A 57,671-nucleotide genomic window follows, 5' to 3' on the forward strand; every position below is an offset into this window, starting at 1 on the left:
CCTAAGACTACTTCAACTACAACTGAAGAGCCTAAGACTACTTCAACTACAACACCAGAAGAACCAGAAAACCACAATAGTAGTGAGGAAGACACAACAACAACTACTACTACTGCAGAGCCTAAGACTTCTTCATCCACAACAGAAAATCCAAATAAACCTAGTCATTCTGGTACCACAACGACACCAAGTGCGCCAGGTTCAAATGGTGGAAACAATGGTGGACGTCGCAAATCGCTTCTTCCAAACACAGGTGAAGTTGTTGCATCTGGACTTGTCTTCTCCGGAATTCTTGTCTTAGCAGGTGCTGTTGGAATCAAACGGAAATTGACTGATAACTAATCGTATCATTAGGAACAGTCCTTACTTCTATCAACCCCCTAACGAAGAAACTTCTACTCTCATTCATAGAAGTTGAAACAAATAGAGAGAACCGAAAGGTTCTCTTTTTTAATCTGTTCTTCCTATAAATTAAATAGACTTCAGAGCTAATTTCCTTGTAAAATCTCAATCAAATATAAAGGAGCCAGACGTTAAGTCCTGGCTCCCTATAAAATACTGAATAATTAGATTGACCAACGTTCTAATCGGATACGAAGGATCTTTCTTTAGTTTTGGCTTTCTACTCTCTCTTTTTGATCTTCATAAAAAACAACTTTCCCATCTTTGACCTTGAATGAGTAACTAATGGAATCGGCGTAACTGCCTTTGGAATAGTAGAAATCATAGGCACCATCCGGTAGTTTGCTAGCGTCTAATTTTTTGGCTGCTGCTTTTAAGTCTTGTTCCTTAACGGATACACCATCCTTTATATAAATAGTCATACGGATTAACTCTTGATCGATTAAGGTCTGAAAAGGGATTTGATAGTAACCAGCAAAGTCCTTTTTCCCTTCTTTGAGATTTTGACTTGCGATACTATCTAGAATTTGCTCCTTCTCATCACGGTTGGAGTTAGATAAAAAACCAAAGAAACTAATAGGAAGACCTAGAGATTGCTTCTTTAATTGTCCCTCAATTTCTTTCTCCTTCTTTTGGACAGATTGCTGCTTCAAGTACGCTTCCTTATACTCTGGAAGATGGTCGCTAGTTGTATCTGTCCAATCATTATGAAACACCGTATCCGTTTCTAATGTCACTGTTTGTCCATCATAGGTTTTCTCAGAGTAGGTATAAGACACATGATAAGTTGGGATTTCCAAAGCAGTCCAATCCAGTTTGTTTATGGTCACATCCCCATGCAGACCAACCTTAGCAAGCTCACTGCTGACTACTTCCTCCGCCTTTTTATAATCACTCGGTTTCATTATCTTACAACTGGAAAGAAACAGGCAACAAAGAATAAGTGGAATTCCTGCGAATAGTTTGAAATAGTTGGGCTTCATAGCCTGACCTCCTTGCGAAATTCAACCTAATCAATTAATTTTTTATATAGTCATATCTGAACAACCTATGAACCGATTGAAAATTCTAATGATAATTGAGAAGTTCCTATTATATGACATGACTATTTTTGAATGACCCATTTTGCATCACCATAAACGATCGTAAATGGTCCATCCCCATCTGTTAAATAATTAATTTTATATTTACCCGACTCTCCTGCCTCAAGGACTGTTGGCTGTTTGTAATTTAAAGTATTATTCAACATATAAGCAGATTTGCCATGGCCATCATAGAGATCTACATTTGTATAATCTGGAGTATTTTCAATACTGAGAGGTGTTGTATTTGATAGGGTGAATTCGACGATCAATCGATGTTGTTTTTTCCTTGTATCGATACGGTCTTGATCATCCTGAACATCCAAATTTGGATCGTCTGTTACACTATTCAGTGTAACTTCTAAGCCATTAGCAAATACAACTGGCTCTCCAATTACATAACTTTTAACAGGATTTTTGGGATTAAAATTCTTTAATTTTTCTTTTATCTTTTGTCCGTCACTATTATTTCCAGATGGGATGGTCCAAAAGATATTATTCTCATCTTGCTTACCATACTGATTATCCCCCTTCATTTGTTGAGGGATTTGTAAGAGAATAGCCAAGTTTTTTAAATCAATTCGAACATCACCTTGATTTGTCACTTCCATTTCAACCGTGAATTCCGTAGGCGAAGTTTTACTATAAGCATAACCGGATAATGAGGTTGCCTCGAAATTTTTGTTAACTAACTGTTGTAAAACTGTTGAAAGCATGATATAGGAAATATGATCATCTCGATTTATTTCTTTTTCAGCATACCTTTGATGGAATTCATCGAGCCAATCATAGAAGGCTTGATTGAAATCTGACTCATTAGGATTTTTATAATATTTATTCCCTCTCGATAAAAGCTCTGGGAAGTAAGTTGGTGCCTGAATGCGAATGAATACTTTGTTTCCCTTAACTGCATAGCCCTTTAATTCATATTTTTTTCCAAAGCTCAATGCATTCGTCATGAGCTTCAAATACATGGGACCATATATTTTGAGGGGGTACTTCTCACCAAGATATTCCACATAAGTATTTGGATCAAAAGTACTACTGTTTTTTTCAATTTTAGGGATAATATAATCGTTCCAGAGTCGAGTATACATATCCTCTTGATTTTTTGCCCCATTGGCCTTGATTACTGTGTCTATTCCCCTTGGATCTACATAGACTCCTTCAACGACCTGCAAAGCTTTTTGAACTCTTCCTTCCTCAGATAGAGAGACTTCATTCGGTTGCTGTCCATATATTGAAATACCATCGCTATCATCTGACCTCATATATTGTGGAAGTTTTTCAAACGTTATGTATCTGATACTGTTCTTTGCATCCCAATCAAATGTTGCTGCAGGTCCTGTCTTGTCAAAATGAATGTTTTTTCGATCGATTTTCTTCTGTACTTCTTTATTCGAAGAACCTTGTTTTTCTACAGTTCCTTGTTTGCAGGCACTCAAACATACTGGTATAAGTACCGAACATAAGACAAGGCCCCATTTTATTTTCTTCTTCATTTCATCTCCTCCTAATCTCACCCTCATTTTACCATCAATCTCCCCTTTTGTCAGTCAAATAGATAAGGCTGGGACAAAAGTCCTAGCCTCTCAATTATTTTTGGATTGTCGAGCAAGACGCAGTGGTTGAGTGGGCTCTACTACGCTGATTTCATCAGCTTTTACAGCCCTACTCAACTGTGCGGAGGTGGGACGACGAAATCGAATTCTAACGAATTACCGATTTCTGTCCCACTCTCTTTATTTCATATAGATCATCCCTGTACAGGCTTGCTCTGAAAGTTCAACAAAGCCCAGGGATTGGTAAAAGGCTAGATTTTTCTCGCTACGTTCAGTGGCAAGGAGCCGTTGATAGACATTTGGGAAGGTCGCTAAAGCCTCTTTTAAGAGTTTCTTTCCAATGCCTTGGCGCTGGTGATCTGGTCGTACCAAAAGGTCCTGCACAAAAATAACCGAGTGGCCATCACCTACCAAGCGAATGTAGGCGACGAGCTCTTTCTCATCATAGACGGCCAACTGCCAGAGACTAGCTTTGACAGCTTGTTCCAGCATAGATGGGTTGTTGGTATAATTGGTCCAACCCACCGAGCTGTAGAGTGCGAGTAGGTCTGTCATCGCTGGAATTTCTTTTTTATAATCTAACATCTTAACTCCTTTTTAACCGATAGTGCTGGAAGAAGGCGATATCTCGGTAAGGGGACTCTTGGCAAACAGATAGCTCCATCTTGAGCATAGACTCTCGCCAGCCTTCTTGGTCCTTGAAACGATTGTCCTGCAAGGCATAAAAGACACGGATCCCTTGGTAGTCCTGAACTTCGAGGGCTAGATCGTCTACTGCTCTATCTAGATCATAGGCCTGTGCCAAGCCCATGGAGTGGGTTTCCAGGTCTTGACCGGCTAAGAGATCAAGGGCCTTTTGAGTATCATTTTCAAAGACGACTGTCTGCAGAACGCGGCCAACCTCATTGTGCTTGACGATAGAGAGCAGGCCTCCTGGTTTCAAGAGACGAGTGAATGCCTTTAAAATCACCTTGCGATCCTCTACATACTCCAAGACATTATGGCAGAGGATGACATCAAAGCTGGCATCTTCAAAGCTCTCTATCTGGTCCAGACTCCCAACGAGTTGCTGGTAGGGATGGTCCTGGACCCGCAAGGTCACCATTTCCTCATTGGGTTCCACAGCAAGGACTTGATTGTCTTGCGCCAGGTGGTTGGCTACAAGGCCAAAACCACTGCCGAAATCAAGCACTCGCTTTCCCTTGATGTCCTGTAATTGTTCAAAAAGGATATCATAATAGATCTGTCCCCAGGGTTGCCGGAGGTTTTCTAAATAGGCTTGAATATTCGTGGCCATCGATCTCCTCCTATTTGAAATTGAACATCTTGCTAGCTAGCTTGTCCGAGATGCGTGGGAAAAGGGTATAGAGCTTGTGGGTCAGGTTCAAGAGCCAAGGCAGATTGAGCTCACGTTTTGCTTTTCCAAAGTTCTTCACGATCTTCTTGGCCACAAAGTCCGGTTCCAAAATATAGCGATCCACAGCTTTGACATAGCTTCCGTCTGGGTCTGCCTGATCAAAGAAAGTGGTCCGAATGGGGCCTGGATTGACCGTCGTCACATGGACACCAAAGGGCATGAGTTCTAGACGCAGGGCATTCGAGAAGCCAATAGCTGCAAACTTAGTCGCCGAATAAAGGCTGGATTTGGCAGTTGCGACGAGACCCGCCATGCTGACGATATTGACAATGTGCCCCTTGCCTGCTTCCTTCATGTGCGCACCCATCAAGCGTGAAAACTGCATGAGGGCAAAGGTATTGACCTCAAACATCTCCTGCACCTGCTGGTCAGAAATGCGATCAAAGGCCTCAAAAATCCCATAGCCTGCATTGTTGACCAAGATATCGATCTGCCCATAGCGCTGATAGAGCTCTTCTACCAAATCTTGGACGGCTGAGGAATCAGTGATATCGATCCCAATGCATTCAGCTTGAGGATGACTGGCATAGAGTTGTTCCAGTTTTTCTTGATTTCTGCCTAGGAGAATCAGCCGATCTTCAGGGAGGAGCTTGACCATTTCTTGGGCCAAGCCTCCACTTGCTCCTGTTATGAGAATGGTTCGCATCTTAGATCTCCACTTCTTCCAAATCTTTGACGACATAGACATTTTCAAAAATGCTGGATGCATCCTTGCGCAATTGGCTGATGTCTTTTGATAAGAAGCGAGCACTGATGTGGTTGAGAAGAAGGCGCTTCGCTCCAGCTTCACGCGCTACTTCTGCTGCCTGCATATTGGTCGAGTGACCGTGTTTCTTAGCAATCTTCTCATCGCCCTTACCATAGGTGGACTCATGGACGAGGACATCTGCATTGACTCCAAGGCGGACACTGGCATCCGTCTTTCTGGTATCTCCAAGGATCGTGATAATCTTACCAGGTCGAGGAGCTGAAATATAATCAGCAGCAATGATCTTGGTGCCATCTTCCAGGGTGACATCTTGTCCATTTTTAACCTGACCAAAGAGCGGTCCAAATGGAACGCCCGCTGCCTTGAGCTTATCTGCGTCGAGTGTTCCTTCGAGGTCCTTCTGCATGATCCGATAACCGACACAGAAAATGGTGTGGTCCAAAGCTTCCGCGTAAACCGTGAATTTATCAGTTTCTAAAATCTTACCCAGAGAATGTTCATCGAATTCATGAAAATGGATGCGGTAAGGCAGACGAGAGCCTGATACGCGAAGACTAGTCATCACAAAGGATTTGATCCCTACTGGTCCATAGATATCCAGATCCGTCTGCTCTTCATTGGCCTGAAAGGCCCGACTAGAGAGGAAACCTGGCAAACCAAAAATATGATCTCCGTGTAGGTGAGTAATAAAGATCTTGCTAACCTTTCGCGGACGAATGGTCGTTTCTAAAATTTGATTCTGTGTCGCTTCGCCACAATCAAAGAGCCAGACTTCATTGATCTCGTCCAGCAATTTGAGCGCTAGGCTCGATACATTACGGGCTTTTGAGGGTTGCCCAGCTCCCGTTCCTAAAAATTGAATGTCCATTGTCTACTTTCTATCTATATAAATCATGGCCGTCCGGTTCTCTGAACGGAAAGAAAGGTTGCCTGGGTAGGCTTGCGCTAGCTCGAGAAGCTCCTCTTGGTTATATCCTGACAGTTTTAAGCGTCCATCTTCCAAGGTCATCAAGTCAGTTAGGGCTGAGAGGGCTTCTGTTTTAGTGACCCCTTCTGGTTCAGCCTCTTGCAAGCAGATCTTGCCATCTTTTTCAAAGACCAAACAATGTGGAAAGATCTCTGCAATTTCGAATAAAATGGCAGGGGTGATATCCTCTGTTGGATGTTCAGCAAAGACACAGGCTAGCTCTTCATTTGCGTAGGCCAAGCCATAAGACTTACCTGATAAATTGAGGCGGATAAAGGGCTTCCATTCATCAAAACTTTGCTGAATTGTGAATAAGTCAAATGCTCGGCTCAAGTCCAAGAAATAATCCATGGCCTCTTTTGGGCTCTTCTTTTGATAGAGCTCAGCGAAATAGGCGTTGATCACACTTGGGGGAGGCGTAATCACACGGAGACGTAAGTCATCAGGGATGGTGCTTAAAAGATTGGTCAGATAGACCCGATCGAGACTGGTATAGCCCCCATATTTTATTGCTAAATCAACGTAATCCGTCATAAAATTCTTCCAACTTCCACTTATTTTTCTCTGCGATATAGCCTTGAATGACCTCGACATCCTCTTCAAATTCACGTTTGTCAATGATCACTACTGTTTCTAGATCATGTGTCCGATAAGATTTTGAAAAGGGAACGCGAATGGCAAAGGGAACAAAGAGCTCTCTCAGTTTTTCTAGGAGCAAAGCCTGGAGATCTTCACGGGCTGTCTCAGAGCGCGCTGAAATCAAGCTAAAAGGGGTCTGGGTTGGTGTAAAGTCTGCTACTTTGTCTGCTTTGTTGTAAAGAGTCAAGCGAGGGATTTCCAGCATATCCAGGTCCTTCATGATCGAAAGCACGGTCTTTTCATGCTCTTCATGATTAGGATCAGATGCATCGATGACATGGACCAGGAGGTCCACATTCTTACTTTCTTCCAGGGTCGACTTAAAGCTTGATACCAACTCTGTTGGTAGATCTTGGATAAAGCCAACCGTATCGGTCAGCGTCACTTGCAGATTGCCTGTTAGATGGATGCTCTTGGTTGTGGCATCCAAGGTCGCAAAGAGTTCATCGGCTTCATACTGGCTCTTACTGGTCAGCTGATTCATAATGGTCGACTTACCTGCATTGGTATAGCCGATCAAACCAATCTTGAAAACAGGTGATTCCAAACGTTTTTCACGAAGGGTTTCCCGGTTCTTTTCAACTGCCTTGAGCTGGTGCTCGATATCGGTGATTTGATTGCGAACGCTCCGGCGGTTCAACTCCAACTGACTTTCCCCTGGTCCACGAGAACCAATTCCCCCAGCCTGACGGCTGAGCATGATCCCTTGACCGACAAGACGTGGCAAGAGGTATTTGAGCTGGGCCAAGTGTACCTGCAACTTCCCTTCATGACTTCTAGCCCTCATAGCAAAGATATCTAAAATCAACTGCATCCGGTCAATGACCTTGACCCCAAGGATTTCTTCTAAGTTGACATTTTGACGGGGGGTTAGGCGATTATTGACCACCACGGTCGTAATCTCATCTGCTTCGACCATTTGAGCAATTTCTTCGAGTTTTCCTGAGCCGACAAAGGTCTTGGTGTCGTATTTCTCCCGCTTTTGTGTATAGGAACCCCGGACATCTCCACCGGCTGTTTTAGCCAGGCTCGCCAACTCCTCCATAGACATGTCAAAATTGTCCATGCCTTGAAGTTCCACACCGACCAAAAGGATGCGTTCTTGTTTTTTTTCTGTTTCAATCATGCTGTAAAAACTCCTTTACATCTGCAAGAACCTGCTCCTTGAAGTGGGGGGCAGAAATGGCGTAAAAGGTCACTTCCATTCGATTTCGAAACCAGGTCAGCTGGCGTTTGGCAAAGCGCCGCGTATTGCGCTTGAGGATCTCACTGGCTTCCTCAAGGCTCTGCTCTCCCTTAAAGTAAGGAAAGAGTTCCTTGTAACCAATGCCTTTAGCTGCCTGAACCTCCGGATGGTCATCATAGAGCCACCGGGCTTCATCCAGCAAGCCTTCTTCTAGCATGCGGTCTACTCGGCGATTGATGCGATCATAGATCAAGGATCGATCATCATCTAGACAGATGAGATAGGGTTCATAATCGGTCTCTTCGTTTGCGAGCTCCTGCCCAAAATGAGCAATTTCAAGAGCCCGCATGGCCCGACGGCGATTAAGCTGAGGAATCACAAGTCCTTGCTCCGCTACCCTTTGGTACAAGTCTTCGTCCGACAACACGTCCAATTGGGCGCGATAGGACAGAATCTCTTCATGAGGAACTTCACCACCTAGATGATAACCTTCGAGCAAACTTTGGATGTAAAGACCCGTCCCACCTGCAATGATAGGAAGTTTGCCTCGAGCTGTGATCTCTTCAATCGCAGTCTTAGCTTCTCTTACAAAATCAAAAGCCGAGTAAGACTCGGTCACCTCCCGCACATCGATCAAATGATGGGGAGCTGCAGCTTGCTCTTCTAGTGTCGCCTTGGCTGTTCCAATATCCAGCTTGCGATAGACTTGTTGACTATCGCCACTGATAATTTCACCATTGAGGGCTTGCGCTAAATCGATCGCAAGAGCTGTTTTCCCAACAGCAGTCGGTCCCACAATCACAATTATCTTGGTTTTCATCGTTTTTCCTTGCAAAATTCACGTTTTTTCGTTACCATATATTATAACATAAATATTTAAAGTTCAGAAAAGGAGAAATTCTCATGGCTAAAGGATTTGGTAAAGGTTTTGTTACTGGTGTTGCTGGTACAGTTGCTGCTGTCGCAGGTGCAGTTTACACATTCAAGAAGAAAGTAATTGAACCAGAAGAACAAAAAGCAGCTTTCATCGAAGAAAACCGCAAAAAAGCAGCACGTCGCCGTGTCTCACACTAACCATTCAAAAAGCTCCGGGAAACCGGAGCTTTTTGAATGGTTCAAAGAAAATTAGATTGAAATTTCACCGTTCTTTGATCATCTTCGTTGCGATCTCCAAGAGTTCCACTCCCATCTGAAAATGCTCGTCTAACAAATCATAGACGGCATCTTCGGACAAGACACCACAAGGTAGATCCTTTGGAAAGTCAGCCTGATTGGACAGGTCCAAGTCATCAAAATAGGCCTGACTACTATAATAATCACTCAGTTGGATATAGCTTTCTTGATGCTCTCTTAGTTGATCCACTGCTTTTTTGGTTTCTTCCAAAGTCTTGGCATAGTCATTCAAATAACCTTCCATTCTTTGGATGCGTTCGATGTTTTCCTGTGCAATTGCCATGATTTACTCCACTTTCACCACTTCTAGATGGTGGCCACCTAGAAGCACGAGGTATTTTTCTACTTGCTCTTTGCCATAAGAACGACGAAGAGCTTCTGCATAGAGATCGAGCTGATCCCGGTAGCGTTCGACCAATTGGCTAGGAACCTTGTAGTGATCCGTCTTGTAATCAAAAAGTAGGATCCGGTCTTCTAGCACCAAATAACCATCCAAGATACCCCGCACGACAAAGTCCTCACCACTGGCTGGATCTTTCTTCAGCATGGCAAAGGGAGCTTCGCGACTGACTCGAGAGGCTTCTTTTTGAAGCAAGGTCCCCAAAGGTGTCTCATAGAAAGCAAGGATGGCCTCTAGCTTGATACGGGCTTTGACTGCTGGCTCTGCTTGGACTTGCTCCAAGGCTTGACGCAGTGTATCTAGCGTGATTTCTTCTTCAAGAGGCACGCGCTGCATGAGTTCATGGACGGCACTACCGACCTGGGCTCCTGTCACGGCCTTTTCTTGACCAAAAGTTGGCAGCTCAAACTCAGGCGTCACAGTCTTTGCATCCATAATTTGGACGCCACTGGCATCCATGACCGGCTCGTAGAATTTCTTGATCTGACTAGGAGTACGGACACTTGGTAAATGAATGGCCGGAGCATAGAGCTGATTGAGCCGATCAACATTTTCCAAGATATCCAAGGCCCGACGAATATCCTCTGACTGACGGACATCCTTGAGCTGATCAAGCCGGGAATCCTTCTCCTTCTCTAGTGGTTCCAGCTTGTCTGGTGTCAGGTCTTCGTCTGTCACAAAACGCGTGTCATAGGCTAGGGTATTCTTGGTAAATACATCTTGAATAGCAAAGAGCCAGTCCTGATAAGAGGTCCATTCTTTTCGCTTCTCTGGATCTAGCTTGCCATTGCGACTGGTCCCCCAATCAGTATCACGCAGTTTGTCCTCCCGGCCTTTTCCGACCAGATAGAGCTTGAGCTCAGCCCGTGTCATGGCGACGTAAAGAAGACGCATCTGCTCCGAAATCGTAGCCAATTTTGTTTCTTCCACGTTCCGTTGGTAGCAAGGCGTTTCGATCTGCAGGCGAATGGTTTCTGGAGCAGCTGGATTCTCTGTCTCAACCGGAAGACTCGCAACATATTTAAAGCCAATCCCTTTTTGGCGACTGAGAATGATTGGCCCCGATTGATCCTTACGGTTAAAGGCCTTGTCCATATTGAGAATAAAGACATACTTGAATTCCAGCCCCTTACTCTTATGGACGGTCATGAGCTGGACGGCATCTTTGGGTGCTGCAAGAGGGACGCTGGCCAAATCGTGTTCATTTTCGATCACCTTGTCGATCATGGCAATGAAGCGCGACAAGCCCTTAAAGCTGGCCTTCTCGTAATCATTGGCCCGAAGCGTCAAGGCATAGAGGTTGGCCTGGCGCTGGGCCCCATTTGGAAGGGCCCCGACATAGTCATAGTAATAACGATCCTCATAAATTTTCCACAGCAAATCATAGAGCGAAGAGGTCTTGGCAGCGGCCCGCCAAGTAGATAAAACTTTGAGGAAGTTCTTGATTTTAGCTGAAAGCTTGGCATCGATCAACCGCGCCTGCTCTGCAGTCTTTTCAAGGGCTAACTGGACCTTGTGATAGAAGGCCACTTGCTTTTGCTCTGGAAGCGTCTGCAAGGAAATCCGTGCCAGCTCATCTTCATCAAAGTCAAACATAGAGGATTTCATGAGGGCCACTAAGGGATAATCATGCAAGGGATTGTTAATGGTCCGCAAGGTATCCAGCATGACCATCACTTCCAGTGACTCAAGATAATGCGCCTGTCCGCTATCTGCCACAATCGGAATATGGTACTGGTCAAAGGCTTCCAGAATCGCATCATTTCGAGTTCGAGTCGCAGTCAAGAGCGTGATCTCTTTAAAGGGCACTTTTTCTACCCGATGGAGACGCAAAATTTCTTTGATGACCAGGAGAATTTCTCCCTTGGAAATCGTCTCGACTCCAGAGGTAGCTTCCTCGTCATCGGCCTTTTCTTCCTGGTCTTGGGAGCCATCATAGAGCAAAAATTCTGCCCGATGTTGTGGCAAGGCTAAGCGCTGCTTGTCACTACCTGCGACCAGATAGTGGGTTTGATTGTAGTCAATCTCGCCCACCTCTTCGTCCATCAAATGGCGAAAGACATCATTGGTCGCGTCCAATACCTCCACATGACTCCGGAAATTTTCCTTGAGGAGGATCAACCGCCCCTTCGCCCCTTCTTCTTGGTAGGCTTTAAATTTATCATTGAAAATCTGTGGATCTGCCTGACGGAAGCGATAAATGGATTGCTTGATATCCCCCACCATGAAGCGATTGTGGCCATTTGACAGCAAATCCAACAGCCGCTCTTGGGTGTGGTTGGTATCCTGGTACTCATCGACCATGACCTCATGATAGCGCTCTTGATAGGCTTGTCTCACCTCTGGGAATTGCTCTAAAATTTGAATGGCAAAATGACTGATATCCCCAAATTCATAAGCTTTTTCTTGGATTTTTCGTTCCAGATAAGCGTGAGAAAAGTCTCTGATAAAGTCCCGTAGCAAGGAGAGCATGGGGCCTTCTTCTTGGTGGAAGGTTTGTTGAAATTCCAGCTGATAGAGCTGATTTTCCAAGTCTCTGAGGCGATTGATATGTATGGTTTTATCCTGATTATAAGCCGTGACTAGGTCTTTTAGCTCTTCTTTTCGGGCTCTGTTGGTCAAGGCTCCCCCATTTGAAGCCCGACTAATCGCGACGACTGCCTTTAGGACAGAGGTCAGTTGCTCTTTATTGGTGCGACCTGTCAGGCTTCCAATCTGATCGAGCACCTCTTCGACAGCTTCCAAATATTTGGCCTTGCCAAATGCTTGACCTTCATTGGACAAATGAAAGGCAAAAAAGCTCTCTGCCTCATAAAGGGCCTGCTGGATGCTCTCCATCAGAGTAGCTTCCACCTGGTCAAAATCGGTCTCTTCATAACCTTTTAGGAAATGCTCTTCCAGCCATTTCTCCGGATCACTGGTCGACTGAAGAAAGTCATAGATCTGGTAGATCTGTTCTTTAAACAAGGATAAATTTTTGCGCTGTCCCGTGAAATTCTTGACCATCTGGACAAAGGCCTCTTGATTTTCCCCCTGGTAATAGCGGTCAAAAACAGCTTGAAAGACTTCATTTTGTAAGAGGCGCTGCTCACTAGCATTTTGTAAAATGCGAAACTGAGGCGCCAACCCAAGCAAATAGCCATAGCGCGTTAGGACCTTTTGGGTAAAGGAATCCATAGTTCCGATATCGCTGGTGGCGACATCTGCGATTTGACGGGCCAGGTGTTGCTTGAGCTCTGGATCATCACTCGCTTGCAGGGCTTTTCCAAGTTCACTTTCCAAACGCTCCTTGAGCTCCCCTGCTGCCTTGACCGTAAAGGTCGAGATAAAGAGCTCCTTAATCGAAATGCCTCGCTGCATTTGATCCAGTATCCGCTGCACCATGACAAAGGTCTTTCCTGATCCAGCAGAGGCCGACACCAAGATATTGGTACCCGAACTATAGATGGCATCGATCTGTTCTGGTGTCCGCTTTTGCTCTTTGGTAGAAGCTGCCTCTTGGTCCTGAAGGGCCTTGATTTCTTCTCTTGTCAAAAATGCTTGTTTGATCATTTGTTCAAGACCTCCTTCATCTTCTCGATCCAAGCGGCTTTCACCTTTTCACCGCGTATTCCTTTTTGGTCTAGTTTGGTCAAGAACCGTGCCTGACCTAGGTGACGATCCGCTTCAAATCCTGTGATGGATTTAAACTGCTCCACGAATGGTGCGATATTGCGCCCATTTTCACTATAGGGATTGATGGCAAATTGCCCCTTGAGGATCCCTTCTGCTGCTGTTTTATAGAGATAAGCGTTGTACAAGAGGAGCAGGTCCAGCTCTTCCTTACTCAACATCATGGCCTTGTTCTTATCATAGGCCTCGCCCAGATAAGGTGCCTGATCTGCCATAAAGAGCCCCTTGTACTGTTGACTTTTCATAGTTTGATTGATGGCATCCTCTACTGTCTTGGTCTTTTTCAGATCCACTAGAGGATCTCCCATTTCCAAATACATGGCTCCGAAAATCCCTTGCTCCTCTTGGTATTCCTTCAAATCCTGAATGGCAGAAAGATAGGTCGGCAATTGAGAATTCAGTCCATTGAAGAACTTGTCATAGTGGAACTGCGTCAGACTGGACTTGTAGTCCACGACTCCGAGGGCTCCCCGATCCCTCAATTGATCAATGCGGTCCACCTTGCCTCGTAGCTGCAGGAGACGGCCATCGGACAATGGATAAGAGGTATGGGTGCTTCCGCCAAAGAGGGTCTCCTCACCGATGGTCTCGATACCATTTTGCTGGGCGAGGACACGCCCCGTTGTTTTCGCGGTATCAAGAAGCAAGTTGCGAATAAACTCGGTCTCTCCACTTTCTCCATACAATTGCTGGAACTCTACTTCTTGGCTGGTTTCTCGAATCGCCTCGTTTAAACGCCGATCAAACGCTTGATCGGAGCTATCTTTTAAGACTCGTTCAAAGATCCGGTGCAAGAAATTCCCATGACTGCGGGCATCTGGCCGGATGGTTTCATCCTCTTGTAAGCCCAAGACATAGCGCAGATAAAAGGCATACTGGTGCTTGTAGTATTCATTCAAGGCAGAAGCGGATAAGGTCAAGGCTTTGCCCTCTGGATAGAGCGCTTGAAGCGTATCCGACTGAAGCTGACGGCTCTTTAATTCCGTTGAAATCTGAGGAATCTGAATGCCTTCAGCGGCTAATTTCTTGCGCAAGACCCGTACCGCCACACCCCAAAAGCTGGCTTCTTCAGGAGACAACTCACTCGTAATCTCTTCTTGATGGAGTTCAATCACCCGCGCTAAAAGGGCTCGGTAGGTCCCGATATCATCACTCGAAGCTTGGGCTTGTTTGGTCGTCCACTCGATGGCAATAGGTTCCTTGGTCAATTCGACAAGGTAAGGAGAGACACTGTCTTCCATTTCATTGACCAAGCTAGGAGCCGATAGGACCAGTTGGTTGGTCGCCGCATTGAGGAGCGAAACTGCCACAAAGCGATTTTTCTTGAGATTTTCACTAGTCACCACCTGGAGCTCTGCTCCTTCTTGGGTAGCCTCATTCAACTGCTGGCGCTCTTCTTCACTGAGTAGAGAGGTGTTCTGAGCAATCTTTGGAAAACGCTCCTGGGTCAGCCCGATCGCGTAGACATAAGGCGCTGTCAAGGGTTCAATCAAGTCATAGGACTGAACCGTCACCACATCGACCGTAGCAGGAACTGTCCGGTATTGAGACAATTGCATCCCCGATAAAAGGAGAGCTAGAAAGTCATCCACTGTCAACTCTTGGTTCTCAAAGACCACGTTCAACTCTTCTAAGACGTGGAGGAAGGCCTTCCAGACCTGCTCATAGCGCTCCTGTTCCTCCAAGGCTAGATCCTTGATCAAAGCTTGTAGATTCTGAGAAAGCTGGGCCTCTTGCAGAAACTCTGTAAAGGCGGTTAAGAGTTGGGTCACCTTTTGTTTGCGCTGTGAAAAGAAGGGAGCTAGAGGTTCTACGACGCGTTCCCGGAGAGTATTGAGCTCTTCCAAATTAAACTTGCCCTGACGATTGCTAGTAAAAGGCTTGTGAAATTTTGTAGCACCCTTTACTTCCGCAAAGCGAAGGTATTGCTCAAAAGCATCAACTTCTGCTTGCGTCAGATCACTATACAGACCCGTTTTTAACAAGTTGATGACGTCTTCCGTCTGGTAATTGAACTGCTTGATCCGCTCTAGCGATTCAACGACCTGAATCAAGGGATGGTGGACCATGGCCTCACTTCGTCCCAAATAAAAGGGGATCTGATACTGGTCAAAAATGGTCTTGAGTTGCAGTTGATAAGCTTCTACATCGCCTAGCAAGACCCGAATATCCCGATAGCGGGCCCCATCATGAAGACGCTGACGGATGGATTTAGCAACAAATTCCAACTCTTCTTTTTGCGTATTGGTTTGCCAGAGTTGGACAGCTGTTCGATCGTCCTCCTTGAGCTCATTTTCCACTTGTGAAAAATCGTAGCGCGCTTCTAACATGCGGGTAATACGACTAAAAGAGTCTTCGATCGCTTGCCCACAATACTGAGGCTGTACCTCAAATGTCTTTGCCAGCTGGAGGAGAAAGTCAACACTGGCTTGGTAAAGATTGCCCTCTCTAAAACTTGCCCGATAGGCTTTTTCACTGGCATAGACCCCGATGACAATCTCCACTCCTTTTCGGTGAAGGAGACTAATCAAGGCCTCTTCTTCCGCAGAAAAACGCGTGAAGCCATCGACGACGATCGCCACATCCTGTAATTGCTCTTCCAGCTGCCCTTCTTCGACCTGATTGAGGAAAAAGGCCATCTTGGACTGGGATTCATACTGATGCTTGACCAGCATCTCAGAGACCGCTTCAAAAATCGCCAAGAGGTCCTCTCTTTTTTCAGCTTCCTCGAGCAACTCCAAATCGGTAAAATCCATCTGGGCCGTCTGCAATTCATGATAGAGCTGGACCAATTGCTGGATAAACTGAGGATCCTTGCGCAGCGCCCCGTAAACTTTGAGATCCTGCTCCTTCATCTGGGACAGAGCTTTAAAAAATAGCATGCCGAGACCGATATCATCCAAGGGTTGCTCCTCAAAAACCTGATTCAGGATGAAATAACGAGCCATTTGCGCAAAGCGCGTGACGGTAATGGCAAAAGAAGCCTGACCTTCTAAATAGGACAAGACCTTGGCTTCTTTTTCAAAGGAAAGAGAGTTGGGCGCAATGTAAAACACACGCTTGCCCTGTTCTACTAACCCTACGGCTTCTTGTGTCAGGACCTGGGTCAAGGGGGTCCGAACATCCGTATAGAGTAATTTCATCCGATCCGTTCTCCTTTTGGCATTTTCTTGAGAGCTTGTTATCTTCTTATTATATCATTTTCACAGGAGGGACTAAAGCAAGAAGTCATGCTCCTCTAGGCCCATTTTTAGGAGATTTATGCTACAATAAAAGTTGAAGAGACAGAAAGGATACCACCTATGACCAGCATTTATGATTTTTCTTTAGAAAACCAACAAGGAGAGGAGATTCCCCTTTCTCACTACCAAGGTAAGGTCCTCATCGTGGTCAATACAGCAACAGGCTGTGGCCTAACCCCGCAATACCAAGGACTCCAAGATCTTTACCAGCGCTACCAAGATAAGGGGCTTGAAATCCTAGATATCCCCTGTAACCAATTCATGGGGCAAGCCCCAGGAACTGCAGAAGAAATCAATAGCTTCTGTAGCCTCAACTACCAGACCACCTTTCCACGATTCGCTAAAGCCAAGGTCAATGGTAAAGAAGCCCTTCCTCTTTATGACTGGCTCAAAAGCCAAGCAACTGGACCACTGGGCAAACGCATCGAATGGAACTTCGCAAAATTTGTCATCGACCGACAAGGCCAAGTTGCCCAACGCTTCTCCTCCAAAACAGAGCCAGCTGCCATGGAAGACTTGATCCAAGACTTACTTGAGAAATAAGCAAAAAGCCTGAAAGTGTAGTCAGGATTTTTGATGAATGGCTATTTATTTTCGAGACTTTCCGCTGTGAGAAAAGTGCCTGAAACAATAACGTTTCAGGCACTCAGGAATTTTGAGAGTAAAACAGTTTGGGAAACTGTTTTAGCCTGAGCCCAGAAATTAAAGAGCGAAGGGGCTCAATAATTAGTCATGGAACTTCTTCGAAGTTCGCTGACGTCCGTACTCACCTAAGGAAAGTTTCTAAGAAGTCATTATCCATAAGCCAAAAAAGCCTGAGCCAGCGCTCAAGCTTTTTATCTTAATCAATTTCAAGTCCACCGGTGTACAAACGGTGATAGGTTCCTTTTTCTGCCATCAAGGAAGCATGATTGCCTCGCTCGATGATGCGTCCATGGTCCATCACCATGATGACATCGGAATTGACAATTGTCGACAGACGGTGGGCAATGACAAAGACAGTCCGACCTTCCATCAGGCGGTCCATCCCTTCTTGCACCATCTTCTCTGTCCGAGAGTCAATCGAAGACGTCGCTTCGTCCAGAATCAAGACCGGTGCATTGGCAAGGGCTGCACGGGCAATGGCGATCAATTGTCGTTGACCATTTGAAAGGCCAGCCCCATCATCCGTCAAGACCGTTTCATAGCCCTGATCCAAATGCTTAACAAAGGAATCCACATTGGCAATCCGAGCCGCCTCAAGGATCTCCTCACGCGATGCATCGGCACGGCCATAAGCAATGTTTTCCGCAATCGTACCAGTGAATAAGTGGGTATCTTGAAGAACGATTCCAAGAGAGCGACGAAGAGAATCTTTCTCGATCAATTTGATATCGATCCCATCATAAGTAATCATTCCGGATTGGATATCATAGAATCGGTTGATCAAGTTTGTAATGGTGGTCTTACCCGCACCGGTTGCACCGACAAAGGCCACTTTTTGACCCTTATCCGCATAGAGATTGATACCTTTTAGGATCTGCTTTTTCCCATCATAGGAGAAATCAACATGGTCAAAGACCACATGCCCCACCAGTTTGACCAACTGGTAGCTGCCATTTGGACGAGGGTGTTTCCAAGCCCACTTGTTAGTTTTCTGATCGGTTTCAACCATTTCTCCATCGACCAGTTCATAATTGACCAGCGTCACTTTTCCAAGGTCGACCTCTTCTTCTTCATCCAAGAGATCAAAGACACGATCTCCACCAGCCAAAGCCATGAGGACAAAGTTCAATTGTTGAGAAACCTGAGCAATGGGGCCTGTGAAGGAACGGTTCAATTGCAAGAAGGCCATGAGACCACCAATGGTTAAACCACCGATGCCGTTTAGCGCAAAGAGTCCACCGATCAAGGCTGTCAGGACAAAGGAAACATTTCCCAAGTTCCCAAGAATTGGCATGAGGACATTGGCGTAGCGATTGGCTTGGTAAGAGGATTCAAAGAGTTGGTCATTGATACGGTCAAAATCCTCAATGCTTTCAGTTTCATGCACAAAGGCCTTGACTACCTTTTGACCAGACATCATTTCTTCAATAAAGCCGTTTTCAATCCCCAAGTTCTTTTGTTGGGCCCCAAAGTAACGACCTGACTTGCTAGAGACATTCTTGATAACCATCGTCATGATAAAGACCATGACGAGGACAATCAAGAACAGCAGCGGACTAACCGTCAGCATGGTAATCGTTACCCCAAGGATGGTAATCGCTGAGGATAAGAGTTGAGGAATGGATTGTTCAATCGCTTGGCGAAGAGCATCAATATCATTGGTATAGATAGACATGATGTCCCCGTGTTGGTGGGTATCAAAGTAACGAACGGGCAGTTTTTGCATGCGGGCAAACAACTGATTTCGAAGACTTCTAAGCGAGTCTTGTGAAACGGTCGCCATGATCAAGGTAAAGCCATAGTTAGCAAGTACACCGATCAAACAGATCAAACCAACCCGTGTCAAGAAGGACAAGAGCGGTCCAAAATCATGGCTGTTGCTTGTCAGCATGGGCTCCACATAGACGTCGACCAAGGACTGAATCGAAGCTGTCACATTGACCGTCGCAAGTGACGATAGAATGATTAAGATAAAGGAAACAATCAAGGACACCTTGTAGTTTTTCCAAAGGAAGTCGAGCAGGCGAAGGATAGAGCCTAGATTTGCTTTTTTCTTAGTTTTCATCTGCTTCTCCTTTCCCTTGTGTTTGCATTTCATATACTTCTTGGTAGATGGCATTGGTCGCAAGCAATTCCTCGTGACGACCGATCGCATCGATTTGGCCATCATTCATCACAATAATACGATCTGCATCTTGAATAGAGGAAATCCGTTGACCAATGATGATTTTGGTAGTCTCTTTCAAGCTGGTTGCCAATCCTTGACGAATCAAACTATCTGTCTTGGTATCGACCGCTGAAGTCGAATCATCCAAGATCAAGATCTTCGGATTCATGAGAAGGGCACGCGCGATACAGAGACGCTGGCGTTGGCCACCGGAGACATTAGATCCCCCACGCTCAATCATGGTGTCATAACCCTCTTTGAAATCTTGAATAAATTCATCGGCTTGGGCGATCTTACAGGCTGCGATGATCTCTTCATCTGTCGCATCCTTATTTCCCCAGCGCATATTTTCTTTAATCGTACCAGAGAAAAGGACATTGGTCTGAAGAACCATGGCCACTTGCTTACGAAGGGAATCCAGATCGTATTCTTTGACATCGTGGCCTGCCACTGTCACCCGACCAGACTCAACATCATAGAGACGAGGAATCAACTGTACTAGGCTCGATTTCCCTGATCCTGTTCCTCCCAAGATTCCAATGACTTCCCCTGAACGAATGGAAAGGTTAATCCCTTGCAAGACATGGGTCTTGTCGCCATTTTCATCGGTATAGGCAAAAGTCACATCTTCAAAGTTGATCGAGCCATCTGCGACTTCTTTGATCCCATTTTCTGGAGAGACAATGGTCGCTTTGGTCGTCAAGACTTCATTGATCCGCTCGACAGAGGCCATAGAAATCGATAGCATGACAAAGATCATCATAAACATCATGAGCGACATAAGAATGGTCATGGTGTAGCTAAACATAGAAGTCAAATTCCCAGTAGAGAGTTGACCACCAACGATCAGATGAGCCCCGATCCAAGAGATCAAAAGGAAAGAAGCATACATGGAAAGCATCATAGCTGGGCTACTCAAGACAACGACACGGATAGCCTTCATAAACATGTTATAAATCAAACGTGAAGCCTTCTTGAATTTAACGGTTTCATCTGCTTCCTTAACGTAAGACTTGACCACCCGCATATTGGTGATGTTTTCTTGGATACTGTTGTTGAGATTGTCATAAGCTTCAAATACTTCTGTGAAGAGCGGATACACAATCTTCATGATGATGCTTAAGACAGCTGCCAAAAAGATGGTCACATAGACAAAGATCATGGCCATTTCCGCATTGATCATGAAACAAGCCACAATGGCAAAGATCAAATTGAGTGGTGCCCGTACACAGATCCGGATCACCATTTGATAGGCATTTTGCACATTGGTCACGTCCGTCATCATCCGAGTGACTAACCCACCTGATGAGAACTGATCAATATTCTCAAATGAGAAGGTTTGAACCTTTTTGAAAATAGCCCGACGAAGGTTTTTGGCAAAACCAGCCGATGCATAGGCGCCATAACGGGCAGACTGCATCCCACAAAAGAGGGAGAGAAAGGCACAGACCAGCATGAGCCCACCGTAAAACAAAATATTGTTCATGTTTCTTTGTTGAACACCTTGGTCCAAAAGACTCGCCATGACAAAGGGAATCGAAATCTCAAACATGACTTCAAAGACCATGAACAAGGAAGCCAAAATCGAGGGCTTCTTGAATTCTTTGATCTCGGAAATTAAGGATCGAATCATTATTACCTCCATAGTTTTTCATACTTTTTTCTGCGGTAGAAGCAAAGCTTTTTTCCACTGAAAAATTGGTCAAAACACACAAAATTCCCTGAGGGAAAGACCCTAGGGATTACGCGTTTTTTATAGTCTTCATTGTAACCTAAATTGCAAAAAAATGCAAGATTTTTAGACAGCATCCGTTTTTCTGTTGATCTAGTACAAAAGAGGCTGGGACAAAAGTCCTAGCCTCTCAATTGTTTTTGGATTGTCGAGCAAGACGCAGTGGCTGAGTGGGCTCTACTACGCTGATTTCATCAGCTTTTACAGCCCTACTCAACTGTGCGGAGGTGGTACGACGAAATCGAATTCTAACGAATTACCAATTTCTGTCCCACTCTCTTCTATTTATTCTGCTAAGAGCACTTCTTTGATGGTTTGCTTTTGAAGTTTTCTGTTGGATAGATAAAAGAGGCTTTCATAGACCAAAGCAAAACCGATCAAAGTCCAAAAGCACACATTCCCATCAAAGTGATGCTCAATCTTTTCAGGAACCGTATCTTTGATCACACCGATCAAAATTTCCATGATGCCATATTGGTAAACCGTCCCAAGAACAAATCCTAGATAAGCCCAAAAACGATAGGGAGCGAGAATATGACTTTGGCATTCACGATCGGTGTAGCCAAAAGCCTTCATAAGAGCCAAGGTTTCGCGACTTTCAGAGACAACAATCCCCAATGACAAAAAGAGTATCGAGAAAGAAAGGATCAAGCCAATCATAATCATCATGGTTTGGATGATGTCATCTGTGTAGTCCCTGAGGCCAAAGGACAATTGAACCATGGCCGCAAAACACATAGAGCCAAAGACTACAAAAAACAGGATAGATTTTCTCCCCCAAATCAGTGATGAGGACAGCTCTTTTAAGAAGCCTTTCTCTTTCTTAGAAGCCCTTTTTCTCCTTTTGACCTTGATTGGACTTGGGGATTTTTTCAATAAGCGAAGGGCCGGCGTTTGTAGTTGTCTTCTAGCATAGCCAATCGCAAGGACCATAAAGAAAGTCGTTGGCAGCATCACCAAAGCGACCAAGAGCTGCCAATGAAAATGAATGGTAATGTCTGGCAGAATCCCCTTCTCATTGCGAAAGTCATAAAAATGACCCATCATAAGAAAAGAAGCGAAATAGCCAAGAAGTGCTCCAACTCCAAAACTGAGTCCAAAAGCCCAAAATCGTTTCGCCAACTGGCCATTGCTATAGCCCAAAGCCTTTAAAATTCCTAATTGTTCCTTGTGGTCATCGACAAATTGTTTGATATAAAAACACATGAGAAGGATCGATGTCAAGGACAAGACAACCCCGCTGACCATGGCCACCATCCAGGAAAGCGAAACCTGGGCATCATAGTAGGTCTGAATCATCGGATTGGATTTCGAAATCTCCAACTGCTCGATATCTAGGTAAAAATTCAAGAAGAGATTGGCCACAAAGACCGCACAAGCCCCAATGATACTGACGACAACTAATTTTTGAATATCTTTTACTGAAAACATGTCTTACCATCCAATCTCATAGGCAGTCTGAGGCTGATCGTTGGTCACAACTTGGGTAATCTTGCCACTATTGACACGAATGATGGTTCTGGCCATATCCGCAATATTTTGGTTGTGCGTCACCATAATGAGGGTAAAGCCTAGCTTTTCCTTTAACTTCCAGATATAGTCGAGAATCTTGCGCCCTGTTTCTTCATCTAGGGCCCCCGTCGGCTCATCTAAGAAGAGAATCTCTGGCTTTTTGGCCAAGGCACGAGCAATGGAGACTCTCTGCTGTTCCCCACCAGACAATTCACTCGGATACTTGTCCAGCTTTTCGCCAAGCCCCAAATCTTCGATGATCTGCAAAAAATCATGATTATCTGCCAGGTCAGCTCCCATCTTTACATTTTGTCTGACCGTTAGATTCGGCAATAGATAATACTGCTGAAAAATAAAGGCAATCTTCTCCCGTCTAAAGGCTGTCAATTGAGCATCCGTGAGTTGAGACAAATCCTGTCCTTGAATGAGAATATGCCCCTCATCTACCTTTTCTAATCCGGATAACACGTTTAAGAGGGTTGACTTTCCTGATCCAGAAGGTCCCAGGATCACCACATCATCCTGGTCTTGAATCTGCAAATCAATCCCTTTTAAAACCTTGGTTTGGCCGTAACTTTTGTGAACATTTTCTAGTTGAATCATTTCTTTCCTACCATTTCTTTGATGAGAGATTGACAAACTTCTGTCAATAAACCAATCACTTCTTCCATGCTGAACTGATAAATGCCAGAAGCAACCATAGAGGCCATCCCGTGTGAGTAGATAAATAGATGCTGGTACAAGCGACTAGCTTCCTCTACAGTCAAAGGATAGTCTGCAACAATCGAATCCAGAACCAATTGGTAACTATGATCCTTCATGGGAAGAAAATCTTGAAAGCGACGAATCGGATCTTTGCTAGGATTTTGGAAAAGCAATTGAAAAAGTTGGGGCTCTTTTGAGGCGAAAAGGATATAAGCAACCCCGACAGATCGGAAAGGCTTTTCATCTTCTAAGGCCTTGCGAATATACTCCACCACGACCATTTCCGCAGCACCAATAACTTCTGCTTGTAACTCAGCCATATTAGCAAATTGCCCAAAAATGACTCTTGGTGTAGCTCCCAGTTTCTCCGCTAATGCTCTAGCCGTCAAACTAGCCATGCCCTCTTCTCTCACCAATTGTAAAGCTGTCCCAATGATAGCTTCTTTACTAAATTTAACCTTGGGTGGCATAAGACTCCTTTCACGCAACAGTCGTTGCGCAACATTTGTTACCTAAAAGAATACCATAACAAAATAAGACTTGTCAAGAAAAATTCGTAAAGTATAAAGCAAAAGACCAGCCCACTGATATAAGTGAGGACTGGTCTACTAATAAGATTCTAAGGCAAATCATTACCTGCAGCCAAGTAGATTTGGTACCATTCCTTGCGGGTTAAGGTCACTGCTGCTGCTTTCCCTGCTTCAAGGACATGCTGGGGTTTGGTCGTTCCGATGACAGCCTGCATCTTACCCGGATAGCGAAGGGCCCAAGCAAGGGCGATAGCTGTCGGAGTGACCTGGTATTTTTTCGCCAAGTCATTGAGGACGTGATTAAGGGCCGCAAACTCTTCCTTGCCCACAAAATTCCCTTTGAAATAGCCATGCTGGAGGACAGACCAGGCTTGAATCACCGTATCGGTTAAGCGACAATACTCAAAGACACTGCCATCTCGCACGGCTGCTTTTGGTCCTTCCATATTGACATGAAAACCAGCTTCAAAGCTTGGTGTAAAGGCGGCACTCAACTGCAACTGGTTGACCTTGAGTGGCTGTTTGACAGCCGTCTTAAGCAATTCCATCATCATAGGATTTTGATTGGACACCCCAAAATGACGAACCTTGCCCGCTTGCTCCAAGTGATCAAAAGCTGCTGCCACTTCTTCAGGCTCCATGAGGGCATCCGGTCGATGAAGGAGAAGACTATCTAAGCGCTCGATCTGCAGACGCTCGAGAATGCCATCAACTGAGTCCAAAATATAGTCCTTCGAAAAGTCGAAATAAGTAAAGCCGTCTTTGCGAATCCCACACTTGGACTGGATCCACATCTGGTCCCGAAGATCCGGACGTCGCTTGAGAACCCTACCCAGCAGGACCTCACACTGGCCGTCTCCATAGATATCCGCTAAGTCAAAAGTGTTGATCCCAATCGATAAAGCTGCCTCTACCAAGCCCTCCACCTCGTCTTCACTCATCTGACTGATCCGCATCATCCCAAGGACAATCGTGGACAGACGCTCATTTTCAGCAAACTCAATATAGTTCATGTCCGCCTCCTTTTCTGTAGTTCTATTGTATTGAAAAGGCTTGCAAAAGTCAATTTGAAATCAAAAAGCCCTCAGCGATAACTGAGAGCTTATCTAATTAGCGATAGCTAAGAGCACGTTTGATGGTCTTCCATGGTCCGAGGTCATCGGTCTGAAGGATCAGGCTCGCATAGATACGGGCAATGAGCACTGTTCCCACAATGGTAAAGAGAACTGCAATTCCCAATGAACCCCAAGCTTCAAGACCAGTCGCGTAGCCATTGATGGTACGGAATGGCATGAAGAAGGTTGAGATAAAAGGAATGTAGGAACCGATCTTTAATAAGAAGACATCACCGGCACTTCCCAAGGTGGTTACCCCAAGGAAGCTAAAGATAACTAACATCATCAGTGGCGAAATCGCTTTTCCTGAATCTTCAGGTCGTGCAACTGTGGAACCTAAGAAGGCAGAGAGCACCACATACATAAAGATCCCAAGGATAATGAAGAAGACGGTATTAAGCGAGATCGCTTCTGCTAGGTGTTGGGTAATTGGAGAGTTTGGAGCGAGAATATCCTTGACAACTGGGATATCTGCTCTAAAAATCCAAACAGCTACTAACCCAACGACATAGACAAAAATATGGGTAAAAATCACTCCGAAGAGTCCGAGCATGCGTGCGAAGAAATAGTCGGTTGCTTTGATACTAGAGAAGACCACTTCCATGATCTTGGTTCCCTTTTCACTGGCCACTTCTTGGGCTGTGATACTAGAGTAGAAGATCAAAATCATATAAAGCAGCATTCCCAGACCACCTGCAACCATGGTTTGCACCATTTTCAAGCCTTCTTTTTTCTCGTCAATTTTTTCTTTGAGAGAAACCTGTTGAGACAAGGCTGTCAGCTGCTCTTTGCTTAGATTGGCACGCGCTAGATTGATCCCTTGTTGGACCTGGCTTAATTTCGCAGTGACAAGGCTTTTCAATTCCATTTTCATGGCTTGATCACCCACATAAGTGGCTTCTAGCTGGCCATCTTTTTCATCGACCGTTAGGTAAGCAGCTGCTTTCTCATCCTTGATAGCTTTTTTAGCTGCAGCTTCATCCTTGTAGTCCAAGGTCAAGCCATCAGTTCCTTTGAGACTTTCTTTGACAGCTGGAACTTCTGTCACCAAGGCCACCTGGTTTTTGGCATCTGTAGAAGAACCTGTCAGATAACCGATTCCAATGCTCAATCCTAAAAAGAGGAAGGGACCGAAGACCATGAAGAGGAAACTCCATGATTTCACTTGTCTGATATAGGTTTCTTTCATTACGACAAACATCTGTTTCATACTTCTACTCCTGATTCAAGTTTAAAAATCTCATCAATAGTTGGGGCTTGGTGGTCAAAGGTTGCTAGGTAGCGACCCTTGGTCAAGCGGTCAAATAATTCTGGACCAGCTGACGCATCATCCAAGATCAACTTCCAAGTACCTTGCTTGGTCATGCTGACCTTGGTCACGTGTGGCAGAGCTTCTAGCTCTTCTTTGCTAAAGTCGTTAGAAACAAAGAGACGAGTCTTGCCATAGCTATTACGGACCTCTTGGACTGGCCCTGAAAGGACAACCGAACCATCACGGATCATTAGGATATCATCACACAACTCTTCGACATTGGTCATGACGTGGTCAGAAAAGATAATGGTTGCCCCACGCTCTTTTTCTTCAAAAATGACCTGCTTGAGCACTTCTGTATTGACCGGATCCAAGCCGCTAAAGGGTTCATCTAAAATGATCAATTTAGGCTCATGGATCAAGGTGATGATCAATTGAACCTTCTGTTGGTTCCCTTTTGAGAGACTCTTTATTTTATCGGTCAATTTTCCTTTTACTTGGAGTTTTTCCATCCAGGTCGGTAATTTTTCCTTGACCTCAGCAGTGCTCATTCCTTTTAAGGCAGCCAAATAGCGGACCTGCTCAAAAATCGTGAGTTTTGGCATAAGACTACGTTCTTCTGGCAAATAGCCAATTTCCTTGTAGGTTTCTTGGGTGATCGCTTTGCCACCTAGGCGAATCTCGCCACTGTAGTCCAAAAAGCGCAAGATACTGTGGAAAATAGTTGTTTTCCCGGCACCATTTTTCCCAACTAAGCCAAGGATATGCCCTTGTTGAGCTGTCAGATCTACTCCGAAGAGAACCTGCTTATTCCCAAAGCTTTTTTCTAAATTTCTAATTTCTAACATAGATGACTCCTCTACTCTTTATAATAACGTTTGGTAATCTTGTATTGTGAGACCAAGATATAGACATAAATCAGTGATACCACTACTAATGCTAACAAGATATCTGTATGGAAAGCAATGCCAACTAAGAATATCGCAATTAAGGAAATCGGTAAGATATAATTGCTTAACTTAATGATAATTTCATAGTTTTCCTCGTAGCTAATCTGCTTTTCTGCTTCATCCATCATACTCATCATAAATTCACGCACTTCCTTGGCATTGGCATTGCGGGGAATCGGTTTTCCATAAATCAGATGGAAGGTCTTGCGAAAGAAGATATCCGATAGGAAAAATAGGGCAATCAAGACAAGAAAGAGATAGAGCATGGTAAAGTCTCCAAAGATAAAAGCCATGTCCCCAGCGCCAGGTCTATCTAAGTAAACCAATTGACTATAAAAAATGACGAATAAAAAGTAGGGCAAGATCATGATGCCTTTAAAAATGGTCGCTAAGCCATATAGTTTTTTCTTCTGGATGTCATAGTGATAGGCTTCATCATCGTCTTCTATTTGGAGCATTTTTTGATGGACTTTTCTCGCGCACATCAGTAAGGTTATCGTGAGTATAAATGCGACTAAGAATAAAACTGCTGAGCCCAAAAGAAGTACTTCTTTACTAAAGAAGGATTGGATTTCTAGGGGCTTTTCGGATCCAAACATTCCTGTCAAAAAACTGATAACTCCTCCTATCAAGCCGGAAACTGTAATGATCCCTACATTTCTCCAAAAACGAAAACGGGCTGACCTTTCTTTATACTTCTTTTTCATTGTTATTCCTCTTCCTCTACTAGACTAAAAACATTTTCCACCGGTTCCTTGAATATCTGGGCGATGGTGATGGCAATGATAACCGAAGGGGTGTATTCACCCCGCTCCAAGAGACTGATAGACTGGCGCGAGACTCCAGCTAGCTTGGCTAGCTCGGATTGGTTGAGCCCATCACGCGCCCTCAGCTCTTTCAATCGATTTTTTAAGATCATGGCTTTCGCCTCCTATAGCTGAACATCTTGAATATCTTCGATGCGAACTAATTTTGTCTCGCTTTGTTGTTTATTATTCACACGAGTCAGTTTGACCCAATCTTCATCGATATCCATAATTTCATATTTGGTTCCAAAACCATTTACTGTGACAGTGACCGTTTGGCCTTTCAATTCTTCTAAAAGTCTAGACATGTCTTGATTTCCTTTCACTTGTTTTTCTAATCGTCTAATGCGTTTGCTCAACCTTTTTATCTTCTTTTCTGAGCTTGCATAAATGATAAGCAGAAAAGGGATAAATAGAATCCATATGGCTCCCATAAGAAACCCTCCCCTTCTTTCAACTAAAATTATTGTAACACTTCTTTTTCTTTTTGACAAGTATATTTGTCAAAAAAATAAAAATATTTGTCAAAAATAACAGGATGGTTGACATGGATATTTTGAGGTAAGAAATAAAAGGCCCGCATTTGCGCACCTTTTAACGATCCTTTTTCCATTGACAAGATTTAGAAAAAATTTTTATAATGAAGAAAATACTACTAAGGAGAATCTACATGACGATTCGTATAGCTCAACCAAATGATATTCCCCACTTGCTTGACCTCTTGGAACAGATTCTTTCCGTTCACCACCAAGCCCGTCCAGATATTTTCAAGGAAAGTGGCGGAAAATATAGTGAAGAAGAGTTAGAACAGTTAATGGCACAAGATCAGACACCAATTTTCGTCTATGAAAATGCGGATGGCCAGATCCTAGGACATCTCTTCGTCACTATTAAAGAAGTCTCTGACAATCCTGTACTTCATCCGATAAAAACCCTCTTCATCGAGGACTTGTGTGTCGATCAAGCAACGCGTGGACAAAAAATCGGCGATCAACTTTATCAGTTTGCCCTTCGTTATGCCAAGGAAATCGGATGCTACAACATGACACTTAATGTCTGGAATGACAATGAAAGAGCCCTTCGCTTCTATCAAAGACAGGGAATGAAGCCTCAAGAAACTGTCATGGAAACCATCTTATAAAACTGATTAAAAAACCGTTGATGAATCTCATCAACGGTTTTTCCTATACACATTTGTTACCGCACTTCTGCGTTTACTTTTTCTTCTAGTGAAGCTTGGATTTTTTCCATGTAGCGTGCGACTTCTTCGTCTGTCAAGCTATCTTCTGGATTTTGGAAGGTCAGGCTGTAGGCCATAGACTTCATGCCAAGTCCCAGTTTTTCACCTGAGAAGACGTCAAAGAGTTTGATAGCTGTCAAACGTTTCACACCTGCAGCTTGAATGGCATCGACTACCTCTTGGTGAGTCACTTCTGCTTTGAGGAGAAGGGCGATATCACGGCTCACAGCTGGGAATTTAGTGATTTCCACAAAGGCTGCGGCTGGTTGAAGAGCTGCTTCAATAGCAGATAAGTTCAATTCTGCCACATAGGTTTCTGGGATATCATAAGCCTTAGCTGTTACAGGATGGACTTGTCCCAAGACCCCAATCACTTGGTCACCCAGTGAGATCAAGGCTGTCCGACCTGGGTGGAGACTCTTGATTTCTTGTGTTGCTGTATAAGTCACATCAAGACCCAAGCGAGCAAAGAGGGCTTCAAGGATTCCTTTTGCATAGAAGAAGTCAACTGGAACAGCTACAGTTTGGAAGTCTTTTTCAGCGACAAGGCCAGTTAAAGCAAAGGCAAAGCTGTTGATTTCGTTTGGCAATTCTTCTTTTGGATTACCTGTCTGTTCAAAGACTTTCCCGATCTCGTAGAGGGCCAAATCTTTGTTTTTACGAGCGACGTTGTAAGCTACGGTATCTAAGATCCCTGAGATCATATTTTGACGGAGGACTGAACGATCCACAGTCATTGGCCACATGAGCTCTGTTAAGTTACTTGGCGCAGTTGTGAATTCCACGGCTTTTTCAGGAGTTGTCAAGGCGTAAGTAATGATTTCAGTCAAGCCTGCTCCTTCAGCAATGGTTCGAACTTGGCGACGCAATTTTTGAGTTGCTGTCAATTCACCTGCTGTCCCGTCATCTTTTGGAAGGGTTGCTGGTAATTTGTCATAACCGTAAATCCGAGCGATTTCTTCAAAGAGGTCCGCTTCAATGGTGATATCCCAACGGCGACGTGGAACGCTGACAGTAAATGCTTCAGCGTTTCCAGAAAGACCAAATCCAAGGCGACGGAAGACATCTTCGACATCCGCGTAGGAAAGCTCTGTCCCAAGAACACGGTTAACGTCTGCAAGGGTAGAAGAAACTTCCACATCAGAAGTATCGAGCTCACCCGCTGAAACGATTCCCTTACGAACAGTTGCACCTGCAAGCTCTGCAATCATGCTTGCTGCCGCATCAAGGGCTTCATTGACGGTTGCCACATTGATCCCTTTTTCAAAACGTGAAGATGATTCAGAACGAAGGTTAAGGCGACCGCTGGTCTTACGGATCGATTTGCCATTGAAGACAGCTGCTTCTAGGACAACACGAGTAGATTTTTCAGAGATTTCTGTAGCTTCTCCACCCATAACACCTGCAAGAGCTACTGGTTTGTCAGCTACTGTAACCACGAGGTCAGTTGTTTCCAACTCACGTTCTTCCCCATCCAAGGTTACCAATTTTTCACCAGCACGCGCTTCACGCACACGAATCACGCTTCCTTCAAAGGTATCCAAGTCAAAGGCATGCATCGGCTGACCAAAGTAAAGCAAGATATAGTTGGTCACGTCGACCACATTGTTGATCGGACGAATGCCTTCGTTCATGAGGAGGTTTTGCAGCCATTGTGGACTTGGTGCGATGGTTACATTGTCCAAGATACGAGCAGCATAGTAAGGGGCCTTATCTGTGTCAATGCTGACAGAAAGAGCGTCCGTTGCTACTTGGTCTGTTTCTGTTAAACTGAATTCTTTAAAGTTGACTGCCTTGTCATAGATGGCTGCCACTTCGTGCGCTACCCCACGCATAGAAAGAGCGTCTGCACGGTTTGGAGTGATGGAAAGTTCAATAATTTCATCATCCAAGTCGAGGTAAGAGAAGACTTCATCCCCAGGAACAGCATCTTGAGGCAAGATTTGAATCCCATCTGCAAATTCTTTCGGTACAACTGAGTCAGAAATTCCCAATTCACCAAGAGAACAGATCATTCCGAGAGATTCCAAACCACGGATTTTCCCTTTTTTGATCTTGTAGTTGTCCGCAATGCGAGCACCTGGAAGAGCCACCATAACCTTGATGCCTGCTCGCACATTTGGTGCTCCACAGACGATTTGACGGGCTTCTTCTTCACCCACATTGACTTGGCAGACATGCAAGTGTGTTTCTGGCACATCTTCACAAGACAAAATTTCTCCGACAACAATTTTTGAGAGACCAGCAGCAGGCGATTCCACACCTTCTACCTCGATCCCTGTGGTTGACATTTTTTCAGCCAACTCTTCTGATGGCACATTCACGTCCACCAATTCTTTTAACCATTTATAACTAACTAACATATGTAAGATACCAAGGGCTAAGCTGAAATCTAGATAGTTTTCCTAGATCTCCATCCACCCTCGTTTTGATCCTTTCATTTTGTGTTTTCCAGCTCGAGGCTAGCTTAGGTAGGTCCCATAACCTCCCCTTCTCTAGAATAGAAGTTTCTCGTTCCTTCTAGATCAATTTCTTTCTCAACAACCAGTCTGTATCCACGGTATCTCCTGTGATATACTGGTGTTCACTAAATCGTTCAAATCCAAAGCGATAGTAAAAATCTTGCGCCTTAAAGTTGCGTTCCCAGACGCCTAGCCAAGCCCACTCAAAGCCACGGCTCTTGGCTTGATCCAGCGCAAAGGTAAACATTTCCTTGCCAAAACCAGCCCCATGAAATTCCTTTTTGACATAGATCCGTTGGATCTCAAAGGACTTGTCCATCTCTACTGGCTCGGTCTGTGCTTGGTCCCAGTTGATCTTGAGAAAACCACAGATTTCTTGTTCTTCATTGAGGACAAAATAGGTTTCGGATTCTGGATCTAGCAGATCTTTCTCAATTTGCTCCAAAGAGAGCACTGTAGAGAAGTAATCTTCCAAATCTTTCTCAACAATGTAGGGACCAAAGGTATCCCGATAAGTTTCCACCTCTAGGTCACGTAAGGTCTGTGCCTGGTCGATTTTTACTCTAACTAACATGATTATTTAAACTGTTCTGAGAAGCGAACATCTCCTTGATAGAAGCCACGGATATCATTGATTCCGTAACGAAGCATAGCCACACGCTCTTGACCAAGTCCAAAGGCAAATCCTGAATAAACTGTTGGGTCAATACCACTCATCTCAAGGACGCGTGGGTGAACCATACCGGCTCCCATGATTTCAATCCAACCAGTTTTCTTACATACGTTACATCCAGCTCCACCACATTTGAAGCAAGAAACGTCCACCTCTACCGATGGCTCGGTAAATGGGAAGTAAGAAGGACGAAGACGGATTTGACGTTCTGCACCAAACATCTTTTGCACGATCAATTGTAGCGTTCCTTGAAGGTCTGCCATAGAAATGTTCTTCCCAACAACCAAACCTTCGATCTGATGGAACTGGTGGCTGTGGGTCGCATCATCTGTATCCCGACGGAAAACACGCCCTGGAGAGATCATCTTCAATGGTCCCTTGCTAAAGTCATGAGCATCCATCGCCCGCGCCTGTACAGGTGAGGTATGGGTCCGAAGTAAGATTTCTTCTGTGATATAGAAGGTATCCTGCATATCCCGCGCAGGGTGATCTTTAGGCAGATTCATGCGTTCAAAGTTGTAGTAGTCTTGCTCCACTTCGAAGCCGTCCACGACTTGGTAGCCCATCCCGATAAAGATATCTTCGATTTCTTCACTAGTTTGGGTCAAGATATGACGGTAACCACTAGCAACCGGACGACCGGGAAGGGTCACATCGATGCTTTCGCTAGCTAGTTTCGCTTGGACTTTCTTTTCTTCCAAGAGTTTGGTTGTTTCTTCAAAAGCAGCCGTCAAGACATCGCGAGCTTCATTAACGTGTTTCCCGATAACCGGACGCATTTCAGCAGAGACATCTTTCATCCCTTTGAGAATCTCAGTCAGAGATCCTTTTTTCCCAAGGACAGAGACCCGTAGTTCTTGCAATTCTTTTTCATTTTCAGCAGAAATCTGCTTCAAAGCTGCCAGCGTTTCTTCACGAAGCGCTTTTAATTGTTCTTCAATCGTTGACATATTTCCTCCATCATGGTCCCTCTACAGACATAGAAAAAACCACGCGCCAACACCCTCATTCGGAGCGTTGACACGCGGTACCATCCGTTTTTATCTGTAAACCAGACCTTAATTTCTAAATCCTTTACGCAAGTGAATTCACTCAGCTTTCATGCAAAGAGCTTTCAGTCACGGCCCTTCTCCCTGTCGCACTTCCCTTGAGATACTAGTCTTGCAGATTTCTATTCGATTACTATCTAGTTTAGCAGATTTTTTGTTAAAAAACAAGTTAGATGAGACTAATTTCAATAGACAAAGGAACAAGAGGCAGTACATTATCTATTTGCCTTGTCTGTTTCATCTGCTTGCCTTTTCAATAGAAGAGTGGTTGCTTGGTTAAAACCATCACACCAGTTATACCATTTTGCTTCATACTCATCTTGAGGTAAGATACGATGTTTTAAATCCAAAACAGAGGATATCTTTCTTTCCTCGCAAGCTTGCGCATAGAGATGATAGAGTTCATCACCACCGTCTCTATCAAACTCAACAGAAATCGTATCCCGACCTGCCAATAAAGCCTGATAAGCCCTGTGATGCCCGTCTGTAATCAAGAAGCGATTTCCAAATGCAAGAACACTAATTGGATCCACATTGATGATGTCTACCGACTGATCCAGCATCTGGATAGCTTGTAACTTCTTTTCTGATAAATATAGTTGGGTCGGATGAAGATCTGTTATCTTAACTTCCATATCTTTCTCCTCTACCATGAGTAACATAGTTGGTCATGAGCACTGGTAGACATTTTTAAAGGTCACGATTTAAAGACCTGCCAAAGCCAAATTCCCCTGCCATTCTTGTGATTCGTTTCCTTTTTATTTAATGACTTGTCCAGCATCTTTCAAGACAGATTCTGGAATAGTAATGCCCAATTCATCTGCGACTTTTTTATTGATGACAGATTTTCCTTGGCTAAAGATTTCAACAGGTGTATCCGCAGGTTTTTGACCTTTCAAGATCTTCGCAGCCATTTTACCAGTTGCTACTCCAAGATCATGTTGGTCGACAACGACTGAACCAAGACCACCAGCTTCTACCATAGCTGTCGCACTTGGGAAGATTGGTTTTTTAGCTGTTTTGTTAGCTTCGACAACAGTTGAGAAGGCTGAAGCGATGGTATTGTCGATTGGAACCCAGATGGCATCGACTTTGCCTGACATTACAGACACAGTGGAAGCAATTTCGTTTGTAGAAGGAACAGAATAAGGAACGACCTTGTAGCCTGATTTTTCAGCCAATTTTGTAAATTCTTCTACTTGAGATTTTGAGTTATCTTCACTGGTTGAGTACAGGATCCCAATTGTTTTCACGTTCGGAGTCAATTCTTTGATTAATTTCAACTGTTGCTCAGTTGGATTGTGGTCAGATACCCCAGTGATATTGCCACCTGGTTTTTTCAAATCTTTGACCAAGTTTGCGCCGACCGGATCAGTGACAGCTCCCATAACGATGGGTTTGTCTTTTGTTGCACTAGCCAATCCTTGAGCAGATGGAGTTGCAATTCCAATCAAGACTTGGTTATCCTTGTCTACCAATTGTTTACTCATGGTTGCAACTTTGTTTTGGTCGCCTTCAGCATTAAGGAAATCAATGTCCACTTTATCCTTATCATAACCTTCTTCAGCCAAACCATCTTGAATTCCCTTGTAGATCAAGTCAAGCGAAGGGTGGCTGACCAGCTGTAAGACCCCAACTTTAGCCTTTTCATTGCTGCTTGCTGCCTTGTTGTCTTTGCCTGCTGTAGCTGAATAGATCGCTGTCCCAATGACTGCTGCTGCAATCAAACCAATAATTCCCATTAAACGTTTATTTTTCATTTTTAATACCTCTTCTATTTTTCATTTTCTTCTTTTTTTCCATCATCTAAAGACTGCGACGCCATCGTTTCTTCATATCTTTTCTCCCTTCTCATCTAAAACAAAAAACACGCCCACACATAGCAAAAGCTATGTGAGGACGTGTCATCGCGGTGCCACCTCACTTATGGGAAAAGGATAGTCTCCCCCATATCTCTGTCTTGTCTAGCAACAAGTTGCACGATAAGGTGTGCCAACCGAATTTTTATTGTTTCAAATTCATCTCATCATTAGTCCAATTTCATAAACTGCCGCTACCCACTCTCAGCAACCGTGGGCTCTCTTGAAACTTTCATTTACTACTTTTCTAATTTCTTACATTTTAAAATTTTCTTTCAAAAATGTCAATACTTTTTCTGCATTTTTTTGAAAACGTTCGCATTTTCTCTTCATTTTCTATTGAACAGCTTCTAGCTTCTCTCTGGGATTTCCGCTCTAATTTTGATATAATTTACTAGAATAAACGCTAGAATGATGAGGAATCCCATGTCTTTTGATGGATTTTTTTTACACCATATGGTGCAAGAATTGAAGGCCGAACTCTTGAGTGGCCGCATTCAAAAAATTAACCAACCCTTCGAGCAAGAATTGGTGCTCCAAATCCGAGGCAATCGAAAAAACCAAAAACTCTTGCTCTCTGCCCATTCTGTCTTCGGACGGATCCAACGGACCCAGACCAACTTTGAAAATCCTGCCTTTCCCAATACCTTTATTATGGTCATGCGCAAATATCTTCAAGGCGCTGTCATTGAAGGGATTGAGCAAATGGAAAACGACCGGATTCTTGAAATCCGTGTCTCCAATAAAAACGAAATTGGAGATGCCATTTCTGTCAGCCTCATGATCGAAATCATGGGCAAGCACAGTAATATTATTCTCCTGGACCGCACCAGCAATAAAATCATCGAAGCCATTAAACATGTCGGCTTCTCACAAAATAGCTACCGGACCATTCTCCCTGGATCGACCTATGTAGCGCCTCCGAAAACAGACGCGGTTAATCCTTTTACAATTGGAGATGAAGCCCTTTTTGCCCTTCTTCACAAGGAAGAGTTAAGCCCAAAGAACCTTCAAAAATGTTTCCAAGGTTTGGGGCGAGATACGTCTCAAGAATTGGCCAAGCGACTTGAGACGGATGAAAAATTAAAAACCTTCCGTGCCTTTTTCCAAGCTCCAACTGAGCCTCGCCTAACGACCAAATCCTTCTCGGCTATCCCCTTTGCAGATGCGACCAATCAAACCTTTGAAACACTTTCCGATCTGCTGGATGACTATTACCGAGACAAGGCTGAGCGCGATCGGGTGCAACAACAGGCCAGTGAATTGATCCGCAAGGTCGAAAACGATCTTGAAAAGAACCGAAAAAAATTAGCCAAACAAGAAGCTGAGTTAGCGGCGACCGACAATGCGGAAGAATTCCGCCAAAAAGGAGAATTGCTGACAACCTTCCTCCATCAGGTACCAAACGACCAAGACCAGGTTGTTTTAGATAATTACTATACCAATGAACCGATCACCATCCAACTCAACAAGGCCCTGACTCCCAATCAAAATGCCCAACGCTACTTCAAACGCTACCAGAAGTTAAAAGAAGCCGTAAAACATTTGACCATCCTCATTCAAGAAACCAAGGAAACCATTTCTTATCTTGAAACGGTTGAAACAGCCCTTTCTCAAGCGAGCCTGGCTGAGGTGGCAGAGATTCGAGAAGAGCTAATCCAGACCGGCTTTATCAAACGGCGCAACCGTGAAAAAATTCATAAACGGAAAAAACCTGAGAAATACCTGGCGAGTGATGGAAAGACTATCATTTTAGTGGGTCGCAATAATCTGCAAAACGATGAACTGACCTTTAAAATCGCTAAAAAAGACGAGCTCTGGTTCCATGCCAAAGATATCCCAGGCAGCCACGTCGTCATTACCGGAAATCTCGATCCAACAGATGAAGTGAAAACCGACGCTGCAGAATTGGCCGCCTACTATTCCAAGGCCCGTCTCTCAAACCTGGTCCAAGTAGATATGATCGAAGCTAAGAAACTCAATAAACCAACTGGTGGAAAGCCCGGCTTTGTCACCTACACAGGCCAGAAGACTCTGCGGGTCACCCCAGAAGAAGAAAAAATCAAAGCCATGAAACTAACGGACTGATTTCAAAAATAAAAGAGAGTGGGACAGAAATCGGTAATTCGTTAGAATTCGATTTCGTCGTCCCACCTCCGCACAGTTGAGTAGGGCTGTAAAAGCTGATGAAATCAGCGTAGTAGAGCCCACTCAACCACTGCGTCTTGCTCGACAATCCAAAAATAATTGAGAGGCTAGGACTTTTGTCCCAGCCTCTTTTTATTCTGCTTTATTGATGTCTTCTTTGACCTCATCAACATTGAATTTGGCAAAGAGGTACTGACGGTCTTGAACTGGGAAACGTTGATCCAGCTGATCGATGGCTCCCACCTCTACAATCCCTTCTGTGATGACAAAATCCATGACATGGCCACCAAAGGTGTGGTCATCTGAAATAAAGTGCAAATGATAACCAGCCACGCTCACGCCATGGAAAATTTCTGGTGTCCAAAAACCGACGATGGTTCCAGTGACATTTTCCCGTGTATACTCTGGCTGATGGGTTGCAACCTCTGCAAACTTCATCTCTGGTGTTGATTTTGGAATCATACGGACATGCATCTTGGCAAAGTCACCACGAATCTTAATGGAGCGGAAAAGATTTTCCCCATCGTAATAAGATTCAATACGGGCTTCCAATTCCTCGTCCGTCATTTCAAAGCGTTGGCGGAAAATGACTTCTGCTTGGTGAGGGACGACTGCTGCATAGGGAACCTTGGCATCCGGAGAAACTTCGACTATTTCAGGATGGTCCCCTGATCCCTTGGCCTGATATGCCTTACCATCTAATACGATCAACTCTCCATCAATAGAATCAAGCGTCCCAACTCCTAGATCTCCGTATTCCAAGAGTTCTCCAATCGTAAATGAACCCCCGTACAGACCCGCCATTAGGGCACCTAAGGTATTGTATTGAAAAAGTTTCACTGGTTCCATGTTTTTCTCTCCTCATTCTATCTTCTACCAGTATACCACAAACTATTCCGAATCTTCACGATATGGTTTTGATTAGAGGCTATCATAGAGGGTTTGCATCTGCACATCGTCTGGTACGATCGCCAAATACTGATTAGCCACTTCACGCGCCTTCGTCACATCTCCAGCCTCACGCAACAAATAAACATAGGCTTCGAGGAACTCTGGGTTGTCCTTTAAATCCTCATAGAGCTCTTGGTAGGCTGAGACGGCCTCTTCTGTTTTCTCCAAGGCAGCCAAGGCACGGGCAATGTTCCAACGGGTGACAACTGTTTCGACTTCTTCATTTTGCCAAGCCAAGACTTGGTCAAAGCGTTCCTGTTCCAAATAAAGGGTGGTCAGGCGAAGAGCAATCTCTTCGAGATCATCTGCCACTTCTTTAGCCTCTAATAGATAAGCTTCTGCCTGTTCAGGCTGGTGAAGTTCATAAGAAAGCTGAGAAGCAAGAAGCTTCAATTGGGCATCAAAGGGATTCTTCTGGATCCCTTGTTTAGCAATCCCAAGCGCTTTTTCACGGTCATTTTCAGCCTGTAAAGCCAAGGCATAACCGTACTCATAGCCCTCAAAATCAGGCGACAAGGTATCAATTTGTTTGTAGTAGATCAGGGCTTTTTGGAATTCTTCTTGGTCAGACAATAAGGTCGCTAATTCGTAAGCAATCTGGTCATCAAACTCAATCTCCAGAGCCTTCTCTAAGAAAGGAACAGCTGCTTCAAACTTACCAAGATTGGCATAGGCAAAACCAATCCGTTGATAGGTGGAAATACCTGTCGCTTCCAAAATCTCCCGATTGTCCAATTGAGCATACTCTTGGATAGCCTCTTGGTAGCGTTCCAATTCCAGATCAATTTCAGCTAGCCCTAATTGAATGATCGGATCATCAGACAAATGAGCAGCTTCAACTAATTTTTCACGCGCCACATCTGCTAGGCCTTCCATCTGATAGAGATCCGCCTTAACCAAGAGACTGGCCACATACCAGTTAGAGTCTGGCTCAATTTCTTCTAAATAAGCAAAGGCCTCTTCCATTTGTCCTTCCTCTGCAAGGATAGTTGCCAAACTTAGATACACTTCTGGATAGGTTTCTGCAATCTGTTCATAGATCTCCTTTGCCTGAGGGTAAAAACCGATACTTTCAAGATATTGACCTAAATCCAATAATTGTGCTTCACTATCTTCTAACAAAGCCTGTTGAAATTGAACTTCTGCTTCTTCTAGCTCCTGCCGATCGAGAGCCTCTACCATTTGTTGACTATGACTCACTGTGTGTTTCCTCTTCTACTTCATTATGTTCTTCATACAAACCACTGACGACCTTATACCATTCAAAGATAGCTCCAATCACCACCTTAGCAGATGCATAGACTGGAATTCCAAGGAAAACTCCCCAAATTCCAAACATAGATCCTGACGTCAAGAGCACAAACAAAATGGTAATCGGATGGATATTTAACTGGCTTCCCAAAACCAACGGTGATACAAAACGTCCTTCAATGGTTTGCTCCACTGCAAATACAATCAAGACCTTGATAAACATCTCTGGTCCTGCTACCAAGCCCAATACTAAGGCAGGTAACATGGCTAAGAAACTACCCAAGTATGGGATCAAATTCAAGATCCCCGCAGAGATCCCCAGTGTCACCGCATAGCGCAAACCAATGATCTTAAAGAAGATGATGAACATAATAGCGACGACAATGGCTACCGTAATTTGCCCTCGAACGTAGTTGGAGAGTTGGGTATTGACGTCTGAGAGAACTTGTTCAGCTGATTTACGAATCTTAGTCGGTAAGAAGCGAACAATGTGGCCCTTTAAATTTTTTCCATCTCGTAGAAGATAAAAGACAATAAAAGGCATGATGATCAAGGCAACAATAACTTGCGAAGCCACTCCAATCAAGTTGCTGACCCAATTGACAGCCCGCCCAGAGATCGAACTGGCCCAAGAAGTAATGTTTGCAGACAATTCCTTGGTGATCTCATCTAACTGGGGTTTGATATCAGAGGAGACGCGATTATCTAGAAAATCATCGATGGTTGCATTGGCCTTTTCCAAATAAGTTGGCAAGTTATGAAAGAAACTCACCACTTGTCGTTGGACGGATGGAATCACTACAGCTAGACCCCAAATTAAAAGCACTGCAATCAAGAAAAAGACGAAGGAAATCGCAAAAATCCGCTTGAGTCCTTTTCTTTCAAGAAAGTCAACAATAGGGTTGAGCAGGTAATAGAGCAAACCAGAGATAATAACAGGCAGCATGACGGCTCCTGCAAACTCAAAAATAGGAATAAAAATAAAGGTGATTTTACTCAAAACCAAAAGGTTCAAGCCCAACAGCAAGGTAACTAAAAATACGGTAATGGCCTTGTTGTCTAAAAACCATCTAAAAAACCAGGACAAACTAAACTGTTTTTCTTTATTATCCACAGAGAACTCCTTTTCATTTCAATCTGTTTCTATTTTAGCATTTTTTGAGCTTGAAGTTACGAAAAAACTAGCAAAATAAGAAAGAAAGGCTCTCCCCTTTTCAACTAGCAATTGCCTTCCAATAGGACCTTTGATATAATAAACCTAACAAATCATACGAGGTGACCTATGTCTCAAACCATTTATTTCGGTACCTATACCAAAAAAGAATCCAAAGGAATATACAAGGCACAATTTGACCCTGAAACAGGGACATTGAACCATCTGGAACTAGTGGCAGCTGAGCCCAATCCAACCTATATCGCCTTTTCTGAAAAAGGCAACCTTTATAGCGTCGGAGCTGAAGAGGGAAAAGGAGGAATCGCAAGTTTTACAGCTGATTTTCAGCCGCTCAATCACGTCGTTGAAGAGGGAGCACCACTCTGCTATGTCTCTGTCGATGACAAGCGTCAACTGGTCTATGGAGCCAACTATCACAAAGGCCAAGTTCTCGTATATCAGCTAGAGGCAGATGGACGTTTGTCCTTTGTCGATCAAGACACCCACCAAGGAAGTGGTCCTCATGCCAATCAAGCAAGTCCACATACCCACTATGCAGACCTTACACCAGATCAGTACCTGATCACGTGTGACCTAGGAACAGATAGTTTGCATGTCTATGATGTCAGCGAGGAAGGAAATCTAACCCTGATCAATCAGTATCAAACAGCCCCAGGGGCAGGACCTCGTCACCTGGTCTTTCATCCTCACTATAAGACTGCCTATCTCATCAATGAATTAAATGCTACGATCGATGTGCTCTTTTATGACGGTATGGGTGAATTCGAACACTTCCAAACTGTTTCCACACTTCCATCAGACTACAATGGTCAAAAATGGGCTTCTGCGATCAAGCTCTCAGCTGATGGAAAATTCCTCTATGCATCTAACCGTGCTCACAATTCCATTGCTGTCTTCAAAGTTGTGGCTGATGGTAGCCTAGAACTGATTGAAATTGTTCCAAGTCAAGGGCTCAATCCACGTGATTTCACACTTAGTCCTGATCAAAACCACCTAATCGCAGCCCATCAAGATTCACCTAATGCCACCGTCTTCAAGCGGGATCCTGCTAGCGGAAAATTGACCCTTCTATCTGACGACTTCTATGTTCCAGAGGCCGTTTGTACGGTTTTTCATTAAGTCGTTTTAGTTGTCAAACCTCTAAAAAAATGATTAAATAGATGAGAAAAAGGCGCGAGCCTGACTTCACAACTTATATTTTAGGAGACCCTAACATGAATCCATTGGACTTATTTAACCAAGTGAAAGAAATGATCGAAAAGAAAGATTTCGACGCTGCAAAGAAATTTGTTGATGACAACAAAGACAACCTCGGTGACTACCTTGAACAAGCCAAAGGGCTTGTATCTGGAAATGAAATGGTCAGCGGTGCCTTGGACAAAATCAAAGGCTTGTTCTAATAGAACTACTCCTCAACGCTTTAGTTGAGGAGTTTTTGTTTATACCAATCGCAAAAAAGATCCTTGAGAAGACTCAAGGATCTTTTTAGTCTAGTAAACTAGATTATTTCTTAAGGTTGTAGAATGATTTCAATCCACGGTATTCAGCTACTTCACCAAGTTGATCTTCGATGCGAAGCAATTGGTTGTATTTAGCGATACGGTCTGTACGTGAAAGTGAACCAGTCTTGATTTGTCCTGCGTTTGTTGCAACTGCGATGTCAGCGATTGTTGAATCTTCAGTTTCACCTGAACGGTGTGATACAACGGCAGTGTAACCAGCTTCTTTCGCCATTTCGATAGCATCGAATGTTTCAGTAAGAGTACCAATTTGGTTAACTTTGATAAGGATAGAGTTAGCACATTTTTCTTCGATACCACGTGAAAGGTAGTCAGTGTTTGTTACGAAGAAGTCGTCACCAACCAATTGAACTTTACCACCAAGACGTTCAGTAAGAGCTTTCCAACCGTCCCAGTCGTTTTCGTCCATACCATCTTCGATAGTGATGATTGGGTATTTGTTTACCAATTCTTCAAGGTAGTCGATTTGTTCAGCAGCAGTGCGGACAGCAGCTCCTTCACCTTCGAATTTAGTGTAATCGTAAACTTTGCGTTCTTTATCGTAGAATTCTGATGATGCACAGTCAAATCCGATAAATACGTCTTTACCTGGAACATAACCAGCAGCTTCGATAGCAGCGATGATAGTTTCTACACCATCTTCAGTTCCGTCGAAACGAGGAGCAAATCCACCTTCGTCACCAACGGCTGTTTCAAGACCACGACCTTTAAGGATTTTCTTAAGTGCGTGGAAGATTTCAGCACCCCAACGAAGAGCTTCTTTGAATGTAGGTGCACCAGCAGGTACGATCATGAATTCTTGGAAAGCGATTGGAGCATCTGAGTGAGATCCACCATTGATGATGTTCATCATTGGAGTTGGAAGAACTTTAGTGTTGAATCCACCAAGGTAGCTGTAAAGTGGGATTTCAAGGTAGTCAGCAGCAGCACGAGCTACAGCGATAGACACACCAAGGATTGCGTTTGCTCCCAATTTACCTTTGTTAGGAGTACCGTCAAGAGCGATCATAGCACGGTCGATAGCTTGTTGATCACGTACATCATAGCCGATGATTGCTTCAGCAATAATGTTGTTTACGTTGTCAACAGCCTTTTGAGTTCCAAGACCACCGTAACGAGATTTGTCACCGTCACGAAGTTCAACTGCTTCGTGTTCACCAGTAGAAGCTCCTGATGGAACCATACCACGTCCATGAGCACCTGATTCAGTATAAACTTCTACTTCAAGTGTTGGGTTACCGCGTGAGTCTAGGACTTCGCGAGCGTAAACATCAGTAATAATTGACATTTCTTACTCTCCTTATTGAGTTATATTTTTTACTCCTCTATCATATCGTAATTAGGCTATTTTTTCAAGAAAAAACAAGGAAATCTACGAAAATTGAGAAGTTTTTAACAAGAAAACGGTTCCACGTTCTTTTTTTCTTTCATTTCCCGACTTATTTAATTTTTTCGCATTCTTCTATTCTTCTACTGCGCTTTATGCTATACTAAGCTTATGACAGATATTAATAAAACAATTTTAGAAAAAGCTGCTGGTCCTACTCGATTCAATCCGGATGAGCAGCGTCGATTTTTGGAGACTTATGAGGAGCGGGTGATTACTTCATGCACCTTGGAGGAGGCAAGGGACAAGATGTACCTGGAGCAGTATTCGACAATCCTCACTGATATTTCAGATCGCTTTCATCCTGTTTTGGTCAAGATCTCCCCAGCTTTAGATGAAAGCAGCCAGCTACAATATTTGAAAAAAACCAAAGATCTTGGTCTTGTGGCAAGCATCGTTTCGGATGACTGTCGCCATTCCCCTTTTGGTCTCATCATTCATACTGACCATCCGTCTGGAATTTCTCCAACAGATATCAGTAGCCAGTATCCAAATTTATTTGAAAAGAAACAAGAGACTGCCGGTCCAGAAAAGAAATCATTCTGGAAACGTCTCTTTAGCTAAAGAAAAACCAATGGAAGGGAACATCTCCTTTCCATTGGTTTTTTAGTTTGCTTTTATTTTCAAAAGGTTCCCAATATTTCGAGCGCAGGAAATCAGATTCCTTTCAGCATGAGCGAGTGCATCTGCTACCTCACAAGGACCAGGTACGATAGAGAAGGCAGCTTCAATGTGATGACTAGGAAAAGCAGGCAAATCCTCCGCTAAGCTACCACAAATAGCAAGCACCGGGATCTTCTCTGGTGTTCGTTTGGCTACTCCGACAGGAGCTTTTCCAGAAAGAGATTGGAGATCCATCCTACCTTCCCCGACCACGACCAGATCAGCTTTTTGTACTTTGTGATCAAAGTCAATCAAATCGAGGCTTTTTTCAATTCCTGAGGAAACCTGACCTCCCGCAAAAGCGACCAAGCCAGCAGCCATGCCACCTCCAGCTCCGGCGCCAGCCATGGACAATATTCGTGCATTTGCTAGCTGGTAAAAATCCTGCATAGCCTGATCAACAGCTGGAAATAGAAGGGGATTCAATCCCTTTTGCCCACCAAAGATATAGGTCGCTCCTTGACTGCCACAGAGAGGATTGGTTACATCCGTTAAGACTTGGAGCTCGATGTCTTTTAAAGCTTTTGGAATCGCACTGGTATCTATTCTAGCCACACGACCGAGCGAAGCCCCAACAGGACGAAGCAGATGGCCTTGATCATCATAGAAGGCTACCCCTAATCCAGCTGCCATCCCAATCCCACCATCATTCGTTGCAGAACCGCCAATTCCCACACAGATCGTTTTAACCCCTTGGTCAACCAATTGCAAAATGAGTTCACCAATTCCTCGTGTTTCCAGTTCAAGAGGATTTCGTTTTTCAGCTGGAATGGAGCCTAAACCAACAAGTGAAGCCATCTCAAAAAAAGCCATCTCATCTTTTTGGTAGTAAGACATTGAAACAGGCTGTCCAAATGGTCCGGTTACTTGAGTTTGGTACTCCGTTACATCCAGAACTCCAGCTAGGGTTTCCATGGTGCCTTCGCCACCATCCCCAATAGGAAGGAGGTCAAAAGTTGCATCTGGTAGAGCCTCTTGAAATCCTTTTTTCAAGGCTTCTGCTACTTGTTTGGCAGATAAGGATTCTTTAAATGAATCCGGGGCTAGTAGGATATGCATGCTGTTTCCTTTCTATGCTGGTCTAAAATTTCAAGAACAAGGCTTAAATCCCTCTTCTCAATACGATATAGGGCTCGCTCAGCGACGATTGGCTTGGCCATAAAGGCAATCCCGATACCGGCTGTTTCAATCATCGGAAGATCATTGGCACCATCTCCCATCGCAATCGTCTGACTTCGTGGGACATGATTTTCTTTCGCCCATGTCAGGAGGGACTCTTTTTTCCTTTCAGGTGTGATTATCCCACCGAGGACTTTACCTGTCAAACAACCATCAGAAGCCTGCAAACGGTTGGCGCGGACCAGATCAATTCCTAAAGACCTCGCGATGGGGTCGATGACTTCATGAAATCCCCCGGAAACAAGGCCAACCTTGTAACCTCTTTGATGCAGTTCCGTGATTAAGCTTTCAGCACCCGGTGTGACTTCCATCTGCTCCAAAATTTTCGGAAAGATAGAGGTCTCTAATCCCTTCAATAAAGCAACACGCGCCTCTAAAGATGCTGCAAAATCCAGCTCCCCATTCATTGCTTGGGCTGTAATCTCTGCCACTTTTTCTCCCACGCCAGCTTCTTGAGCTAGTAGATCAATCCCTTCCTGTCTTATCAAGGTTCCATCTACATCCATAACGAGGAGACCTGTTACTTTTTTCATCGCTTTCCTTTCTTATTTCTCCCTTACTATACAAAAATAGGGTTTAAATTTCAAGTTTCAATGATGATTTGAAGATAAAAAAATGACCTCCTAAAAGGTCATTTTTCTGTTATTAGAAGCGAATTTGCTCCCGGGTTTTTTCATAGGAAGTAACAAAGCGATCGGTTACGCCTGCTTCTACCATTTCCAAAGCATCTGAGATGACTTTGAAGGAAGCCGCATAGTCATATTCTCTTTCGAAAATATAAAGGGACTCATCAAAGGCTGCCTGTACATGATCGTCAAATGAACGGTAACGGTTCGAGTATTGCAACAATTGTTCTGTCAATGTCGCATTTTGAACAATTCGATACGCCGCTTCTTCCAATTCATTCATATCATTGGTCAAGATTTCCAACAAACGATTGGTTGATTCGATGTTGATTTTATCCCCTTCCAACTCATCCATCAAAGCTTCTGTATTGTTACTTGCAGTGAAGAAAATTTCTAAGAATTCTTGAGGAATTCCTGGCAAGTTCCGTTTGTCCATATAGCGTTTAATGGCATGCAAGCGGTTAGCATAGATGTTGACTTTTTGGCGAGCATTGGCATCGTCTTTTTCAATTTTTGAAAGGGAATCACTTAAGCCAATTTGCTCATCTTCGATTTCTTTCAAGCGAGCTTCGATAGCTTCTAACTCTTCTTCTACGATAGAATAGGCCTTTTGTGTTTCAGATGAATCTTTCAAGGCATCTTCTACCACATTTTCTTGTGAAGATAGCTCAGCTTCCAACTCTTTTAACTGTTGGCTGAAGCTTTCATTCAAGACGAATGTTTTACCGAGACGTTCCACTTCTGCCGCAAGCTTACTATTGTTATCTTTAGCATGTTTCAAATAGCCAGGCAGTTGTTTCACTAACTTCTTCACAACTTTTTGTGATTCAATTTCACGGGTAAAGATGTGATACAAAGCATCGATTTCTTCTTGAATTTGTTCATTTTCGTAAATGGCATTGTCCAATTCAAGGGCAGATACATTTGCCATATTGTTCTTCAAGGAAGCATGCAACTGTTGGAAACGAGATTCAATATCTGTTTCAGTGAAGTGGTAACCAGATTCCAAAAGCTTGCGGTAGCCACTTTCCAAATCCTCTAATTGGTCTGGAAGTTTTGCTTGAAGGGCAGTGACAATTTCTGGCACTCGCTCAACAATTTGTTTTAAGGCTACAATATGATTTTCAGCTGTATCAAGGATTTCAGCCGCTTCAACAGGGTCACCTGAAGAATTCAAGGTTACAAATTGTGAGAACTCAGATTGAATATTTCCAATTTGTTTTTCAATTTCAGGAAGCGCACTGCCATAACGATCTGGGTCTGAAGTGACTTCTTTTTGAAGTTCTTCAAACATATCCAAGGCATGAACCACACGACCGCTATTCTTTTGTTCCTGCTCTTCCAGATCAGAAAGGGCTTTGCGAATCGCCTTGATATCTTCGTCGATCAATTGGATCTGACTTTCGATATTGTCAATGGCTTGTTTAGCCTTCATGAAACGGAAAGAATTATTATAGCCTTCCGCTTCAAACAGATTGTTTTCAATATCAGCAAATGAATTTAAGGATAAATCTACCCATTTTTGATTCCATTCACGAAATGCAACTTGACTTTGACCAATCAAATGCATGTTTTTTACGGCCTCTACTTCATCGTTGACCGGAAGGTTGTATAACTTTTCTTTTCGTTCTTCCAGTGCTGCCAGTAAGGCTTCATTTCGTTTTCTCAAAATGACTGCAACCACATATCCTACAATCAAGATAAGGGCGACAATAAAGATGAGAACAATTAGTCCACTAGACATATAAAAACTCCTTCATCGTATTACTTGAACGTAATCCTAGTAATTATACCATAAAATATCCATTAATGGGAAGCGTTCGGTGAATTTTATACATCGAGTGTACTATATTCAGCGTTTTCTTCGATAAATTCACGACGTGGTTCCACACGGTCCCCCATCAACATATCAAAGATCTTATCTGCTTCCGCAGCATCGTCTACTGATACTCGTGCCATCAAGCGGTGTTCTGGATTCATGGTTGTTTCCCATAATTGGTGATCATCCATTTCTCCAAGACCTTTATAGCGTTGGATGGTTGGTTTTGAGCGACCTTCTGAATAACGTTCCAAAGCTGCAGCTAATTCAGCTTCTTGGTTGGCACCAGGTTGGATATATTCTTTGATTTCACTACCGACTTTGACCCCATAGATTGGTGGTTGCGCGATGTAAACATATCCCGCTTCCAAGACTGGTTTCATATAGCGATAGATCAAGGTCAATAGAAGGGTTCGGATATGAGCGCCATCGACATCGGCATCGGTCATGATCACTAATTTTTGATAACGCGCTTTTGTAACATCAAATTCGGCACCAAATCCAGTTCCCATAGCAGTAAATAAACTACGGATCTCTTCATTGGCTAGAATTTTGTCCATACTTGCTTTTTCAACGTTCAAGATCTTACCACGGATTGGGAGAATCGCTTGGAATTCCCGATTTCGACCAGATTTTGCAGATCCTCCGGCTGAATCCCCTTCGACGATAAAGAGTTCTGTTTCTTGTGGATTGTTTGAAGAACAATCTGCCAATTTACCAGGTAGGTTGGAAATCTCAAGCCCTGATTTCTTACGGGTTACCTCACGCGCTCGCTTAGCTGCCACCCGAGCTTTCGCTGCTAAAATCCCTTTTTCGACGATTTTCTTAGCAATTTGCGGATTTTCCAAAAGGAAATCAGAAAAGGCATCACTAAAGAGTCGATTGGTAATCTTAACAACTTCTGAATTTCCAAGTTTGGTCTTGGTTTGTCCTTCAAACTGTGGATTTGGATGTTTAACCGAGATCACTGCTGTTAAGCCTTCTCGAACATCTTCCCCAGTTAGATTGTCTTCGTTTTCTTTTAAGAGTTTATTTTTCTTAGCATAATCATTGATCACACGAGTGAGAGCTGTACGGAAGCCCTGTTCATGCGTTCCACCTTCATGGGTATGAATGTTATTCGCAAAACTCATGACCGTCTCATGGTAGCCTGTGGTATATTGCATCGCCACTTCAACGGTAATATCATCCATTTCACCATCTGTGTAGATTGGTTTTTCAAAGATGACATCTTTGTTTTCATTGATGTATTCAACGTAACTAGAGATCCCACCTTCGTAGTGGTAATGCTTTTCTTGCTCTAAGCCTTCTCGCTTATCCGTCAAAGAAATACGCAAGCCACGATTCAAAAAGGCTAATTCTTGAATCCGTTTATTTAATTTTTCAAAATCATACTCGGTGGTTTCCGTGAAGATTTCTGGGTCTGGAATAAAGTGGACGGTTGTCCCTGTCCGATCTGTCTCCCCGATGACTTTCAAATCATCCACAACGTGTCCACGTCGATACTCTTGGTAATGGATACTGCCATTTTTATAGACGCGAACATCGAGGGATGTGGAGAGGGCGTTGACGACGGATGATCCTACCCCGTGAAGACCACCAGAAACCTTGTAGCCGCCTCCGCCGAATTTTCCTCCTGCGTGAAGTACGGTAAAGACAGTTTCGACGGCAGGTCGACCTGTCTTTTCTTGGATATCCACTGGGATCCCACGACCATCATCGACAACCGTGATCGAATTATCTGCTTCAATGAAAACTTCAATATGGCTAGCAAAACCAGCTAAGGCTTCGTCAATCGAGTTATCTACGATTTCCCAGACCAGATGATGAAGACCTTCTTTTGAGGTAGAACCAATATACATTCCCGGACGCATCCGAACGGCTTCTAGTCCTTCCAAGACCTGAATCTGACTGGCATCATATTCTTGCGCTTGAATTTCTTGCTGTTTATCCTCTGTCATAATTTCCCTTTTCTATTCAAATATAAACTGGTGTAAGTGTGGCATGGAATCAAATAAATAGGTCGAAAGCCCTGCAGCCTTTCCAGCTTCTATATCGATCGGACGATCTCCGATGACCAGACCGTCTTGAATACCATATTTTTCCTTCAAATAAAGCATAGAGGCTGGGTCTGGTTTTCGAGGAAAGCCCTCGTCTGCCGTTACAATCTCCGTAAAGTAGGGTGCAATGCCTGTCTGTTCAATAAGGGTCAAAACTTGGCGATCCCGATGAGATACCAAAAAATGGCGTCCTCCATGTGCTTGGATCTCTTCTAGTAACTCTTTTGCTCCCTCAAATAAGACCGGCTCTTGCAAGCCCAAGGCTTCTTTTTTCTTGTATTCCGTACGAAAATTGGAAATATGAGGTGCAAAGGTTTGAATTGCATCCTGTGTTGAGATTTTTAATGCTGCATAAACAGAATCATGATCGGCTTGAATGTGAAAGTCCTTCAATGTCGCTACAAAGGCATTTGTGGACGTTTCGTAATTATCCAATAGCGTCCCACCAAGATCCCATATAAAATCATGATAATTCATAGTCAATATTATACCACAAATGGACAAAAAAAATAAGCTAAAACCCTCATTTAGGGGGGATTTTAGCCATTTTTTACGGTCATTTCATTTTAAATCATAGAGAAGTCATTTTCCGTCATAGAATGTAAACTTTCACCAGAAAATATGGTGTCCAAAAGAGCAATTTTAAGCATCTCCAAAGACATCTTGATAGAGCATTCCTTGACGAAGGCTTTGGGCATCTCCTCCAAACTGTTCTACCAAGGCATAGGCTAAGGCAAGCGCAGTTGAAGGACCACGACTGGTCAAGAGATTACCGTCTTTCACCACTGTTTCTTTCTGATAGTGTCCATCTTGAATCTCTTCTTCAAAACCATCGTAACACGTATAGTGTTTATCTTTTAAGAGACCTGCACGCGCCAAAACAATGGGAGCTGCACAAATCGCAGAAATGATTTTTCCTTTTCTACTTTCTTCTTGAAGAGCTGCAATCAATTCCGAATTATCCCGCAAATTCGCAGCTCCCGGCATCCCACCTGGTAAGAAGATTCCATCATAATCTGACAGGTCCCCATTCCAGAGGCGATCGACTTCCACTGTGATCTGGTGAGAACCTGTGACCGTTTCTTCCATGCCAATAAGGTCACAGTCGATCCCAGCCCGTCTCAAAACATCGACAATGGTCAAGGCTTCAATTTCTTCAAAACCGTTTGCTAAAATCGTTGCTACTTTTTTCATTTTCATTCCTTCTTTCTATCTATTGCGCCTTTTTAAGGACTACTTTTTTACGGATTGGAGGCCCTTCTTCTGGCTCTTTCTTTTTGCTGCTATGATTATATATTGAGAGGACCAGACCAATACCAATCAGATTACTAATAATAGACGATCCACCTTGTGAGATAAAGGGGAGGGGAATCCCCGTCAAAGGGAGAAGACCCGTTACTGCTCCGACATTTTCAAAAATATGAAAGACCAGCATCATGATAAATCCGATGGAAATATAGGTATAAAATTGGTTATTGGACTGGAGGGTAATTTTTAAAATGCGGTAAATCAGGGTCACATATAAAATCAACAGCACCAGAGCTCCAACAAAGCCAAAGTCTTCTGCGACGACCGTAAAAATCATATCGCTTTCCCGTACGGGAACCAATAAATTGGAGACATTAAAGCCTTGCCCAAAGAGACCACCACTAGCAATAGCTAGCTGTCCTTGTGCCTGCTGGTAGGTGGTGGTTTGTGCATAGTCAAAAGGATTTAACCAGGCTAAAATACGGTTCATCTGATAGGTTGGCATCCCTACTTGCTGGTGCAGAAAAGCTCGCCCCCCTTCTGAAAGAAAGAGGAAGAGAAAGCCTGCTAATCCACCTGCCAGAAGCAAGATGACCGGCAAGATAATTTTCCAGGAAACTCCTGAAACGAGCACTAAGCCCGCAAAAATGGCCAAGAATACTAAGGCCGTTCCCAAGTCCTGTTGGAGAGCCAATAAGGCAAAGACCGGAATCGTATAGATGGTCAACTCTAGAATCAAAAACCAATCTTGTCGTAATAATCGCTCACGCCCCTTATTTCTTTGCAAAAATCGGACAATAGAGCGTGACAGCATCAGGATGAAGGGGATCTTCATAAATTCTGAGGGCTGAAACAAGGTGATGTTCCCATAAGCCACCCAGTTTTTAGCTCCTGTTGAAGCCACCAAGTTGGGATTATAAAAAACAAGAGGAAGAACCATCAAGGCCAAGCCTAGTAGGTAAAGAAAGGGAGTGATTTTCCAAAGAAATTTCGTACTAAAAATCGTCACAATCAGGCAAATGATACATCCCACACCAATCCAGGCCAATTGCTGCCCCAAAAAAGGCCACACCATTTGGGGATAATCATGAGAAACTGCCACATAAACGGATAAGATCCCAATCATAAGTAGGGTGAAGACAATTCCAATGATCGAATAATCCAGGTGGATCGTCCAAAAATGATTTTTCTTCATTCACGTTCCTTTCTGTGAGAATCATCAAATTAATTAATAGAACAACATCTGTAGAATCAAGCTAGATCCTGCCACACAGAACCAAGCAATCAAACCTACCAGAAGGGGGGCTGCTCCAGCCGAACGGAACTGTTTCCAAGAAACCTTGCTTCCGATTCCAACCAAGGCCATGGCCATAAAGAGGTGAGAAAGGTCATTTAGGTATGGTAGGACCACTTTAGGTACCAGGCCAATAGAAGAAAGAATGGAAGCCACAATAAACCAGATAATAAACCAAGGAATAATTTTCTTTAACATTCCTTTGTTTCTTCCTTGTTGTTTACTCCGATACCATTTTAAACCGATCAAGCCCAAACAAACTGGTACAATCATCAGGGCGCGTGTTAACTTAACAATTGTAGCCATTTGCCCCGCTGCTTTACTGTAAGAAAATGCTGCTGCTACAACAGATGACGTATCGTTAATGGCTGTTCCTGACCAGAGGCCAAATTGAAAATTAGACATATGCCATAAATGCCCTAATACTGGAAAGATAAAGACAGCCAAAATGTTGAAGAAGAAGATGGTTGACATAGATAAGGCAATTTCCTCTTCATCAGCTTCAATGATCGGCGCTGCTGCTGCGATAGCAGATCCACCACAAATAGCTGTTCCAAACCCAATTAAGGTCCGTAGGTGAGATTTCAGATGGAAGACTTTCCCAAAGATCATCGCTGCAAGAAAGGCAACTGTTATTGTTGGCAGACTAATCTTCAAAGAAGACAAGCCGGTAGAGGCAACCGTCGCAATCGGCAAGCTAAATCCCATGAAGATAATCGAATACTGCAATAATTTCTTACCGGACCAGTTCAGTCCTGGTCGTGAATTCTCTGGCAAATCTACTAATTCATTGAGGACAATTCCTAAAATCAAAGCAAAGACACTGGAGCCAATGATGGGAAAGAAAGTTCCCAATAACATGGCACAAAGAGCCAGTACAAATGCAATTGCAAGTCCAAATCCTTTATTTTTCATTCTCTCAATTCCTTTCAAAAAAGTCAGCTGCTTGCTCAACAAGCCGCTCTCTCACTGTTGTGTGAAGGGGCAACACTTGCTGCAAGCCATCTAAAATTTGTTTTCCATATCGTTTGGTCACCACCCGCTGATCCAATAAGAGGACCAACGATTCCTGGTCTTGAAAACGGCTGGTTCTCCCAATAGCCTGTTTGAGCCTTAAAATCGCGACCGGAAGGCTATAGTCATAAAAGGGATTTTTCCCCTGTTCTCTGAGTTGGGTATTCAGCTTTTGAACCATATAATCTTTAGGGTTGTCAAAAGGAAGGCGCGTGATGATTTGAATCACTTCTTTTTGTTGGGAAAAATCGACTCCCTCCCAGAAGCTTCCCGTCCCCAATAGAATGGAGCTTTCTCCTCGGTCAAATCGTCGCTTAATATTAGCTGCATCACCATTCCGATACTGGGCCAAATGAGGAAACTTCAAGGCGTTTGACGTCTCCAGTAACAATTCTTTTGAGGTAAACAAAAGAAAAATTGGTTTTCTTAGAGGAAAGAGTTCATCGATGAGCTGACAAATCTCTCCTGCATACTCCACGGAAGATAGAGAAACGACATCTGGAAAATCTATCGGCACCAACAATTCCTGGTGTTGTTTGACTGTTATTGGCACCCGGTAGATCTGCTGCTCTTGGTATCCCAAAAGGGCAGGTAAATGCACCTTTTTACTGATCGCGATCGTTGCTGATACAAAGAGCACGGTCACTTCTTCAGGCACAAACTCCTTAAAGGATAGCAAGTCCTCAACTCCTCCGTGGAGACGAAGAATCTGGTGGCTTTCGACCACTTCCTTGTCCATCCAAAAGGTTTGGTAGCGCTCATCAAACAATTCTCTTAGATTCTCTAATGATTCGTTTTTTAATTCCGATACATCCTGTCGAATTTTTGCTACTGTTTGATCAGATAAGATCGCTGGTTTTCCTTGTACAACTTCCTTAGAGCAGGCATTTAACTCAAATTGAATACTCTCCAGCAAACGTCGTTGCAGAAGATCTTTTTCCTCTTCAATAGCGTGTTGCAAGCTTAGAAGAAGAGATTGCAAGGTTTCTTCTCTCTGTGAAAACTGCTCCAAAGCAAAGAAGAGTTTTTGCGCTTCATCCACTACCAGAACAGATTCTTGAAGTAGACTCTTATCATCCTCTAGACGAGTTAACAGATAGGCATGATTGGTCAGAATTACCCGGCTGGTTTTCACTTTTTCCTGGCCCAGACGCCAAAAATCTTCCTGATAAAAAAGCGAACGCTTTGACAATTGGCCATCGTGGCAAATGTCAGCTACAAAATGAAGATGACGATAGAGTTGGCCAATTTCACTGAACTCTCCCGTTTCTGTCATCGTCAGCCAAACCAACAGTTGCATTTTAAAGCGTCGAATCATCCCGTTATCTGACTCACTCTGTAAGGCCTCATAAAATTTATCGAGTTGGATGTAATCCTTGGGACTTTTCAGGCTATGAAAGGGAATTTGGAAAAGATCTTGGATGGTCTTTCCTTCCTTCTTCATAATTTGATCCTGAAGAATTTTAGTGGGAACACTGACAAGAATGCGCTTAGAGGTTTTCGCCAAAAGCGTTAATAGATAAGCGTAGGTCTTCCCAATACCCGTTGGCGCTTCAATAAAACTCGGAAGTGGCTGTTGCAAACTATCCTCGATATAGGCAACAAATTCTCTTTGTTCCGGATAAGCTTCCATTCCCAACAGCTGCATATTGAGTTCAAACTGTTCAGATAAATGCCGACTTTCTAAAAACTGCTGTGGCTTGCGCAGATAGAGACCATGAACTTCTACTAAATGAGCTGGTAAAAAAAGGCTACTGTCTTCAAGCGCATCTTCTATTAAGAGTCGTGATTCATAAATCAAACAATCTGCCATCGAAAGAAGTTTTTCGATCAATCCTCTTGGCAAGCTCGCAATTTTCTCTCTCAATTTCAACAGCAGCTGGGCTGTTGCCATAGCATCCGCTAAAGCGGAGTGAGCATGGTGCAACTCAATTTCCAATTCAGCCGCAAGCGCTCCTAAATTGTAGCGTTCTAAAGTCGGATAGAAAATTTGAGACAATTCAACCGTGTCAATCCGAGGAGTCGTTAGCTCAAATCCTTCCCAAAAGAGGGCTTCTGCCAATAAATTCGCATCAAATTTGACATTATGGGCCACAAAGACGGCATCTTCTATTAATTCAAAAATTTCTTTTGCCACTTGTGCAAACTCTGGTGCTTTTTTCAAGCGAGCATCTGTCAGGCCAGTCAATTGTTTGATATGCTCATCCAATCGTTCATGGGGATTCACATCCGTCTCATAGGATTGCGTAATCCTTCCATCTTCGATGATGACAATCCCAACCTGAATGATCTTAGCATTACTTCCAGCACTGGTCGCTTCCAGATCCACAATGGCATATTTCCGTTTCTGTCTTGTCATAATACTTAAAATTATATCACGTTTGAGCAAGCTCTGCAGATTTTTTTCTCCTTTCATGCTGACTTCAATCCTGTTATTTTCCTCGCAATTTGATACACTATTCTAGAAAGGAGTCCTTATGAAAATCTATCGCACTGTTAATCCTGTAGCTTATGAAAACACCTACTACCTTGAAAATGACCACTCCCTCATTCTTGTCGATCCAGGTAGCGACTGGGCGACTATTCAAAAACAAATAGATCGCATCGGAAAACCAATCGTAGCAATTCTTTTAACCCATACGCATTATGATCACATTATGAGTCTTGAAAAGGTTCGTCAGACCTATCATTTCCCACCTGTTTATGTCCATTCGGCAGAAGCCAGTTGGTTGTCTTCTCCTGTCGATAATTTATCTGGTTTGGATCGTCATGCGGATTTAGAAGATGTAGTCTGTCAGGAGGCCGACTTCCTTTATGAAATTCGCTCCGATTACGAAATAGCCGATTTTCACTTTTATGTTCTAGAGACACCGGGCCACTCTGCAGGAGGAGTCTCCATCGTCTTTCCTGAAGATCACCTGGTTCTATCCGGTGATGCTCTTTTTCGCGAAACCATTGGACGGACCGATCTTCCAACAGGGAACGCGGCACAGTTGCTTAGCAGTATTAGAGAAGAACTCTTTTCCCTTCCATCTTCCTATACCGTCTATCCTGGTCACGGCCCTGAAACTTCTATTGGTCACGAGAAGATGTTCAATCCCTTCTTTAGACAATCTTAAAGAATCATGTATCCTCTTTCCTATCCTCATAAAAGGATACAAAAAAAGCAAGTGTGAACTTGCTTTTTTATTATATCTTAAGAAAACGTCTCATGGAGATTGACGAACCGATCGCACCGATCAAAATTCCTAATCCAAATAAGCCACCCACCATAATCGGTACCAAAAGATGTGGACTATAGAGATACAAGTTTTGATCTGCCAAGTTATTGTTCATCGATGTATAGACAACGTTATAAATATAGAAGACCAAAGCTGAAGGAACCAAGGCTCCCAAGAGACCAATCCAAGCCCCTTCTAAAAGGAATGGTGCACGAATATAGCCATTTTTTGCTCCTACCAGTCGCATAATCTTAATCTCACGACTACGTGAAATGATGGTAATCCGGATGGTATTAGAAATCAAGAAGACTGCGATAAAGATCAATAAAGCTACACCGATCAAGCCCCAGTTTCGGATGAAGGTTCCAAGTGCAAACAAGCGTTGGGTATCGACCCCACCATCTTTAACCTCAGAGACCCCTTCAATTTTTTTAGCATCAGCCGAAACTTGCTTTACATATTTAGGAGCCGTTGTCTCTACATAATAAGCATCATAGAGAGGATTGGCATCTCCATCAAAAATCTTCCAGTTGTTCCCAGCCGTTTTGATCAGTTTATCATACTGTTCTTCCTTGCTAGAAAAATCAACCTTGTCAACATGCTTCATGGCTGTCAGAGCATCGTAGACCTTATGGTAGTTTTCATTGGTCACGGTTTGACCGTCTTTTTCAATCTGCTCGCTCTGATCTTGAATATCCTTGCGCATGTATACTACAACCCGCACACTGTTTTGAATATCATCTGAAAGCTTGATGGTATTGGCAATAACTGAGGCGAAAATAGCAACCAAGCTAAGGGTAATCATAACCGAGCTGACCGCTGCAATCGTCATCCAACCATTTCGTTTCAAGCTTTTAAGCGATTCGATTAAGTGTCGGAAAAATCTTCTAATCATCGTATCCGTACTCTCCTTCCGCTTCATCACGCACTACACGACCATTTTCAATCGCGATGACACGGTGACGTAA

At 43.6% G+C, this 57,671-nt stretch carries 52 protein-coding genes and 1 other annotated feature (1 of these 53 only partly in view); of the genes, 9 read left to right on the forward strand and 43 right to left on the reverse strand.

The features are described 5' to 3' along the window. Positions 1-342, forward strand: a 342-nt coding sequence (locus HMPREF1195_RS04090; RefSeq protein ID WP_023918570.1) for an LPXTG cell wall anchor domain-containing protein, incomplete at its 5' end; no start/stop codon positions are given. A gap of 266 nt (positions 343-608) precedes the next feature. Here HMPREF1195_RS04090 and HMPREF1195_RS11285 read toward each other — a convergent pair. The 9 genes from HMPREF1195_RS11285 to miaA form a co-directional block, all read right to left on the reverse strand. After that, complete coding sequence (locus HMPREF1195_RS11285) at positions 609-1,385, reverse strand: hypothetical protein (protein WP_023918571.1); 777 nt, start codon at positions 1,383-1,385, stop codon at positions 609-611. A 122-nt stretch (positions 1,386-1,507) separates the two neighbouring features. After that, complete coding sequence (locus HMPREF1195_RS04105; protein WP_023918573.1) at positions 1,508-2,986, reverse strand: hypothetical protein; 1,479 nt, start codon at positions 2,984-2,986, stop codon at positions 1,508-1,510. A 240-nt stretch (positions 2,987-3,226) separates the two neighbouring features. Beyond that, complete coding sequence (locus HMPREF1195_RS04110; RefSeq protein ID WP_023918575.1) at positions 3,227-3,631, reverse strand: GNAT family N-acetyltransferase; 405 nt, start codon at positions 3,629-3,631, stop codon at positions 3,227-3,229. Between the two features lies 1 nt (position 3,632). Beyond that, entirely contained in the window at positions 3,633-4,343 is a 711-nt protein-coding gene (locus HMPREF1195_RS04115; protein ID WP_023918576.1) for a class I SAM-dependent methyltransferase, read from the reverse strand. Positions 4,344-4,353: 10 nt separating this feature from the next. Next, positions 4,354-5,109, reverse strand: a complete 756-nt coding sequence (locus HMPREF1195_RS04120; RefSeq protein WP_023918578.1) for an SDR family NAD(P)-dependent oxidoreductase — start codon at positions 5,107-5,109, stop codon at positions 4,354-4,356. A 1-nt stretch (position 5,110) separates the two neighbouring features. Beyond that, entirely contained in the window at positions 5,111-6,040 is a 930-nt protein-coding gene (gene rnz, locus HMPREF1195_RS04125; protein ID WP_003011107.1) for a ribonuclease Z, read from the reverse strand. Positions 6,041-6,043: 3 nt separating this feature from the next. Continuing rightward, a complete protein-coding gene (locus HMPREF1195_RS04130) occupies positions 6,044-6,673 on the reverse strand; it encodes a hypothetical protein (protein WP_023918580.1) in 630 nt (209 codons plus the stop codon). Continuing rightward, entirely contained in the window at positions 6,657-7,904 is a 1,248-nt protein-coding gene (gene hflX / locus HMPREF1195_RS04135; protein WP_023918581.1) for a GTPase HflX, read from the reverse strand. The genes HMPREF1195_RS04130 and hflX overlap by 17 nt, the downstream gene beginning before the upstream one ends. Beyond that, positions 7,897-8,784, reverse strand: coding sequence for a tRNA (adenosine(37)-N6)-dimethylallyltransferase MiaA (gene miaA, locus HMPREF1195_RS04140; protein ID WP_023918583.1), 888 nt, complete (start codon positions 8,782-8,784; stop codon positions 7,897-7,899). Before miaA ends, hflX begins: the two co-directional genes overlap by 8 nt. A gap of 83 nt (positions 8,785-8,867) precedes the next feature. Between miaA and HMPREF1195_RS10660 the strand changes: the two genes are divergently transcribed. Further along, positions 8,868-9,038, forward strand: a complete 171-nt coding sequence (locus HMPREF1195_RS10660; protein ID WP_003002781.1) for a DUF3042 family protein — start codon at positions 8,868-8,870, stop codon at positions 9,036-9,038. 64 nt (positions 9,039-9,102) lie between these two features. On the opposite strand, the gene HMPREF1195_RS04145 is transcribed toward HMPREF1195_RS10660, so the two are convergent. From HMPREF1195_RS04145 to rexB, 3 genes are read right to left on the reverse strand one after another with little or no spacing between them, the layout of a single operon-like run. Beyond that, positions 9,103-9,420: a DUF4298 domain-containing protein gene (locus tag HMPREF1195_RS04145; protein WP_023918585.1), complete on the reverse strand. Its 318-nt coding sequence runs from the start codon at positions 9,418-9,420 to the stop codon at positions 9,103-9,105. Positions 9,421-9,423: 3 nt separating this feature from the next. Next, on the reverse strand, positions 9,424-13,089 hold the full coding sequence (addA, locus tag HMPREF1195_RS04150; protein ID WP_023918587.1) for a helicase-exonuclease AddAB subunit AddA: 3,666 nt from the start codon (positions 13,087-13,089) through the stop codon (positions 9,424-9,426). Continuing rightward, positions 13,086-16,352 (reverse strand): ATP-dependent nuclease subunit B, encoded by a 3,267-nt coding sequence (gene rexB / locus HMPREF1195_RS04155; protein WP_023918589.1) that lies wholly within the window; start codon positions 16,350-16,352, stop codon positions 13,086-13,088. The genes addA and rexB overlap by 4 nt, the downstream gene beginning before the upstream one ends. A gap of 159 nt (positions 16,353-16,511) precedes the next feature. On the opposite strand from rexB, the gene HMPREF1195_RS04160 reads away from it, so the two are divergent. Continuing rightward, the gene (locus HMPREF1195_RS04160) at positions 16,512-16,994 is read left to right on the forward strand and encodes a glutathione peroxidase (protein WP_023918591.1); all 483 of its coding nucleotides are present in this window, start codon (positions 16,512-16,514) and stop codon (positions 16,992-16,994) included. A 298-nt stretch (positions 16,995-17,292) separates the two neighbouring features. Here HMPREF1195_RS04160 and HMPREF1195_RS04165 read toward each other — a convergent pair whose 3' ends face one another. The 11 genes from HMPREF1195_RS04165 to HMPREF1195_RS04215 form a co-directional block, all read right to left on the reverse strand. Continuing rightward, on the reverse strand, positions 17,293-19,161 hold the full coding sequence (locus tag HMPREF1195_RS04165) for an ABC transporter ATP-binding protein (protein WP_023918594.1): 1,869 nt from the start codon (positions 19,159-19,161) through the stop codon (positions 17,293-17,295). After that, the gene (locus tag HMPREF1195_RS04170) at positions 19,151-20,896 is read right to left on the reverse strand and encodes an ABC transporter ATP-binding protein (RefSeq protein WP_023918596.1); all 1,746 of its coding nucleotides are present in this window, start codon (positions 20,894-20,896) and stop codon (positions 19,151-19,153) included. The genes HMPREF1195_RS04165 and HMPREF1195_RS04170 overlap by 11 nt, the downstream gene beginning before the upstream one ends. Positions 20,897-21,280: 384 nt before the next feature. Then, positions 21,281-22,426, reverse strand: coding sequence for an FtsX-like permease family protein (locus HMPREF1195_RS04175; RefSeq protein ID WP_023918597.1), 1,146 nt, complete (start codon positions 22,424-22,426; stop codon positions 21,281-21,283). 3 nt (positions 22,427-22,429) lie between these two features. Next, positions 22,430-23,110: an ABC transporter ATP-binding protein gene (locus tag HMPREF1195_RS04180; RefSeq protein WP_023918599.1), complete on the reverse strand. Its 681-nt coding sequence runs from the start codon at positions 23,108-23,110 to the stop codon at positions 22,430-22,432. After that, positions 23,107-23,682, reverse strand: coding sequence for a TetR/AcrR family transcriptional regulator (locus tag HMPREF1195_RS04185; RefSeq protein ID WP_023918600.1), 576 nt, complete (start codon positions 23,680-23,682; stop codon positions 23,107-23,109). Before HMPREF1195_RS04185 ends, HMPREF1195_RS04180 begins: the two co-directional genes overlap by 4 nt. Positions 23,683-23,831: 149 nt before the next feature. Then, positions 23,832-24,755, reverse strand: a complete 924-nt coding sequence (locus HMPREF1195_RS04190) for an aldo/keto reductase (protein ID WP_023918602.1) — start codon at positions 24,753-24,755, stop codon at positions 23,832-23,834. 97 nt (positions 24,756-24,852) lie between these two features. Continuing rightward, on the reverse strand, positions 24,853-26,067 hold the full coding sequence (locus HMPREF1195_RS04195) for an ABC transporter permease (RefSeq protein ID WP_023918604.1): 1,215 nt from the start codon (positions 26,065-26,067) through the stop codon (positions 24,853-24,855). Next, entirely contained in the window at positions 26,064-26,957 is an 894-nt protein-coding gene (locus HMPREF1195_RS04200) for an ABC transporter ATP-binding protein (RefSeq protein WP_023918606.1), read from the reverse strand. Before HMPREF1195_RS04200 ends, HMPREF1195_RS04195 begins: the two co-directional genes overlap by 4 nt. A gap of 11 nt (positions 26,958-26,968) precedes the next feature. Then, entirely contained in the window at positions 26,969-27,766 is a 798-nt protein-coding gene (locus HMPREF1195_RS04205) for a DUF3169 family protein (RefSeq protein WP_023918608.1), read from the reverse strand. 2 nt (positions 27,767-27,768) lie between these two features. Then, complete coding sequence (locus HMPREF1195_RS04210; protein ID WP_023918610.1) at positions 27,769-27,978, reverse strand: helix-turn-helix transcriptional regulator; 210 nt, start codon at positions 27,976-27,978, stop codon at positions 27,769-27,771. A gap of 12 nt (positions 27,979-27,990) precedes the next feature. After that, entirely contained in the window at positions 27,991-28,299 is a 309-nt protein-coding gene (locus HMPREF1195_RS04215; protein ID WP_023918612.1) for a hypothetical protein, read from the reverse strand. 236 nt (positions 28,300-28,535) lie between these two features. Here HMPREF1195_RS04215 and HMPREF1195_RS04220 point away from each other — a divergent pair, with 236 nt between their 5' ends. Beyond that, complete coding sequence (locus HMPREF1195_RS04220) at positions 28,536-29,006, forward strand: GNAT family N-acetyltransferase (RefSeq protein ID WP_023918614.1); 471 nt, start codon at positions 28,536-28,538, stop codon at positions 29,004-29,006. Between the two features lie 56 nt (positions 29,007-29,062). Here the strand turns inward: HMPREF1195_RS04220 and pheT are convergent, their stop codons facing one another. The 5 genes from pheT to trpX all read right to left on the reverse strand — a co-directional run bounded on the left by pheT (position 29,063) and on the right by trpX (position 35,049). Continuing rightward, complete coding sequence (gene pheT, locus HMPREF1195_RS04225; RefSeq protein WP_023918616.1) at positions 29,063-31,468, reverse strand: phenylalanine--tRNA ligase subunit beta; 2,406 nt, start codon at positions 31,466-31,468, stop codon at positions 29,063-29,065. A 157-nt stretch (positions 31,469-31,625) separates the two neighbouring features. Beyond that, the gene (locus HMPREF1195_RS04230; protein ID WP_023918617.1) at positions 31,626-32,141 is read right to left on the reverse strand and encodes a GNAT family N-acetyltransferase; all 516 of its coding nucleotides are present in this window, start codon (positions 32,139-32,141) and stop codon (positions 31,626-31,628) included. Between the two features lie 2 nt (positions 32,142-32,143). Continuing rightward, positions 32,144-33,190, reverse strand: coding sequence for a phenylalanine--tRNA ligase subunit alpha (gene pheS, locus HMPREF1195_RS04235; RefSeq protein ID WP_023918619.1), 1,047 nt, complete (start codon positions 33,188-33,190; stop codon positions 32,144-32,146). Between the two features lie 314 nt (positions 33,191-33,504). Continuing rightward, the gene (locus HMPREF1195_RS04240; protein WP_023918620.1) at positions 33,505-33,924 is read right to left on the reverse strand and encodes a ParB-like protein; all 420 of its coding nucleotides are present in this window, start codon (positions 33,922-33,924) and stop codon (positions 33,505-33,507) included. Positions 33,925-34,047: 123 nt separating this feature from the next. Next, on the reverse strand, positions 34,048-35,049 hold the full coding sequence (trpX, locus tag HMPREF1195_RS04245; RefSeq protein ID WP_023918621.1) for a tryptophan ABC transporter substrate-binding protein: 1,002 nt from the start codon (positions 35,047-35,049) through the stop codon (positions 34,048-34,050). A 132-nt stretch (positions 35,050-35,181) separates the two neighbouring features. Further along, positions 35,182-35,413, reverse strand: a binding site (T-box leader). A gap of 161 nt (positions 35,414-35,574) precedes the next feature. Here trpX and HMPREF1195_RS04250 point away from each other — a divergent pair. Then, positions 35,575-37,236, forward strand: coding sequence for an Rqc2 family fibronectin-binding protein (locus HMPREF1195_RS04250; protein ID WP_023918622.1), 1,662 nt, complete (start codon positions 35,575-35,577; stop codon positions 37,234-37,236). A 192-nt stretch (positions 37,237-37,428) separates the two neighbouring features. Here HMPREF1195_RS04250 and budA read toward each other — a convergent pair whose 3' ends face one another. From budA to HMPREF1195_RS04265, 3 genes are all read right to left on the reverse strand, one after another. Then, complete coding sequence (budA, locus tag HMPREF1195_RS04255; protein ID WP_023918623.1) at positions 37,429-38,145, reverse strand: acetolactate decarboxylase; 717 nt, start codon at positions 38,143-38,145, stop codon at positions 37,429-37,431. A 72-nt stretch (positions 38,146-38,217) separates the two neighbouring features. After that, positions 38,218-39,447 carry a tetratricopeptide repeat protein gene (locus HMPREF1195_RS04260; RefSeq protein WP_023918624.1) on the reverse strand — a complete coding sequence of 410 codons (1,230 nt, stop codon included), beginning with the start codon at positions 39,445-39,447 and terminating at the stop codon, positions 38,218-38,220. After that, positions 39,437-40,612, reverse strand: a complete 1,176-nt coding sequence (locus HMPREF1195_RS04265; RefSeq protein ID WP_021153552.1) for an AI-2E family transporter — start codon at positions 40,610-40,612, stop codon at positions 39,437-39,439. The genes HMPREF1195_RS04260 and HMPREF1195_RS04265 overlap by 11 nt, the downstream gene beginning before the upstream one ends. A 168-nt stretch (positions 40,613-40,780) precedes the next feature. On the opposite strand from HMPREF1195_RS04265, the gene HMPREF1195_RS04270 reads away from it, so the two are divergent. Beyond that, entirely contained in the window at positions 40,781-41,791 is a 1,011-nt protein-coding gene (locus tag HMPREF1195_RS04270) for a lactonase family protein (protein WP_023918625.1), read from the forward strand. 95 nt (positions 41,792-41,886) lie between these two features. Beyond that, positions 41,887-42,072, forward strand: coding sequence for a hypothetical protein (locus tag HMPREF1195_RS04275; RefSeq protein ID WP_003002861.1), 186 nt, complete (start codon positions 41,887-41,889; stop codon positions 42,070-42,072). A gap of 103 nt (positions 42,073-42,175) precedes the next feature. Here HMPREF1195_RS04275 and eno read toward each other — a convergent pair whose 3' ends face one another. Beyond that, positions 42,176-43,480, reverse strand: a complete 1,305-nt coding sequence (gene eno, locus HMPREF1195_RS04280; protein ID WP_021153554.1) for a surface-displayed alpha-enolase — start codon at positions 43,478-43,480, stop codon at positions 42,176-42,178. 210 nt (positions 43,481-43,690) lie between these two features. On the opposite strand from eno, the gene HMPREF1195_RS04285 reads away from it, so the two are divergent. After that, positions 43,691-44,143: a DUF1694 domain-containing protein gene (locus tag HMPREF1195_RS04285; protein WP_023918626.1), complete on the forward strand. Its 453-nt coding sequence runs from the start codon at positions 43,691-43,693 to the stop codon at positions 44,141-44,143. Positions 44,144-44,185: 42 nt separating this feature from the next. Here HMPREF1195_RS04285 and HMPREF1195_RS04290 read toward each other — a convergent pair whose 3' ends face one another. The 9 genes from HMPREF1195_RS04290 to HMPREF1195_RS04330 form a co-directional block, all read right to left on the reverse strand. Next, on the reverse strand, positions 44,186-45,301 hold the full coding sequence (locus tag HMPREF1195_RS04290; protein ID WP_023918627.1) for a glycerate kinase: 1,116 nt from the start codon (positions 45,299-45,301) through the stop codon (positions 44,186-44,188). Continuing rightward, positions 45,286-45,954, reverse strand: coding sequence for a phosphoserine phosphatase SerB (serB, locus tag HMPREF1195_RS04295; protein WP_023918628.1), 669 nt, complete (start codon positions 45,952-45,954; stop codon positions 45,286-45,288). The genes HMPREF1195_RS04290 and serB overlap by 16 nt, the downstream gene beginning before the upstream one ends. Before the next feature lie 112 nt (positions 45,955-46,066). After that, positions 46,067-47,791, reverse strand: coding sequence for a septation ring formation regulator EzrA (gene ezrA, locus HMPREF1195_RS04300; protein ID WP_023918629.1), 1,725 nt, complete (start codon positions 47,789-47,791; stop codon positions 46,067-46,069). 86 nt (positions 47,792-47,877) lie between these two features. Beyond that, positions 47,878-49,827: a DNA topoisomerase (ATP-hydrolyzing) subunit B gene (gyrB, locus tag HMPREF1195_RS04305; RefSeq protein WP_023918630.1), complete on the reverse strand. Its 1,950-nt coding sequence runs from the start codon at positions 49,825-49,827 to the stop codon at positions 47,878-47,880. A gap of 12 nt (positions 49,828-49,839) precedes the next feature. Beyond that, on the reverse strand, positions 49,840-50,403 hold the full coding sequence (locus HMPREF1195_RS04310; protein WP_003007999.1) for an HAD-IA family hydrolase: 564 nt from the start codon (positions 50,401-50,403) through the stop codon (positions 49,840-49,842). 165 nt (positions 50,404-50,568) lie between these two features. After that, on the reverse strand, positions 50,569-51,120 hold the full coding sequence (locus HMPREF1195_RS04315; RefSeq protein WP_023918632.1) for a DJ-1 family glyoxalase III: 552 nt from the start codon (positions 51,118-51,120) through the stop codon (positions 50,569-50,571). 19 nt (positions 51,121-51,139) lie between these two features. Further along, positions 51,140-52,369: an FtsW/RodA/SpoVE family cell cycle protein gene (locus tag HMPREF1195_RS04320; protein WP_023918634.1), complete on the reverse strand. Its 1,230-nt coding sequence runs from the start codon at positions 52,367-52,369 to the stop codon at positions 51,140-51,142. Between the two features lie 33 nt (positions 52,370-52,402). Next, positions 52,403-53,383, reverse strand: coding sequence for a YeiH family protein (locus HMPREF1195_RS04325; RefSeq protein ID WP_023918636.1), 981 nt, complete (start codon positions 53,381-53,383; stop codon positions 52,403-52,405). 4 nt (positions 53,384-53,387) lie between these two features. Continuing rightward, positions 53,388-55,841 (reverse strand): bifunctional DnaQ family exonuclease/ATP-dependent helicase, encoded by a 2,454-nt coding sequence (locus tag HMPREF1195_RS04330; protein WP_037599469.1) that lies wholly within the window; start codon positions 55,839-55,841, stop codon positions 53,388-53,390. Between the two features lie 118 nt (positions 55,842-55,959). Here HMPREF1195_RS04330 and HMPREF1195_RS04335 point away from each other — a divergent pair, with 118 nt between their 5' ends. Then, complete coding sequence (locus HMPREF1195_RS04335) at positions 55,960-56,601, forward strand: MBL fold metallo-hydrolase (RefSeq protein WP_023918640.1); 642 nt, start codon at positions 55,960-55,962, stop codon at positions 56,599-56,601. Positions 56,602-56,671: 70 nt separating this feature from the next. Here the strand turns inward: HMPREF1195_RS04335 and ftsX are convergent, their stop codons facing one another. Together ftsX and ftsE are read right to left on the reverse strand one after the other, a co-directional pair. Continuing rightward, entirely contained in the window at positions 56,672-57,598 is a 927-nt protein-coding gene (gene ftsX, locus HMPREF1195_RS04340; RefSeq protein WP_023918641.1) for a permease-like cell division protein FtsX, read from the reverse strand. Beyond that, positions 57,591-57,671, reverse strand: the 3' portion of a protein-coding gene (gene ftsE, locus HMPREF1195_RS04345) for a cell division ATP-binding protein FtsE (RefSeq protein WP_003008021.1). The gene runs 612 nt beyond the window's last position; the window shows 81 of its 693 coding nt (coding positions 613-693); its start codon lies beyond the right edge, outside the window — the gene reads right to left on this strand; its stop codon occupies positions 57,591-57,593. The genes ftsX and ftsE overlap by 8 nt, the downstream gene beginning before the upstream one ends.

The organism is Streptococcus parasanguinis CC87K (assembly GCF_000507765.1).
GTDB lineage: Bacteria > Bacillota > Bacilli > Lactobacillales > Streptococcaceae > Streptococcus > Streptococcus parasanguinis_J.

Excerpts from the sequence above, each read along its gene's own strand:
- HMPREF1195_RS11285 (WP_023918571.1), bottom strand. The coding sequence starts at position 1,385 with ATGAAGCCCAACTATTTCAAACTATTCGCAGGAATTCCACTTATTCTT.
- HMPREF1195_RS04105 (WP_023918573.1), bottom strand. The coding sequence starts at position 2,986 with ATGAAGAAGAAAATAAAATGGGGCCTTGTCTTATGTTCGGTACTTATA.
- HMPREF1195_RS04110 (WP_023918575.1), bottom strand. The coding sequence starts at position 3,631 with ATGTTAGATTATAAAAAAGAAATTCCAGCGATGACAGACCTACTCGCA.
- HMPREF1195_RS04115 (WP_023918576.1), bottom strand. The coding sequence starts at position 4,343 with ATGGCCACGAATATTCAAGCCTATTTAGAAAACCTCCGGCAACCCTGG.
- HMPREF1195_RS04120 (WP_023918578.1), bottom strand. The coding sequence starts at position 5,109 with ATGCGAACCATTCTCATAACAGGAGCAAGTGGAGGCTTGGCCCAAGAA.
- rnz (WP_003011107.1), bottom strand. The coding sequence starts at position 6,040 with ATGGACATTCAATTTTTAGGAACGGGAGCTGGGCAACCCTCAAAAGCC.
- HMPREF1195_RS04130 (WP_023918580.1), bottom strand. The coding sequence starts at position 6,673 with ATGACGGATTACGTTGATTTAGCAATAAAATATGGGGGCTATACCAGT.
- hflX (WP_023918581.1), bottom strand. The coding sequence starts at position 7,904 with ATGATTGAAACAGAAAAAAAACAAGAACGCATCCTTTTGGTCGGTGTG.
- miaA (WP_023918583.1), bottom strand. The coding sequence starts at position 8,784 with ATGAAAACCAAGATAATTGTGATTGTGGGACCGACTGCTGTTGGGAAA.
- HMPREF1195_RS10660 (WP_003002781.1), top strand. The coding sequence starts at position 8,868 with ATGGCTAAAGGATTTGGTAAAGGTTTTGTTACTGGTGTTGCTGGTACA.
- HMPREF1195_RS04145 (WP_023918585.1), bottom strand. The coding sequence starts at position 9,420 with ATGGCAATTGCACAGGAAAACATCGAACGCATCCAAAGAATGGAAGGT.
- addA (WP_023918587.1), bottom strand. The coding sequence starts at position 13,089 with ATGATCAAACAAGCATTTTTGACAAGAGAAGAAATCAAGGCCCTTCAG.
- rexB (WP_023918589.1), bottom strand. The coding sequence starts at position 16,352 with ATGAAATTACTCTATACGGATGTTCGGACCCCCTTGACCCAGGTCCTG.
- HMPREF1195_RS04160 (WP_023918591.1), top strand. The coding sequence starts at position 16,512 with ATGACCAGCATTTATGATTTTTCTTTAGAAAACCAACAAGGAGAGGAG.
- HMPREF1195_RS04165 (WP_023918594.1), bottom strand. The coding sequence starts at position 19,161 with ATGAAAACTAAGAAAAAAGCAAATCTAGGCTCTATCCTTCGCCTGCTC.
- HMPREF1195_RS04170 (WP_023918596.1), bottom strand. The coding sequence starts at position 20,896 with ATGATTCGATCCTTAATTTCCGAGATCAAAGAATTCAAGAAGCCCTCG.
- HMPREF1195_RS04175 (WP_023918597.1), bottom strand. The coding sequence starts at position 22,426 with ATGTTTTCAGTAAAAGATATTCAAAAATTAGTTGTCGTCAGTATCATT.
- HMPREF1195_RS04180 (WP_023918599.1), bottom strand. The coding sequence starts at position 23,110 with ATGATTCAACTAGAAAATGTTCACAAAAGTTACGGCCAAACCAAGGTT.
- HMPREF1195_RS04185 (WP_023918600.1), bottom strand. The coding sequence starts at position 23,682 with ATGCCACCCAAGGTTAAATTTAGTAAAGAAGCTATCATTGGGACAGCT.
- HMPREF1195_RS04190 (WP_023918602.1), bottom strand. The coding sequence starts at position 24,755 with ATGAACTATATTGAGTTTGCTGAAAATGAGCGTCTGTCCACGATTGTC.
- HMPREF1195_RS04195 (WP_023918604.1), bottom strand. The coding sequence starts at position 26,067 with ATGAAACAGATGTTTGTCGTAATGAAAGAAACCTATATCAGACAAGTG.
- HMPREF1195_RS04200 (WP_023918606.1), bottom strand. The coding sequence starts at position 26,957 with ATGTTAGAAATTAGAAATTTAGAAAAAAGCTTTGGGAATAAGCAGGTT.
- HMPREF1195_RS04205 (WP_023918608.1), bottom strand. The coding sequence starts at position 27,766 with ATGAAAAAGAAGTATAAAGAAAGGTCAGCCCGTTTTCGTTTTTGGAGA.
- HMPREF1195_RS04210 (WP_023918610.1), bottom strand. The coding sequence starts at position 27,978 with ATGATCTTAAAAAATCGATTGAAAGAGCTGAGGGCGCGTGATGGGCTC.
- HMPREF1195_RS04215 (WP_023918612.1), bottom strand. The coding sequence starts at position 28,299 with ATGGGAGCCATATGGATTCTATTTATCCCTTTTCTGCTTATCATTTAT.
- HMPREF1195_RS04220 (WP_023918614.1), top strand. The coding sequence starts at position 28,536 with ATGACGATTCGTATAGCTCAACCAAATGATATTCCCCACTTGCTTGAC.
- pheT (WP_023918616.1), bottom strand. The coding sequence starts at position 31,468 with ATGTTAGTTAGTTATAAATGGTTAAAAGAATTGGTGGACGTGAATGTG.
- HMPREF1195_RS04230 (WP_023918617.1), bottom strand. The coding sequence starts at position 32,141 with ATGTTAGTTAGAGTAAAAATCGACCAGGCACAGACCTTACGTGACCTA.
- pheS (WP_023918619.1), bottom strand. The coding sequence starts at position 33,190 with ATGTCAACGATTGAAGAACAATTAAAAGCGCTTCGTGAAGAAACGCTG.
- HMPREF1195_RS04240 (WP_023918620.1), bottom strand. The coding sequence starts at position 33,924 with ATGGAAGTTAAGATAACAGATCTTCATCCGACCCAACTATATTTATCA.
- trpX (WP_023918621.1), bottom strand. The coding sequence starts at position 35,049 with ATGAAAAATAAACGTTTAATGGGAATTATTGGTTTGATTGCAGCAGCA.
- HMPREF1195_RS04250 (WP_023918622.1), top strand. The coding sequence starts at position 35,575 with ATGTCTTTTGATGGATTTTTTTTACACCATATGGTGCAAGAATTGAAG.
- budA (WP_023918623.1), bottom strand. The coding sequence starts at position 38,145 with ATGGAACCAGTGAAACTTTTTCAATACAATACCTTAGGTGCCCTAATG.
- HMPREF1195_RS04270 (WP_023918625.1), top strand. The coding sequence starts at position 40,781 with ATGTCTCAAACCATTTATTTCGGTACCTATACCAAAAAAGAATCCAAA.
- HMPREF1195_RS04275 (WP_003002861.1), top strand. The coding sequence starts at position 41,887 with ATGAATCCATTGGACTTATTTAACCAAGTGAAAGAAATGATCGAAAAG.
- eno (WP_021153554.1), bottom strand. The coding sequence starts at position 43,480 with ATGTCAATTATTACTGATGTTTACGCTCGCGAAGTCCTAGACTCACGC.
- HMPREF1195_RS04285 (WP_023918626.1), top strand. The coding sequence starts at position 43,691 with ATGACAGATATTAATAAAACAATTTTAGAAAAAGCTGCTGGTCCTACT.
- HMPREF1195_RS04290 (WP_023918627.1), bottom strand. The coding sequence starts at position 45,301 with ATGCATATCCTACTAGCCCCGGATTCATTTAAAGAATCCTTATCTGCC.
- serB (WP_023918628.1), bottom strand. The coding sequence starts at position 45,954 with ATGAAAAAAGTAACAGGTCTCCTCGTTATGGATGTAGATGGAACCTTG.
- ezrA (WP_023918629.1), bottom strand. The coding sequence starts at position 47,791 with ATGTCTAGTGGACTAATTGTTCTCATCTTTATTGTCGCCCTTATCTTG.
- gyrB (WP_023918630.1), bottom strand. The coding sequence starts at position 49,827 with ATGACAGAGGATAAACAGCAAGAAATTCAAGCGCAAGAATATGATGCC.
- HMPREF1195_RS04310 (WP_003007999.1), bottom strand. The coding sequence starts at position 50,403 with ATGAATTATCATGATTTTATATGGGATCTTGGTGGGACGCTATTGGAT.
- HMPREF1195_RS04315 (WP_023918632.1), bottom strand. The coding sequence starts at position 51,120 with ATGAAAAAAGTAGCAACGATTTTAGCAAACGGTTTTGAAGAAATTGAA.
- HMPREF1195_RS04320 (WP_023918634.1), bottom strand. The coding sequence starts at position 52,369 with ATGAAGAAAAATCATTTTTGGACGATCCACCTGGATTATTCGATCATT.
- HMPREF1195_RS04325 (WP_023918636.1), bottom strand. The coding sequence starts at position 53,383 with ATGAAAAATAAAGGATTTGGACTTGCAATTGCATTTGTACTGGCTCTT.
- HMPREF1195_RS04330 (WP_037599469.1), bottom strand. The coding sequence starts at position 55,841 with ATGACAAGACAGAAACGGAAATATGCCATTGTGGATCTGGAAGCGACC.
- HMPREF1195_RS04335 (WP_023918640.1), top strand. The coding sequence starts at position 55,960 with ATGAAAATCTATCGCACTGTTAATCCTGTAGCTTATGAAAACACCTAC.
- ftsX (WP_023918641.1), bottom strand. The coding sequence starts at position 57,598 with ATGATTAGAAGATTTTTCCGACACTTAATCGAATCGCTTAAAAGCTTG.